This is a genomic window from Pseudomonas sp. MYb2 (genome assembly GCF_002979955.1).
Taxonomy (GTDB): Bacteria; Pseudomonadota; Gammaproteobacteria; order Pseudomonadales; family Pseudomonadaceae; genus Aquipseudomonas.
Map to the genome: position 1 here is coordinate 57,672 of NZ_PCQC01000017.1, position 55,364 is coordinate 113,035.

57 protein-coding genes, 5 tRNA genes and 3 pseudogenes (2 of these 65 cut by a window edge) are annotated in these 55,364 nt (G+C 57.7%); 15 read left to right on the forward strand and 50 right to left on the reverse strand.

Annotated elements, in window-relative coordinates; translation table 11 throughout:
- A protein-coding gene (locus CQ009_RS23310; RefSeq protein WP_105708839.1) for a curlin crosses the window boundary here: on the forward strand, positions 1-609 show its 3' end. It extends 843 nt beyond the left edge of the window; the window shows 609 of its 1,452 coding nt (coding positions 844-1,452); its start codon lies off the left edge, out of view; it ends in the stop codon at positions 607-609.
- A 340-nt stretch (positions 610-949) separates the two neighbouring features.
- On the opposite strand, the gene CQ009_RS23315 is transcribed toward CQ009_RS23310, so the two are convergent.
- Positions 950-1,876, reverse strand: a complete 927-nt coding sequence (locus tag CQ009_RS23315; RefSeq protein WP_105708840.1) for an alpha/beta hydrolase — start codon at positions 1,874-1,876, stop codon at positions 950-952.
- Positions 1,877-2,188: 312 nt separating this feature from the next.
- Between CQ009_RS23315 and CQ009_RS23325 the strand changes: the two genes are divergently transcribed.
- Positions 2,189-2,458, forward strand: a complete 270-nt coding sequence (locus CQ009_RS23325; protein ID WP_105708841.1) for a hypothetical protein — start codon at positions 2,189-2,191, stop codon at positions 2,456-2,458.
- Between the two features lie 52 nt (positions 2,459-2,510).
- A complete protein-coding gene (locus CQ009_RS23330) occupies positions 2,511-2,909 on the forward strand; it encodes a hypothetical protein (RefSeq protein WP_146117564.1) in 399 nt (132 codons plus the stop codon).
- A 65-nt stretch (positions 2,910-2,974) separates the two neighbouring features.
- On the opposite strand, the gene CQ009_RS23335 is transcribed toward CQ009_RS23330, so the two are convergent.
- The 6 genes and pseudogenes from CQ009_RS23335 to CQ009_RS30535 all read right to left on the reverse strand — a co-directional run.
- Positions 2,975-3,769, reverse strand: a complete 795-nt coding sequence (locus tag CQ009_RS23335; protein WP_105708843.1) for a DUF6694 family lipoprotein — start codon at positions 3,767-3,769, stop codon at positions 2,975-2,977.
- A gap of 263 nt (positions 3,770-4,032) precedes the next feature.
- Entirely contained in the window at positions 4,033-4,362 is a 330-nt protein-coding gene (locus CQ009_RS23340; protein ID WP_105708868.1) for a hypothetical protein, read from the reverse strand.
- Positions 4,363-4,391: 29 nt separating this feature from the next.
- Positions 4,392-4,997, reverse strand: coding sequence for a hypothetical protein (locus CQ009_RS23345; RefSeq protein ID WP_105708844.1), 606 nt, complete (start codon positions 4,995-4,997; stop codon positions 4,392-4,394).
- Between the two features lie 911 nt (positions 4,998-5,908).
- Positions 5,909-6,160, reverse strand: coding sequence for a recombination protein NinG (locus CQ009_RS23355; protein WP_256585483.1), 252 nt, complete (start codon positions 6,158-6,160; stop codon positions 5,909-5,911).
- Positions 6,161-6,570: 410 nt separating this feature from the next.
- Positions 6,571-6,762: a YceK/YidQ family lipoprotein gene (locus CQ009_RS23360; RefSeq protein WP_224790854.1), complete on the reverse strand. Its 192-nt coding sequence runs from the start codon at positions 6,760-6,762 to the stop codon at positions 6,571-6,573.
- A gap of 74 nt (positions 6,763-6,836) precedes the next feature.
- Positions 6,837-7,049 (reverse strand): annotated as a pseudogene (locus CQ009_RS30535) (DUF1983 domain-containing protein); the annotation flags it as partial.
- Between the two features lie 160 nt (positions 7,050-7,209).
- Between CQ009_RS30535 and CQ009_RS23370 the strand changes: the two are divergent.
- Positions 7,210-7,497 (forward strand): hypothetical protein, encoded by a 288-nt coding sequence (locus CQ009_RS23370; protein WP_064389159.1) that lies wholly within the window; start codon positions 7,210-7,212, stop codon positions 7,495-7,497.
- Between the two features lie 452 nt (positions 7,498-7,949).
- On the opposite strand, the pseudogene CQ009_RS30540 reads toward CQ009_RS23370, so the two are convergent.
- Positions 7,950-8,129: pseudogene (locus CQ009_RS30540) on the reverse strand (hypothetical protein); the annotation flags it as partial.
- A gap of 96 nt (positions 8,130-8,225) precedes the next feature.
- Here CQ009_RS30540 and CQ009_RS23375 point away from each other — a divergent pair.
- Both CQ009_RS23375 and CQ009_RS23380 read left to right on the forward strand, forming a co-directional pair.
- Complete coding sequence (locus tag CQ009_RS23375) at positions 8,226-8,627, forward strand: hypothetical protein (protein WP_105708848.1); 402 nt, start codon at positions 8,226-8,228, stop codon at positions 8,625-8,627.
- Positions 8,628-8,655: 28 nt separating this feature from the next.
- Positions 8,656-8,865: pseudogene (locus CQ009_RS23380) on the forward strand (site-specific integrase); the annotation flags it as partial.
- Positions 8,866-8,944: 79 nt separating this feature from the next.
- Here the strand turns inward: CQ009_RS23380 and CQ009_RS23385 are convergent.
- The 9 genes from CQ009_RS23385 to thrS form a co-directional block, all read right to left on the reverse strand.
- A tRNA-Pro gene (locus CQ009_RS23385) sits at positions 8,945-9,021 on the reverse strand.
- 89 nt (positions 9,022-9,110) lie between these two features.
- Entirely contained in the window at positions 9,111-9,467 is a 357-nt protein-coding gene (locus CQ009_RS23390) for a MerR family transcriptional regulator (RefSeq protein WP_003179985.1), read from the reverse strand.
- Positions 9,448-9,750 (reverse strand): integration host factor subunit alpha, encoded by a 303-nt coding sequence (gene ihfA, locus CQ009_RS23395; protein ID WP_002553164.1) that lies wholly within the window; start codon positions 9,748-9,750, stop codon positions 9,448-9,450. The genes CQ009_RS23390 and ihfA overlap by 20 nt, the downstream gene beginning before the upstream one ends.
- Positions 9,751-9,753: 3 nt before the next feature.
- Positions 9,754-12,132: a phenylalanine--tRNA ligase subunit beta gene (gene pheT / locus CQ009_RS23400; RefSeq protein WP_064389157.1), complete on the reverse strand. Its 2,379-nt coding sequence runs from the start codon at positions 12,130-12,132 to the stop codon at positions 9,754-9,756.
- A gap of 26 nt (positions 12,133-12,158) precedes the next feature.
- Positions 12,159-13,175, reverse strand: a complete 1,017-nt coding sequence (pheS, locus tag CQ009_RS23405) for a phenylalanine--tRNA ligase subunit alpha (RefSeq protein ID WP_105708849.1) — start codon at positions 13,173-13,175, stop codon at positions 12,159-12,161.
- Between the two features lie 109 nt (positions 13,176-13,284).
- Positions 13,285-13,641 carry a 50S ribosomal protein L20 gene (gene rplT, locus CQ009_RS23410; RefSeq protein WP_007913489.1) on the reverse strand — a complete coding sequence of 119 codons (357 nt, stop codon included), beginning with the start codon at positions 13,639-13,641 and terminating at the stop codon, positions 13,285-13,287.
- A gap of 28 nt (positions 13,642-13,669) precedes the next feature.
- Complete coding sequence (rpmI, locus tag CQ009_RS23415; protein WP_002553160.1) at positions 13,670-13,864, reverse strand: 50S ribosomal protein L35; 195 nt, start codon at positions 13,862-13,864, stop codon at positions 13,670-13,672.
- A gap of 60 nt (positions 13,865-13,924) precedes the next feature.
- Positions 13,925-14,476: a translation initiation factor IF-3 gene (infC, locus tag CQ009_RS23420; protein WP_171057393.1), complete on the reverse strand. Its 552-nt coding sequence runs from the start codon at positions 14,474-14,476 to the stop codon at positions 13,925-13,927.
- A complete protein-coding gene (gene thrS / locus CQ009_RS23425) occupies positions 14,476-16,398 on the reverse strand; it encodes a threonine--tRNA ligase (protein WP_007913488.1) in 1,923 nt (640 codons plus the stop codon). The genes infC and thrS overlap by 1 nt, the downstream gene beginning before the upstream one ends.
- A gap of 371 nt (positions 16,399-16,769) precedes the next feature.
- On the opposite strand from thrS, the gene CQ009_RS23430 reads away from it, so the two are divergent.
- Entirely contained in the window at positions 16,770-17,072 is a 303-nt protein-coding gene (locus CQ009_RS23430; protein ID WP_064389155.1) for a hypothetical protein, read from the forward strand.
- A gap of 288 nt (positions 17,073-17,360) precedes the next feature.
- Positions 17,361-17,573, forward strand: coding sequence for a cold-shock protein (locus CQ009_RS23435; protein ID WP_003179963.1), 213 nt, complete (start codon positions 17,361-17,363; stop codon positions 17,571-17,573).
- 72 nt (positions 17,574-17,645) lie between these two features.
- Here CQ009_RS23435 and CQ009_RS23440 read toward each other — a convergent pair whose 3' ends face one another.
- The gene (locus CQ009_RS23440) at positions 17,646-17,963 is read right to left on the reverse strand and encodes an I78 family peptidase inhibitor (RefSeq protein ID WP_064389154.1); all 318 of its coding nucleotides are present in this window, start codon (positions 17,961-17,963) and stop codon (positions 17,646-17,648) included.
- 169 nt (positions 17,964-18,132) lie between these two features.
- Positions 18,133-18,438: a hypothetical protein gene (locus CQ009_RS23445; RefSeq protein WP_064389153.1), complete on the reverse strand. Its 306-nt coding sequence runs from the start codon at positions 18,436-18,438 to the stop codon at positions 18,133-18,135.
- A 132-nt stretch (positions 18,439-18,570) separates the two neighbouring features.
- Here CQ009_RS23445 and CQ009_RS23450 point away from each other — a divergent pair, with 132 nt between their 5' ends.
- Positions 18,571-18,783: a hypothetical protein gene (locus tag CQ009_RS23450; protein ID WP_064389152.1), complete on the forward strand. Its 213-nt coding sequence runs from the start codon at positions 18,571-18,573 to the stop codon at positions 18,781-18,783.
- 33 nt (positions 18,784-18,816) lie between these two features.
- On the opposite strand, the gene CQ009_RS23455 is transcribed toward CQ009_RS23450, so the two are convergent.
- The 8 genes from CQ009_RS23455 to CQ009_RS23490 form a co-directional block, all read right to left on the reverse strand.
- Positions 18,817-19,845 (reverse strand): nucleoside hydrolase, encoded by a 1,029-nt coding sequence (locus tag CQ009_RS23455; RefSeq protein ID WP_064389151.1) that lies wholly within the window; start codon positions 19,843-19,845, stop codon positions 18,817-18,819.
- A 32-nt stretch (positions 19,846-19,877) separates the two neighbouring features.
- Positions 19,878-20,282, reverse strand: a complete 405-nt coding sequence (rbsD, locus tag CQ009_RS23460) for a D-ribose pyranase (protein WP_064389150.1) — start codon at positions 20,280-20,282, stop codon at positions 19,878-19,880.
- Positions 20,279-21,196, reverse strand: coding sequence for a ribokinase (gene rbsK, locus CQ009_RS23465; protein WP_105708850.1), 918 nt, complete (start codon positions 21,194-21,196; stop codon positions 20,279-20,281). Before rbsK ends, rbsD begins: the two co-directional genes overlap by 4 nt.
- A 24-nt stretch (positions 21,197-21,220) precedes the next feature.
- Positions 21,221-22,240, reverse strand: a complete 1,020-nt coding sequence (locus CQ009_RS23470; protein WP_064389148.1) for a LacI family DNA-binding transcriptional regulator — start codon at positions 22,238-22,240, stop codon at positions 21,221-21,223.
- 9 nt (positions 22,241-22,249) lie between these two features.
- Positions 22,250-23,227: an ABC transporter permease gene (locus CQ009_RS23475; RefSeq protein WP_064389147.1), complete on the reverse strand. Its 978-nt coding sequence runs from the start codon at positions 23,225-23,227 to the stop codon at positions 22,250-22,252.
- Positions 23,224-24,777: a sugar ABC transporter ATP-binding protein gene (locus tag CQ009_RS23480; protein WP_064389146.1), complete on the reverse strand. Its 1,554-nt coding sequence runs from the start codon at positions 24,775-24,777 to the stop codon at positions 23,224-23,226. Before CQ009_RS23480 ends, CQ009_RS23475 begins: the two co-directional genes overlap by 4 nt.
- A 57-nt stretch (positions 24,778-24,834) precedes the next feature.
- Entirely contained in the window at positions 24,835-25,791 is a 957-nt protein-coding gene (locus CQ009_RS23485; RefSeq protein WP_064389145.1) for a sugar ABC transporter substrate-binding protein, read from the reverse strand.
- Between the two features lie 201 nt (positions 25,792-25,992).
- Entirely contained in the window at positions 25,993-26,439 is a 447-nt protein-coding gene (locus CQ009_RS23490; RefSeq protein ID WP_064389144.1) for a hypothetical protein, read from the reverse strand.
- 349 nt (positions 26,440-26,788) lie between these two features.
- On the opposite strand from CQ009_RS23490, the gene CQ009_RS23495 reads away from it, so the two are divergent.
- The 3 genes from CQ009_RS23495 (at position 26,789) to CQ009_RS23505 (ending at position 29,048) form a co-directional block, all read left to right on the forward strand.
- Positions 26,789-27,877 carry an asparaginase gene (locus tag CQ009_RS23495; protein ID WP_064389143.1) on the forward strand — a complete coding sequence of 363 codons (1,089 nt, stop codon included), beginning with the start codon at positions 26,789-26,791 and terminating at the stop codon, positions 27,875-27,877.
- A gap of 198 nt (positions 27,878-28,075) precedes the next feature.
- Positions 28,076-28,354 (forward strand): DUF1654 domain-containing protein, encoded by a 279-nt coding sequence (locus CQ009_RS23500; RefSeq protein ID WP_105708851.1) that lies wholly within the window; start codon positions 28,076-28,078, stop codon positions 28,352-28,354.
- 4 nt (positions 28,355-28,358) lie between these two features.
- Positions 28,359-29,048, forward strand: coding sequence for an endonuclease (locus CQ009_RS23505; RefSeq protein ID WP_105708852.1), 690 nt, complete (start codon positions 28,359-28,361; stop codon positions 29,046-29,048).
- A 56-nt stretch (positions 29,049-29,104) separates the two neighbouring features.
- Here the strand turns inward: CQ009_RS23505 and CQ009_RS23510 are convergent, their stop codons facing one another.
- Together CQ009_RS23510 and CQ009_RS23515 are read right to left on the reverse strand one after the other, a co-directional pair.
- Complete coding sequence (locus CQ009_RS23510) at positions 29,105-30,016, reverse strand: siderophore-interacting protein (RefSeq protein ID WP_105708853.1); 912 nt, start codon at positions 30,014-30,016, stop codon at positions 29,105-29,107.
- Positions 30,017-30,103: 87 nt separating this feature from the next.
- A complete protein-coding gene (locus tag CQ009_RS23515; protein ID WP_105708854.1) occupies positions 30,104-30,472 on the reverse strand; it encodes an SPOR domain-containing protein in 369 nt (122 codons plus the stop codon).
- 250 nt (positions 30,473-30,722) lie between these two features.
- Between CQ009_RS23515 and csrA the strand changes: the two genes are divergently transcribed.
- A complete protein-coding gene (gene csrA, locus CQ009_RS23520; protein ID WP_003179932.1) occupies positions 30,723-30,917 on the forward strand; it encodes a carbon storage regulator CsrA in 195 nt (64 codons plus the stop codon).
- A gap of 219 nt (positions 30,918-31,136) precedes the next feature.
- Here csrA and CQ009_RS23525 read toward each other — a convergent pair whose 3' ends face one another.
- A complete protein-coding gene (locus CQ009_RS23525; RefSeq protein WP_105708855.1) occupies positions 31,137-31,592 on the reverse strand; it encodes a DUF2214 family protein in 456 nt (151 codons plus the stop codon).
- A gap of 957 nt (positions 31,593-32,549) precedes the next feature.
- On the opposite strand from CQ009_RS23525, the gene CQ009_RS23530 reads away from it, so the two are divergent.
- Positions 32,550-32,744, forward strand: coding sequence for a hypothetical protein (locus tag CQ009_RS23530; protein WP_105708856.1), 195 nt, complete (start codon positions 32,550-32,552; stop codon positions 32,742-32,744).
- 152 nt (positions 32,745-32,896) lie between these two features.
- Here the strand turns inward: CQ009_RS23530 and CQ009_RS23535 are convergent.
- Positions 32,897-32,973 (reverse strand) — tRNA-Val (locus CQ009_RS23535).
- 183 nt (positions 32,974-33,156) lie between these two features.
- Between CQ009_RS23535 and CQ009_RS23540 the strand changes: the two genes are divergently transcribed.
- Positions 33,157-34,440 (forward strand): FAD-binding oxidoreductase, encoded by a 1,284-nt coding sequence (locus CQ009_RS23540; protein WP_105708857.1) that lies wholly within the window; start codon positions 33,157-33,159, stop codon positions 34,438-34,440.
- Between the two features lie 47 nt (positions 34,441-34,487).
- Here CQ009_RS23540 and CQ009_RS23545 read toward each other — a convergent pair whose 3' ends face one another.
- The 19 genes from CQ009_RS23545 to asd all read right to left on the reverse strand — a co-directional run.
- Positions 34,488-35,459 carry an XdhC family protein gene (locus CQ009_RS23545; RefSeq protein WP_105708858.1) on the reverse strand — a complete coding sequence of 324 codons (972 nt, stop codon included), beginning with the start codon at positions 35,457-35,459 and terminating at the stop codon, positions 34,488-34,490.
- A 1-nt stretch (position 35,460) separates the two neighbouring features.
- A complete protein-coding gene (locus CQ009_RS23550; RefSeq protein WP_064389135.1) occupies positions 35,461-36,696 on the reverse strand; it encodes a cytochrome c in 1,236 nt (411 codons plus the stop codon).
- 2 nt (positions 36,697-36,698) lie between these two features.
- Positions 36,699-37,238 (reverse strand): (2Fe-2S)-binding protein, encoded by a 540-nt coding sequence (locus CQ009_RS23555; RefSeq protein WP_105708859.1) that lies wholly within the window; start codon positions 37,236-37,238, stop codon positions 36,699-36,701.
- On the reverse strand, positions 37,231-40,062 hold the full coding sequence (locus CQ009_RS23560) for a xanthine dehydrogenase family protein molybdopterin-binding subunit (protein ID WP_105708860.1): 2,832 nt from the start codon (positions 40,060-40,062) through the stop codon (positions 37,231-37,233). The genes CQ009_RS23555 and CQ009_RS23560 overlap by 8 nt, the downstream gene beginning before the upstream one ends.
- Before the next feature lie 485 nt (positions 40,063-40,547).
- Positions 40,548-40,624: transfer RNA gene (locus CQ009_RS23565), tRNA-Asp, on the reverse strand.
- Positions 40,625-40,717: 93 nt separating this feature from the next.
- Positions 40,718-40,794: transfer RNA gene (locus tag CQ009_RS23570), tRNA-Asp, on the reverse strand.
- A 56-nt stretch (positions 40,795-40,850) separates the two neighbouring features.
- Positions 40,851-40,926 (reverse strand) — tRNA-Val (locus tag CQ009_RS23575).
- 215 nt (positions 40,927-41,141) lie between these two features.
- A complete protein-coding gene (locus CQ009_RS23585; RefSeq protein WP_008083223.1) occupies positions 41,142-41,918 on the reverse strand; it encodes an SDR family oxidoreductase in 777 nt (258 codons plus the stop codon).
- Positions 41,915-43,126 carry an O-succinylhomoserine sulfhydrylase gene (locus CQ009_RS23590; RefSeq protein ID WP_064389132.1) on the reverse strand — a complete coding sequence of 404 codons (1,212 nt, stop codon included), beginning with the start codon at positions 43,124-43,126 and terminating at the stop codon, positions 41,915-41,917. The genes CQ009_RS23585 and CQ009_RS23590 overlap by 4 nt, the downstream gene beginning before the upstream one ends.
- 73 nt (positions 43,127-43,199) lie before the next feature.
- Entirely contained in the window at positions 43,200-44,705 is a 1,506-nt protein-coding gene (gene purF / locus CQ009_RS23595) for an amidophosphoribosyltransferase (RefSeq protein ID WP_007913462.1), read from the reverse strand.
- Between the two features lie 41 nt (positions 44,706-44,746).
- Entirely contained in the window at positions 44,747-45,307 is a 561-nt protein-coding gene (locus CQ009_RS23600) for a CvpA family protein (RefSeq protein ID WP_039771589.1), read from the reverse strand.
- A 98-nt stretch (positions 45,308-45,405) separates the two neighbouring features.
- Positions 45,406-46,056 carry an SPOR domain-containing protein gene (locus tag CQ009_RS23605; protein WP_105708862.1) on the reverse strand — a complete coding sequence of 217 codons (651 nt, stop codon included), beginning with the start codon at positions 46,054-46,056 and terminating at the stop codon, positions 45,406-45,408.
- Positions 46,040-47,347 carry a bifunctional tetrahydrofolate synthase/dihydrofolate synthase gene (gene folC / locus CQ009_RS23610; protein ID WP_105708863.1) on the reverse strand — a complete coding sequence of 436 codons (1,308 nt, stop codon included), beginning with the start codon at positions 47,345-47,347 and terminating at the stop codon, positions 46,040-46,042. Before folC ends, CQ009_RS23605 begins: the two co-directional genes overlap by 17 nt.
- Positions 47,344-48,264: an acetyl-CoA carboxylase, carboxyltransferase subunit beta gene (gene accD, locus CQ009_RS23615; protein WP_064389129.1), complete on the reverse strand. Its 921-nt coding sequence runs from the start codon at positions 48,262-48,264 to the stop codon at positions 47,344-47,346. Before accD ends, folC begins: the two co-directional genes overlap by 4 nt.
- A gap of 204 nt (positions 48,265-48,468) precedes the next feature.
- Positions 48,469-49,095 (reverse strand): phosphoribosylanthranilate isomerase, encoded by a 627-nt coding sequence (locus tag CQ009_RS23620; protein WP_105708864.1) that lies wholly within the window; start codon positions 49,093-49,095, stop codon positions 48,469-48,471.
- 65 nt (positions 49,096-49,160) lie between these two features.
- Complete coding sequence (gene truA / locus CQ009_RS23625; RefSeq protein ID WP_034152768.1) at positions 49,161-49,985, reverse strand: tRNA pseudouridine(38-40) synthase TruA; 825 nt, start codon at positions 49,983-49,985, stop codon at positions 49,161-49,163.
- A gap of 267 nt (positions 49,986-50,252) precedes the next feature.
- Entirely contained in the window at positions 50,253-52,907 is a 2,655-nt protein-coding gene (locus CQ009_RS23630) for a FimV/HubP family polar landmark protein (protein ID WP_064389127.1), read from the reverse strand.
- 208 nt (positions 52,908-53,115) lie between these two features.
- Positions 53,116-54,126: an aspartate-semialdehyde dehydrogenase gene (locus CQ009_RS23635; protein ID WP_064389126.1), complete on the reverse strand. Its 1,011-nt coding sequence runs from the start codon at positions 54,124-54,126 to the stop codon at positions 53,116-53,118.
- Positions 54,127-54,399: 273 nt separating this feature from the next.
- Positions 54,400-55,364, reverse strand: partial view of an aspartate-semialdehyde dehydrogenase gene (gene asd / locus CQ009_RS23640; RefSeq protein ID WP_007913448.1) — the 3' portion only. 148 nt of this gene lie beyond the right edge of the window; 965 of the gene's 1,113 nt are visible here — the last part of the coding sequence; its start codon lies beyond the right edge, outside the window; its stop codon occupies positions 54,400-54,402.

A 55,364-nucleotide genomic window follows, 5' to 3' on the forward strand; every position in this document is an offset into this window, starting at 1 on the left:
GCGCTGTACCAGGTGGGTAACGGCAACGTGCACTTCACCTACCAGAACGGCGACAGCCATGTGCTCAACGCCACTTCGGTAGGCAATGACAACAAGGTCTACGCCAGCAATTGGAAAGGCCCACAATCCGGCGGGCAGTTCGGCAGCGGCCAGCGTGCGACGGTTACTCAGGCGGGCAATGGCAACATCGCCAGCTTCACTCAGGATGGCGTCGGCCAAGTGATGACCACGCATCAGACTGGCACGGGCAACAAGACCACGGTCAGCCAGGCTGAGTCGTATAACGAGCTGTACTTTGATCAGAATGGCAGTGACAACATTCTGATCTCCGATCAGCGCGGGACCACCAACCTGGTGCAGGGCTCATCGAACGGCACGGGCAACAGCGCAGAGTTCGATCAGTCCGGTTCGGGCAACCAGGCATATACCGCACAGTTGTATGGCAGCGACAACATGATCACGGTCAAACAGGCCGACACCATGAACGTGGCGTACGTGACCCAGGGCGGTACCGGGAACATTGCCAACGTCGATCAGAGTGGCGTGACGCAAACGGCAAATATTCAGCAGTTCGGCTCGGCCAACCAGGCGACGGTTTTGCAGCAGTAGGGGTTGGGTGTTGGTAGGCCGCGATTCTCTGGTGAGGGGATCGCGGTTTTTTGTGTCCGCAGGACCGATCAACGACACGTGTTCTTTAACGCTTCGGATCAGCCACGTCCTACAGAAAAAGGAATGTTTTCTGGCGGAACGAACGCTTTAGCGAGCGAGCTTTGCTCCTGCACGGGTTTCTTTTTGCCAGTTTGAGTGCGGCAAATGACACGTGCCGGGGGGCGTGGCGCGGGTCGCCGAGCAGTGCGCGGTGGGACGGGGCCGCCGGCCTCGCTGATGTTGTAACCCGGCGCGATTTCGGCGGAAATGGCCGGGTCGACTGCAACCTGAATCGAGCGTGTCAGATGAGCGCCCGACGCAAATCGGCGGCGGCCTCGGACAGCACTTGCGCGGCGCGCTCGACCACCGGCGCCATGCTGATGAACCCATGAATCATGCCGTCGCAACGCTGGTCACGGACGCTCACGCCAGCTTCTCGCAGGCGCCGGGCAAACGCCTCGCCCTGATCGCGCAGCGGATCGAATTCGGCAGTGATCAACGTAGTCGGAGGCATATGCGCCAGACTTGCGGCGCGTAACGGCGAGGCCAGCGGATCATCGCCCTGCCCGGCCTTTGGCAGATATTGCTGCCAGAACCAGTCCATCATGTTCGCCGTGAGGAAAAACCCTTCGGCAAATTCCGCATAGGATGGACTGTCGTTACGTGCGTCGGTCACCGGATAGAACAAGCACTGGTAGCTGATCTTCGGCTTTTGGTGCTGTGCCGCCAATTGACTGACCGCGAGCGCCATGTTGCCGCCCGCGCTGTCCCCGGCCAAGGCGAGACGACTGCCATCGACACCCAACTCGGCCGCGTGCTTAACCAGCCAGCATATCGCCTGATAGCAGTCCAGCGGTGCTGCCGGGAACGGATGCTCCGGTGCCAGGCGATAAGCCACCGACACCACCACTGCTTCGGTCTGGCGCGCCAGCGAGCGGCAAAGATTGTCGTGGGTATCGAGGTTGCCAACGACGAAACCGCCACCGTGGAAATACACCAACAGCGGTAAATCGTGTTCTTCCGAGGGTCGATACAGTCGCGCATCGAGTTCACCGACCGCGCCGGCAACGCGCAGATTGCGCACCTCGCTCATCGGTTCACCGGGAATGACCGGCTGCATGTTGTCGAAAAACTGCCGGTATTGCGCGGCATCGAGCTGGCCGTAATCGGGTGCTGGCAGCTCGCTGAATTGCTGGAGAATCGGGGCGATCTGTTTATCGACTGGCATGGACGTCTTCCTTAACATCTGACATTTGAAACTGTGGGCTGGATTCTTCGAGGATGCTTTGTACACGAAGCTGCACTGCCGCTTCAAAGCCCTTGTGCAGTGCACCCCCAAAAGCGCTTCGCGGCGATGGCCGCAGACAACTGCGCCGCCGACTCGGCGGGGGTCATGATTGGGTCAAGGCGGCGCCTTCTATTCGTCTGGCGGAGCGCGCCTGCATAGTCCGATAGGGGGATGCCGCCGGTCTGATGATTCGCACGATCAGCTCTTTGGTTCTTCCAATGCAGTACATGCCCTTGCTCGGAAAACAATCTCATGAACAATAAAATGGCTGTAATCGGGCTGGCTGGCCTGATTTCGATCTGCCCGCTGTTTGCACTTGCCGTGGAAAAAACCAGCGGTTCTTCGATGCCGCCGACGGCAATTCCGGGAGTGAATCAGGGAGGGTCGGAGTCGAAAGAAGAAAAAGCGAACAAGAAAGGAGAAGAGGCTTCGGGCTCCAATTCCGGGGCTGAAGCGCACGAGACGCAGAAGGATGCCGAGGGTTCGAGTGATTCAGGAGATATGAAAAAATCCGGGCAATGAATTCTCTCTGGCCGTTAACTTGAGCAAACTCGGCAGATGGTGGCGCTGAGCCATGAATGGTAAAGTTCAGGCTCTAAATCAGGGATGGCGCGTCATGATCAAACGAATTTTTGTAGCAGCAACGCTAATGTTCACCAGCCTTGCGGCTAACAGCGCCAATCTGCCCAACGAGCTTTTGGAAGAGTGCAAACGAGTAGAGAACTCGGCCAGAGCAATCATGAATGCCAGACAAGAAGGCGTACCCCGTACAACCGTGCTGGAGATGGCCGACGCCGCCGGAAAAGAAAGTGAATACGTAGGCAGTTTGTACAAAAGTTTGATCGGAAAGGCCTATGAATTCCCGCAGCAACCCGACGCCAAGATGCGACAGGGCTTGGTCGATGAATTTCAGAAGACGTATTACTCGCTTTGCATTGATGCCGCGCAAAAGACCTCGGGCAAAACTACCTGAAGGGTTATGTGGATCAACAGACAGAAAAAACCCGCCGAGGCGGGTTTTTTTTGTGAGTCAGGCGATCAAGTCGGGCCATACTGATTTTGCAGGGCATCCAGTCGCGCCTGTTCGCTCTCACTTAGGCCGCCGGCATCAAAAAGCGCTTTGCCGTCCGGGCCATCCAGCCGGTAGACCTCGACGGTAAAAATGGCTCCAGCCGGCGCTTCAATCTTGCCCCACTTACCGAATTTGTTGGGCAAAAGTTGCCAGGTCGCACTTTCACCAGACTCCAGACCACCGCTGATTTCATAATTGAAAGCGTCGACAAACCATGGAACCGCTCGTTCAGGGCTGGCAATGGTGCCCTTGAAGTATGCGCGCGAGACTGGATGCGAAGTGCCATTCTGCACAGTCAACTCAATAACCGGCTGAGCGATCTTGGAGTACTTGTCAGCTTGCTGCTCCAGAAGCCTGGACTTCGATACGGCAAACTTCGCCAGCTCGTTTTTCGCGATTTCGGCAGAAGCAGCCTTGGATTTCAGTTCCTTGATTTCCAATAACGCCTGCTGTTTTTTCTTCTGCTCGGTCGCCGCGCGAATGGTCGCTGCCATCGTATTTACGTCGGCAGCGGTCTTTCCATCCAGGCTTAAACTGTTGCTCTGCTGCACGCCGACCAGCGACGTATTGCCGAGACTCAGATTGCTCAAGGCAATCAGCATCAGGTCTGCCGAGAACTGTTTCTTCTCGTCTGGAGAGAGCTTTTCAGCAACCTTTTTAGAGGACTCCTGCAAGGATGCTTCAGTGGTTGCGTCCAGTTTTGGATCGCCACAACCGGTAAGTAATGCTGCGAACAGCCCGATCAACAACATCCGTTTCATTTGTTTTTCTCCTGATGGCAAAGCGAATTCGGGTAAAGAGCAAAGGTGCTAAAAAAGTCGCTGTTTCGATACTCTATCCATGCTGCTGAACAAGGTGATCCCGCATATAGCGGGATAAAGCAGATATTGACCGGGATAGACCATCATCCCGACAGCGCAGCCAACGAGCAGCGCAATACCGCCATTGCGTCGGTGGCGAGGCGTGAATCATTGCTGAATGCGCGCCTGCAGTTGGCACGAGGATCCTGCTAAATTCAGCATGTTCATACCTTTTGAACAGTTGTGCTGAAGCTGAAGAAGTAGAACGAGATTTTTTCTTCTTCAACATCCCTCAGCTCATATCTGACTCTGTCGAGACCATCGTCGATTCGGCTCACGCTCAGATCCATGAATTGAGTTAGTCCACCGCCGAAGCCTTTCAGGTGCAGTGCGCTGACGTCATGGAATTTTACCGTGACAGCGGCTGTTTCTGGATTGTTGGAGGACGACATGGTTAACGACAGGTCGTACTTGAAATCCTGCATCTCGATGTTCATTGAGATCACACAGTTGTGCGAGAACAGGAGATCGTTCAGGTGGGGAATGCTGTTCATGGTTAGCGAACTCGAAGAGGGATTCATATTCACTTGTTTTCAGTCCGCCAATTACCCAAGCGGCTTTCCCCTACCGGGACACAGATGCCAGTTTTGACCACCTCATCGGGCTCCGGAGTTTCACGATCGCTCAACTCTTGAATGACCACTTGGCAGATACCGAGCGCTGCATGCTTTGTCTGAAACGCAAGATAGGCCTCGTAATCTTTTCCGGCTCGAGGAGTAAAGGATCGTGCAGGTGCATTACACATGACCCCTTGGAAGGAGATTATCGAGATTACCGTTGGCACGCCCGCTGGCAGGACAAGCTCCGAGTATTTCTCTCTATAAGACAAATGCGCGGAGTGCCACGAAGGGCGCATTCCGATGACTTCGTTTTCATACTGCCCGGGCGACATGCCTAGCAGATTCACCTGACCTTTTTTTCGGCTGACCTCTGCATCAGCGTTCGCTTTGTACTCTTCACAAGATTTACCTGGCGTGTAGGAAGCCCGGAGATTGGGGTTTGAATAAACCCTGATTCGAGCAGTAGAGGCAGGATCATATTTTTGCTGTTCGGCTTCATTAACGACCGGAACAATCTGGGCGCAACCGGATGCAAAGAGGCATGCCGAAATGATCAGAGCGGCTTTCATCGAATCATCCTTAAACTTTCAAAAAAAGCATGAATCATTGCAGCTGATTTCTGCAGCGCATAATCCGCCCACCCTGTACGAATCTGCCTGCGGGATCAACTGCAAAAGCCTTCCGAGCAATAGCCTCGTAGCCACTACTAGAGTCCCACTCGTTACCCACGCCTTCACGGATTTGTCCGGCTGCATGCATGCCCCCCGTTGTATTGGCGCCAACTGCTTCGGTGAAACAAAGCTCAATTTACGTGCGACGGTTTTGCAGCCAGTGAACTTCCTCCGTCCACTGTCGCTGGACACGCTGCAAACGTGCGCATGGAGCAGGTCTGTGCAGAGGTAGCGGCTATCCGTTGCTCAATTCTTCGCAAAAACACCCAGTACTGTAGCTCACCTCTAACGATGGATATCCGGTGTACCTTAGCCCTCCTTGTCCACAGAATTGTCCAGCCAACTTAATATTTTATAAAAAATACTTATTTTAATGAACAGAAAAACACGCGTTTTCTGTGCTTGTGCAAACGGAAACACGAAACCTTCAGAGGCAGTCTCGCGCAGGCTTTCCTTCGATCGAACGAAATACAAATCGACCGCCCATTGCTGAGCCATCAAACAGCCATCACAATAACTACTGGTCGAATTCCTAAAGGCAAACACGATGTTCACGTTTTATATAGCGATTGGTCTGGGGCTCATCTGGACAGCTCTATGGTTTTTCGTAGAGTCGCGCCACCGCGCTGCCCTGAACATATTTTGTTCGATTGTGGTTGTGGGAACAATCGCCGGTATGTCGCTGGCCAGACTGTAAGTGCGCAGAAGTGGTGGTGATCGTTTTGATCACCACCGCCTAAGGTGATCCGAAAAAATCATAGTGAGCCTGCAAGGATCCAACCAGTTGAAATTTCAGCTTTGGTTATCTCTCAGAGACGAAGGTGCAGGCCGGCAACTAGGCTGCTATCGAATCGATCTTGCGACCAGGGTGCGTGCTGTACTTCGCCACCAGAGCGTTCCAGTGCCGAGGGGCGATCCGCCCTGCTTTTTAGCTTCTCATTGCGGACTTTGATCTCGCGACGCTCGTACTCGCCGATGGCCTTGCGGGCTTTCTCGCTGTTCGCCGGCGCATGGGCCAACGCGCATTTCGGACTGCACACCACCTGCAGGGTGTTGAACATCGGGGCGAACTTCTCGCCACATGCCTTGCATGTCCTCTGCTTCGCCTCCTGAGAGCATTGCTCATGCAAGACCCCTATCACGACTCTCGGTGATTAATGGCTTCTAGCCTTCCGCGAAGATTGTCGTTGACTGCGACGAGGACGATTTCAACTACGGCATTTACGACTGAGCAACGAGCGCCACAACAGCCTGTCGTTAACAGCCCGATCCTCTCTGTGAGAGCACATCGGGCTGTGATCTGAATCCCGCCGCCAAGCGGCGAGCTTCCAAGCAGCGAAGCCCGAGCAATGAACTGGGCTGATGTAAGGATTGGCACCTGCCAGATCACACCCCGACGTGGACAAAACGGCGACATATAGCGCCCGCCTGCAACGACTCAAGTGTCGAATCGATGTCTAGGGGACTGGCGTCAAAGCGCGCAAAACGGCAGCGAGATGGTGTCAGCTACGAAGGTAAATGGTAAGTCGATGAACACAAGCGGGCCGAGAAACATCCAAAGGTCGTATTCACCCTCAACACCGTCATAGCAGTCATATGAGCTGTTCGGATTGGTAACCGCGCCAAGCCAGGCGCAGCCACTCAACTGTGAAATAGCCAACATCAAAATGAGCTTCCGTAGCACGTAACTTCCTTATCACTTTCCCATTGTGTGATGTGTAGACGTCATCGGGGAAAGTTAGTCACCTGCCCCGACACAACCCGCGCGAACTCTGAGTCGATGGTGACGCCGTTGCTATTGTTGGTGAACTGTAAATCGTGACCGCCCTGCACTGCGAACAGCACCGAGATTGCGCCGCCGGCAATGGTGTTGACGATTGCGAATCGATCGGCGCTGACCAGGAACTGGCTTTGCAGCCCGGCACCGGTGTTTTCGATACCGAGGCCGATAGCTCAGACACTACAAGGAGTGACGTGGGAGGCACGGGCCTGTGCATTGGAGTGCGTCCTGTGATCAGGCCACCCGAGCGCTAGAAACTACACGCAGTTGAGTGGCGGGCGTGATGCCAGAGTGCTTCAATCGAGCCTCACTTAAAAAAGGAGATGTGCAATGGAGTTTCTTAAACCCCTTAGTATCTTTTCGCTGGGTTTTTACTCGGCAATCGGCGTCGCTGCGCTGATTGCGCTGTACTTTCTGTTTTACGGAGCAAGATGCGCAGATTCGTGGATGAAACGTCAGTCGATGCCAACTGATCGCGTGTGGGCCTATGTCGTCATTGCGGCACTTTTGGGTCTGTGCATTGGAAGCTTCGCTCAGGGGTTAACCGAGATCCAAGCCGAATGCGCAGCCTATGGTCAACCTGTTGGTCAGTGCCTCTTCAAGCACCTCAGCCCGTAGGCAACTTACAGCGGCCCGACAGAGAGGGAGTCGATGCCTCCTAGTCGGGTTGCTTGGTTGTCATAAATTGTCTCTTGTATGCCCAAACGTACGGCTTGAAAAGATGTCACTTTGCCTCTATCTAACGGAAACCATAAATGAAAAGGCTTTAATTAAATGACTGAATCGACAAAAAAGCCTGCCGCCCCCGTCACAACCGAAGCAAAAAACTTCAGACAGCCTATCCATCAAAGAATGCATTTTTGAGTCTGCGGCTTACTACAAGACGAAGTCGGAAGGCAGAAGAGTCCTAGTTGTTTCTGCAGCTCTTGAGTTGATAGCCAGAAAAGCGGCCGGGCCGACGCCTACGAACCTCGAGGCTGAGCTGAAACTACTGTCAAAATACGCCGATTACATCCAGGCAGCGACGAAACTTAAGTGACTCACCGGTGCCGCACTTACCTGCGGCACACCTACTCTTCCCCGCCACCCAGCAGCACATCAATCAGCTTCTGCTCACCAAGGCGCATTGCACCCAGACACTGCAGGTCGTCGCACTTGGGGCCAAGCCCGAACATCGTCACTTCGCCTTCCCGCACAATGAGGGGCAGCGCGCCTAAAGTGCATTCCGGATGCATACCGTTATAGAGATCATAATGGCCTGCCCATAGTCCCCTTTGGGCTTGAAATAATGGCTTGTTGCCGGTATTAAGTCCGCGTAAACAACGGTGCAGAACTAAAGGTAGGAAATGGAAAACCTGACAAAATTGCGAGTCGCGCTGACAATCGGAGCACTTGTCGGGTTTGTGCCAATCACCCTCCTCTTCGCAGCTGGCATCGTGGCTTTGTTCATTCCACTCTTTTTCGTCATCCCAGAGCCCCCTCTAGTTCTACTGGGAGGTATAGGCGCATTTATCATCTCGCTGCTTGGGATATGGTCAGCCTGGAAAATTTATGCTCTTGCGATGGCAGCCTCACCAAACGTGCGCAACCCTCGATCACTTGCATTGGCTACTGTGGTAGCCATGATCTGGGGAATGTTTCTCGCCTACTACCTGCGCGGGCTTCCCGAACTCACGTGCATATTCCTAATGCCTGGAATAGTCTCGACAGCCATGCTCGCCGTTACGTTGAAAAGGCAAAGAGCCTGACGCAGGTGGCACACCGGCTAACGTCTTTCATTTGACGCGACACACGTTTGGCCGTCGCCTTCGAGCGGCGGGTGTGGCCGAAGAAGACCAAAAGGCACTTCTGGGCCACAAGAACGGCAGCATCACCAGTCACCATTCGGGCGCTGAGCTCGGGCATCTGATTGAGGCTGCGAACATGGTATCAGCAACCGATTCACGTGGGCCGGTGCTGACAATTTTGAAGAGGAAGCAAGCGTGAGAAATGGAGAAGTCACGCAAATGTCACGCGCATGAAAAAGGCCAATGCTGCGAACATTGGCCTAAGTCATTGAATTATATGGTCGGGACGGAGTGATTCGAACACTCGACCCCTAGCACCCCATGCTAGTGCGCTACCGGACTGCGCTACGCCCCGACTGGTCTTGCAACTCGCTCTTCACCTCGAAGAGCGCTCAAGAATATAGCGCAAGCTTTTGAAAACTGGAAGTATTCAAAAGCAGCTTTTTATTTCTTGAGTACCACCAGCACGTCTTCCAACTCGGCAATCATCTGCCGGATCATCTGCTTGTATTGGGTGGTGTCATCTTTGGCTTCGTCGCCGGACAGGCGCAGGCGTGCGCCGCCGATGGTGAAACCTTGGTCGTAAAGGAGCGCGCGAATCTGCCGGATCATCAGCACGTCCTGGCGCTGATAATACCGGCGGTTTCCGCGGCGTTTGACGGGGTTGAGTTGAGGAAACTCCTGCTCCCAGTAGCGCAGCACGTGTGGCTTTACGGCACACAGCTCGCTGACTTCACCGATGGTGAAGTAGCGTTTGCCCGGGATAACGGGGAGTTCGTCGTTATGACTTGGTTCCAGCATAAGCCTCAACTCGGGCCTTCAACTTCTGCCCTGGACGAAAGGTGACCACACGGCGAGCCGTGATCGGGATTTCTTCCCCCGTTTTCGGGTTGCGGCCAGGCCGCTGGCGTTTGTCCCGAAGGTCGAAATTGCCGAAACCGGACAATTTGACCTGCTCGTTGTCTTCAAGAGCGTGCCTGATTTCCTCGAAAAACAGTTCTACCAATTCCTTGGCTTCCCGCTTGTTCAGGCCCAGCTCTTCATACAGACGTTCCGCCATCTCAGCTTTCGTCAAAGCCCCCATACGTCACTTCCTTAACGTGGCGTTCAACCTTTGTTCGAGCGAGGTGAGGATATTTTGCGTCGTCGAATTCACCTCATCGTCATTAAGAGTGCGCGATGGATGCTGCCAGGTCAAGCCAACTGCAAGGCTTTTTCTATCAGGATCAATGCCTTTACCCTGATATACGTCAAACAGCCTGAGATCTGTGAGCCATTCGCCTGCATTTTCACGGATTACGTCCAGTACAGCCGAGGCTGCAACGTCTTTGTGCGCGATCAGTGCAAGGTCACGACGCACTTCAGGAAAGCGCGACAACTCGTGGAATTTCGGCATTTTACCGAGCGCCACTTCAGCCAGAACCAGCTCGAAAACGAATACGGGACGATCCAGACCCAAAGCTTTCGACAATTCCGGGTGGATAGCACCGATGAAGCCGACTTCACGCCCTTCTCGCTCGATGCGCGCGGTTTGACCCGGATGCAGCGCTGGGTGTTTGCCCGGTGCGAAGGTGAATGAATCCAGTGCACCGGCAAAGCCCAGCACCGCTTCCACGTCAGCTTTGACGTCGAAGAAGTCGACGGTGTCGCGACCTTGCGCCCAGCCTTCCGGCAGACGGCTACCGCAAACCACACCGGACAGCATCGGCTCTTGCTTCAGGCCTTCGAGCTGACCGACGAAGCGCAGACCGCTTTCGAACAGACGCACGCGATCCTGCTGGCGATTGAGGTTGTGCTGCAGCGCTTTGACCAGACCCGGCCACAGCGACGAGCGCATGGCTGCCATGTCATTGGAGATCGGATTGGCCAGCAACAGCGGCTCAACACCCGGATTGAACAGCTCGAACTGACGTGGATCGATGAAGCTGTAAGTGATCGCTTCCTGATAACCACGCGCGACCAGCAGACGACGCAGTTCCGGCAGATCGCTACGCGCTTCAGCCTTGGCTTGCGGCGCCAGGCGCGCTTGCGGGTAACGAACCGGCAGACGGTTGTAGCCGTACAGACGGGCCAGCTCTTCGATCAGATCGACTTCCAGGCTGATGTCGAAGCGATGGCTTGGTACTTCTACGCGCCACTGACCTTCACCGTCGGCAGTGATACCCAGACCCAGTCCGCCGAGCAAACGCTCGACTTGGGCTGAATCCATTTCCATACCGAGCATCTGGGTAATGCGCTGGGAACGCAGGGTGATCGGTGCGATCGACGGCAGGTGCTGCTCGCTCACGGTCTCGATGATCGGGCCGGCGTCACCACCGGTGATTTCCAGCAGCAGGCCAGTGGCGCGCTCCATGGCTTCACGGGCCAGTTGCCAGTCAACACCACGCTCGTAGCGGTGCGAAGCGTCGGTGTGCAGGCCGTACGAACGAGCCTTGCCCGCCACAGCAATCTGGTCGAAGAACGCACTTTCCAGGAATACATCGCGAGTGGTCGCGGAAACACCGCTGTGCTCGCCACCCATCACACCGGCAATCGCCAGGGCGCGAGTGTGGTCGGCAATCACCAGCGTATCGCTACGCAGGCTGACTTCCTGACCGTCGAGCAGCACCAGCTTCTCGCCCTCTTCCGCCATGCGCACGCGGATGCCGCCATTGATTTCGGCGAGATCGAAAGCGTGCAGAGGCTGCCCCAGTTCCAGCATCACGTAGTTGGTGATGTCGACGGCAGCGTCGATGCTGCGCACGTCGGCACGACGCAGACGTTCAACCATCCACAGCGGCGTAGGCTTGGACAGGTCAACGTTGCGGATAACGCGCCCCAGGTAGCGCGGGCATGCCGCTGGCGCCAACACTTCTACCGAGCGCACTTCGTCGTGCACGGCAGGAATGCTCATGACCACTGGACGAGTGACCGGCGCGTCGTACAGCGCACCGACTTCACGGGCCAGACCGGCCAGGGACAGGCAGTCGCCACGGTTCGGAGTCAGGTCGACTTCGATGCTGGCGTCTTCCAGGTCCAGATACACGCGAAAATCTTTGCCCACCGGCGCATCGGCCGGCAGTTCCATCAGACCGTCGTTGCCTTCGCCAACCTGCAGCTCGGCTTGCGAGCACAGCATGCCGTTGGACTCAACGCCACGCAGCTTGGCTTTCTTGATTTTGAAGTCGCCCGGCAGTTCGGCACCGATCATCGCGAACGGGATCTTCAGGCCCGGACGCACGTTTGGCGCACCGCAGACGACCTGGAAGGTTTCCGCGCCATTGCTGACCTGGCACACGCGCAACTTGTCGGCATCAGGATGTTGCTCGGTGCTCAGCACCTCGCCCACCACCACGCCACTGAAAACACCGGCGGCCGGCGTAACGCTATCGACCTCAAGACCGGCCATCGACAGACGAGCAACCAGCTCGTCGCGATTTACCTGCGGGCTAACCCAGCCACGCAGCCATTGTTCACTGAATTTCATCCTGCTCTCCTAAGAATTCGTTACGACTAGCGAAATTGCGCGAGGAACCGCAAGTCGTTGTCGAAGAACAGACGCAAGTCGTTCACGCCGTAACGGAGCATGGCCAAACGCTCGACGCCCATGCCGAAGGCAAAACCGGAGAACTCTTCCGGATCGATGCCGGACATGCGCAGCACGTTCGGGTGAACCATGCCGCAGCCCATCACTTCCAGCCAGCCAGTCTGCTTGCAGACGCGGCAGCCTTTGCCGCTGCACATCACGCATTCCATGTCGACTTCAGCGGATGGCTCGGTGAACGGGAAGTACGAAGGACGGAAACGTACGGCCAGTTCTTTTTCGAAGAACACCCGCAGGAACTCTTCGATGGTGCCTTTGAGATCGGCGAAATTGATGTCGCGATCGACCAGCAGGCCTTCGACCTGGTGGAACATCGGCGAGTGGGTGATATCGGAGTCGCTGCGGTACACACGGCCTGGGCAGACAATGCGGATCGGCGGCTGCTTCGATTCCATGGTGCGGACCTGTACCGGCGAGGTATGGGTGCGCAACAGCATGTTGGCGTTGAAATAGAAGGTATCGTGCATCGACCGAGCCGGATGATGGCCTGGGATGTTGAGCGCTTCAAAGTTGTGATAGTCGTCTTCGACCTCTGGGCCTTCAGCGATGCCGTAGCCGATATGGGTGAAGAACTGTTCAACACGTTCCAGAGTCCGGGTTACCGGATGCAGACCACCGGAGGTCTGGCCACGGCCAGGCAACGTCACGTCAATGGATTCGGCAGACAGTTTGGCAGCCAGTTCGGCTTCTTCAAACAGGGCCATGCGCGCATTGAGTACGCCTGTGACACGCTCCTTGGCAACGTTGATCAGGGCGCCGACTTGCGGACGCTCTTCTGCCGGCAAATTCCCCAGGGTCTTCATCACCTGAGTCAATTCACCTTTTTTGCCAAGGTATTGAACCCGGATTTGCTCCAGGGCATTGATATCTTCAGCGCTTTGCACAGCCTCTAGTGCTTGAGAGACCAGCGCATCCAGGTTTTCCATGTACAGACTCCAGATACAAAATAGGGGAAGAGCTTGAAGGCTCTTCCCCTATTTAAGACGTTTACCACCTGGCCCCACGGAAGTGAGGCCGGGTGATTGTCGGGGGTACTTAAGCCAAGGTGGCTTTAGCTTTCTCGACAATCGCAGCAAACACCGCTTTTTCGTTCACTGCCAGATCAGCCAGAACCTTACGGTCGATCTCGATGGACGCTTTTTTCAGGCCAGCGATGAAACGGCTGTAGGACAGACCGTTAACACGAGCACCAGCGTTGATACGAGCGATCCACAGAGCGCGGAACTGACGTTTTTTCTGACGACGGTCACGGTAGGCGTATTGGCCTGCCTTGATTACCGCTTGCTTGGCAACACGGAATACGCGGGAGCGTGCGCCGTAGTAGCCTTTAGCAAGTTTCAGAATTTTTTTGTGACGCTTACGGGCAATGACGCCACGCTTTACACGAGCCATGAGTTACTTCCTCTATTCTTGACTAAAATTAACGAAGGCGCAGCATGCGCTCGACTTTTGCCACGTCAGACGGATGCAGCAAGCTGCTACCGCGCAGTTGACGCTTACGCTTGGTCGACATTTTAGTCAGGATGTGGCTCTTGAAAGCGTGCTTGTGCTTGATACCGTTAGCAGTTTTCAGAAACCGCTTAGCAGCACCACTTTTGGTTTTCATTTTTGGCATGTTCGGATACTCCGCATTCAGTTGATAAACATAATCAGAAGGCCTGCCGTGCCCTGTTGATTACTTCTTCTTTTTCGGGGCGATGACCATGATCAGCTGGCGTCCTTCCATCTTAGGATGCTGTTCGACCGAACCGTACTCGAGCAGGTCAGCTTCAACCCGCTTGAGGAGTTCCATCCCCAGCTCCTGGTGGGCCATCTCACGGCCGCGGAATCGCAAGGATACCTTGGCCCTGTCCCCATCACTCAGGAAACGTACCAGGTTGCGCAGTTTTACCTGGTAATCCCCTTCCTCCGTCCCTGGACGAAACTTGATTTCTTTTACCTGAATCTGCTTCTGGTTCTTCTTCGCCGCGGCAACCTGCTTCTTCTTTTCGAAGATCGATTTGCCGTAATCCATCACACGGCAAACCGGTGGGATTGCGTCTGCGGAGATTTCCACCAGATCAAGCTTTGCTTCTTCAGCAATACGAAGCGCTTCATCAATCGAGACGATGCCAATCTGCTCGCCATCAGCGCCAATTAACCGAACCTCGCGTGCCGAGATATTCTCGTTGATCGGGGCTTTCGGTGCAGCTCGTTTATCTTGTCTCATTTCACGCTTAATAATAATTACTCCGAATCTGGGCGACCACGCCGGGAAACCGCTTGCGCGAGAAACTCAGCGAACTGGGCGACGGGCATCGAGCCCAGGTCAGCACCTTCACGAGTACGCACAGCGACAGTCTGCATCTCGACTTCCTTATCTCCGATAACCAAGAGATAGGGAACCTTGAGCAAAGTATGCTCGCGGATTTTAAAGCCGATCTTTTCATTTCTCAAGTCGGACTTGGCACGAAATCCGCTTTCGTTGAGAGTTTTTTCAACTTCTGCAACAAAATCTGCCTGTTTATCAGTGATATTCATGATCACCGCCTGCGTTGGCGCGAGCCAGGCAGGGAACGCACCTTCGTAGTGCTCGATCAGGATCCCGACGAAACGCTCGAAGGAACCGAGGATCGCACGGTGCAACATCACTGGGTGTTTGCGGCTGTTGTCTTCAGAGACGTATTCAGCGCCCAAACGGACAGGCAGGTTAAAATCGAGCTGCAAGGTACCACACTGCCAGACGCGACCGAGGCAATCTTTCAGCGAGAATTCGATCTTCGGACCGTAGAATGCACCTTCGCCCGGCTGCAGATCGTACGGCAGGCCCGCAGAATCAAGGGCTGCAGCCAATGCAGCTTCAGCGCGATCCCACAGCTCGTCGGAACCGACGCGTTTTTCCGGACGAGTGGACAGTTTCATCTCGACATCGGTGAAACCGAAGTCACGATAAACGTCCATGGTCAGCTTGATAAATGCAGCGGATTCGGCCTGCATCTGCTCTTCGGTGCAGAAGATGTGGGCGTCGTCCTGAGTGAACGCACGCACACGCATGATGCCGTGCAACGCACCCGACGGCTCGTTACGGTGGCAGGCACCGAACTCGGCCAGACGCATCGGCAACTCGCGGTAGCTCTTCAAGCCCTGGTTGAACACCTGCACGTGGCACGGGCAGTTCATCGGCTTGATGGCGTAGTCGCGGTTTTCCGACTGCGTGGTGAACATGTTGTCGGCGTAGTTGGCCCAGTGCCCGGATTTCTCCCACAGGCTGCGGTCAACGACTTGAGGGGTTTTGATCTCAAGATAGCCGTTGTCACGCTGGATCTTGCGCATGTACTGCTCGAGCACCTGGTACAGAGTCCAGCCGTTCGGATGCCAGAACACCATGCCCGGGGATTCTTCCTGGGTGTGGAACAGGCCCAGACGCTTGCCGATCTTGCGGTGATCGCGCTTTTCAGCTTCTTCGATGCGCTGGATGTAAGCCGCCAGCTGCTTCTTGTCGGCCCAAGCGGTGCCGTAAACGCGCTGCAACTGCTCGTTCTTGGCGTCACCACGCCAGTAGGCGCCCGACAGCTTGGTCAGCTTGAAGGATTTCAGGAAGCGGGTGTTCGGCACGTGCGGACCGCGGCACATGTCGACGTATTCTTCGTGATAGTACAGACCCATGGCCTGCTCGTTCGGCATGTCCTCGACCAGGCGCAGCTTGTAATCTTCGCCGCGGGCCTTGAACACTTCGATCACTTCGGCGCGCGGAGTGACTTTCTTGATCACGTCGTAATCTTTTTCGATCAGCTGCTGCATGCGCTGTTCGATCGCAGCCATGTCGTCCGGAGTGAAAGGACGCTCGAAGGCGATGTCGTAATAGAAGCCTTCGTCGATGACCGGCCCGATGACCATTTTCGCAGTCGGGTACAGCTGCTTGACCGCATGGCCAACCAGGTGAGCACAAGAGTGGCGAATGATCTCCAGCCCCTCTTCATCCTTTGGCGTAATGATTTGCAGGGTCGCGTCGCTGCTGATGATGTCGCTGGCGTCGACCAGTTGGCCATTGACCTTGCCGGCCAAGGTGGCTTTGGCCAGGCCAGCACCAATGGATGCGGCGACCTCGGCTACGGAAACCGGATGATCGAATGAACGTTGACTGCCGTCGGGAAGAGTAATAGTTGGCATGGCGCCTCCTCTCCTAGTGGTGACCCCTACCAAAGGTCACGTGGGTTGGGATGAGCCAGTACAAGATCCGATCCAGGCCATTCAATGACGAACGCCTGCCTTACAGCGGCAGGAGCCTTGCGGCCAACCGGAAAACCGAACCAGAGTGACTGGGATTCAAATCAGAATATTCGCACGCTGACTGCTGCCGGGACTGAGTGTCATCCGGAGCCTGAGAACGCTTGAGCCCGGCATGCTAGCACAGATGAGCGGTCACTTATGCCTCTGTTTGACCAGAAGGCAAATCGTCCGTTTTTATGCCAGAGTGCTGAACTTGATCGGCCCTTCAGCCCTCAGATAACAAGACACTGACCCACAAGGAGCATCCTCGCATGCGTCTGAACACCTTATTCGCCGTAGTCGCCCCCATTGTTCTACTGCTGCCGCTGAGCGCTCACGCCGATTGGCCGAAGGGCGAGCGTGAGAAGTACATGGCCCAGTGCACACAGGCGGCCACTCCACAAATTGGCGCCGCTGCAGCGAAATCCCACTGTGCCTGTGGCGCGGACGCAATCAAGTCTTATCCAGCCAGCGACATTCAGGCACTGATGGACAACAAGGCAACGCCTGATCTGCAACAGAAAGCCTTGGGTCAAATCGCCAAATGCAAGGCGAATACCCCGGCTAAAAAGTGATAAAAAAGGCCTTGATGATCGGCTAAAGGCTGGAAAAAAGCGCAAGAAATGAGCCTTTTCAGACGATTTATGCAGGTTTTACAGGTTTTTTTATTGTCTTTACTTTTCGCTCGAAGCCTTTTAAACCGGGGCCTGCAGCCAAAAAAGGCAGTAAAGAAAACACGACTGATTGGCAAACAGCACGTCCGGGGGGCTACCAAAGCGAACATTTCGACTATGATACCCGGGTGTGCCCAGTTGGCCTGAGCAGCACAGTACTGAAAAATATATGTTTCTTGGAGATACACCATGTCTAATCGCCAAACCGGCACCGTTAAGTGGTTCAACGATGAAAAAGGCTTCGGCTTCATCACTCCTCAAGGTGGCGGTGACGACCTGTTCGTACACTTCAAAGCTATCGAATCCGACGGTTTCAAAAGCCTGAAAGAAGGCCAGACTGTCTCCTTCGTGGCTGAGAAAGGCCAAAAGGGTATGCAAGCTGCACAGGTTCGCCCAGAGTAATTTCTCGGCGCACTAAAAAAACCCCGTCCATGTGACGGGGTTTTTTATGCCTGTAACCTAAGCGTTCTGCGATCAGCCGCAGTTGACGCGAGTGATCACCAGATTGTTGTCGGTATTCAGGTTAAGGCGATCGGAGCGGTACTCCAGCGTGATCATATCGTTAGGCTTGAGGAAACGAGCATTCTGCGCACCGGCTTTGGCGCGAGCCTGCTCCAGCAACTCAGGTGAAGCCTTCTTGCCAATGGCGAACTGCGCCGCCGTTGCTTCACAGCGGCTGTGACCCGATTCGGTTGCCACTGGATCCTTTGCCGACTCGCTGGAACTCGTACTGCAACCGGCCAACAGGGCTGCGGCCATAAGTGCACCCAGTGTCGCGAACTTCAAAGGCATGAAGCCTCCTTGTATTCAATAAAGTTAAGCTGAGATCGTGCGACCGCCATCGCGGCGTTTGGTTTCACGGCCAAGGCCATCACCCTGCCCCACGATCAGAAAAACGCCGAGTGTGCCTGAGCGTAGCTCGACTCTTCATCTATCAATCGTGACTGAATATTAACGGCGCTCAGTAGACATCGATGTAGTCAAAGGGCGGATTGGGCCAGTTATCCTTGAGCGCATTGAAAATCTGCATCACCCAGACTTCATCGCTGGCTGCGACATTTCCGACGTAGCCCGAACCCTTGGCCCACGTCTCAAGACGAAACAGCAGACTATCGATGTCCTGCCCACCGGTCACGCCCGAGGAAATGTAAGCAATACCGCCCTTCGTCACGCGCAGCTGGGTGTGCTCATCATCACTGGCCGAGGCCAGCAACTGACGCACCGCGTCGAGCGTAAGGCCATCAGGGGTATTCAAATCGATCTGCACAACACAGTCCTTGGATCAGCCGGAAAAGACCAAGTGTCGCATAGCCGTGTGCTCATGCCTAAGTCGCAGTGCCAAACGCCCGACAAAATGGTTAACTCGGCACTCAGACCTTTCGACTTTTCGAGCGCTCTCATGACCACCATCAGCATCGACGCCGCCATCAACGCCAAATGGGCAGACGGACACAGTTCTTATAGCCCTGGAACCACTGAAGAACTGGCGCTGATTGGTATCGATCTATTGGTTAAAGAGCTGGGCACAGAAGCGGCCCAGCAATTCATCAAGCAGATTTTCGAGCGCTACCCGACCGAACAGGTCGAGCACGAACTCGCAACAAAGGGGTAAAAACCCGCAGGCTGGCACCTGCGGGCGGGTTGCTTACTTCAAGCGTTTCAGGCGCTCGGTGAGCAAGTCGAAGAAGCCCTGGGCGTCGCCATTTTCAACCCAGAATGCATTCTTCGGTGCTTTCAGACCGTCGTACCAGTCAACAATGGTTTGCCCGAACGTCGGCCCTTCACGGCTATCCACCACGACATTCACCGAACGACCGGTGAACAGCTCCGGCTTGAGCAAATACGCCACGACGGTCGCATCATGCACCGGGCCGCCCGAAATACCGTAGTGCTCCATATCGCCCTTGATGTACTCATTGAGGATGTCGCCGACGATTTTCCCCGCATTGTTGTTGAGCGCGGCAATCTGCTTCAGCCGCGCGTCACTGGTGAGGATCTTGTGCGTCACGTCCAGTGGCAGATAAGTCAGTTTTACGCCACTCTTGAGCACCACTTCGGCGGCTTGCGGGTCGGCAAACAGGTTGAATTCAGCCACGGGGGTGATGTTGCCACCATTGAAGTGCGCACCACCCATGATCACTACTTCCTTGATGCCCTGAACAATCTCGGGCTCCTGGATCAATGCCAGCGCCAGGTTGGTCTGCGGACCGAGCATGGCGATAGTGATGCTGTGTGGCTTGGCTTTTTTCAGGGTATCGATCAGATAGTTGACCGCATTACCTTCCGCCAGGCCCTTTTTCGGCTCATGCACAGTGACACCCGACAGCCCCTCCTTGCCATGGATGTTCTCGGCATAGATTGGCGTACGCATCAGCGGCTTTGGCGCCCCGGCGTAGACCGGAACGTCCTCCCGCCCTGCCCACTCGCGAGCCAGGCGCGCGTTACGCGATGTCTTGTCGAGACGCACGTTGCCGGCCACTGTGGTCAGTGCACGAATATTCAGTTCATCGGGTGAGGCCAGGGCGAACAGCAAGGCGACCACGTCGTCCGCGCCCGGATCGGTGTCGATGATCAGGTCGATTTTTTCCGCCGCCTGAGCGCCGGTCGCAGTTATCACGGACAAAAGCAGCAGACTCCGGATTAATTGATGCAGTTTGTGAGCATAGCGTTGCATGGCGCATTCCTTGTGCAGGTGGACATCGAAAGTTAGAACGTAACCCCGGCGACGAGCACGATGTTGCAGTACGGCTGACATTCGCCTGTACGCACAATCGCCCGCGCCTGGCGGCTGAGAACCTTGAATTGCTCATGACTGAGCAGGTCGCGACGACCCAGTTCGCCCTCGTCATTCAGCGCGTCCAGCGTGGTCAGCGCCGTCGGTTGCTTGTCAAAGATCTCCTTGGCCAGTGCATGGCTTTCCACTTGCATCTCGCTGAGCACGACTTTCAGGGTGCTGACGAAATCGGGAACGCCGTGGGTCAGCGCCAGATCGATCAACTCGACACCGGGAGGCACCGGCAATCCGGCATCACCGATGACGAGCATGTCGCCATGGCCCAAGGATGCGATCAGTCGCGACAGCGCGACGTTGAGCAAAGGAGTCTTTTTCATGCGGGTTTAAAGGCCTGTACGTCGGATATGGTTGGAATGGACGGTTGCGCGCCGGCGCGAGTAACCGACAGTGCTGCGGCGATCTGCCCATAGCGAATGGCCTCGGCTTCGGATTTGCCACCGGCCAACGCAGCCGCAAAACCACCGACGAAGGTGTCCCCGGCGGCAGTGGTATCGACAGCTTTTACCTTCGGCGCGGGGAAATGCTCAAAGCCCTTGCCACTCGCGAACAGCGAACCTTCAGCACCAAGGGTGATGATGACTTTGCCCGCACCCAAGGCGATCAGATGACTGGCAGCATTTTCCGCTGTTTGCAGCGAGTCGACCGTCAGGCCACTCAACGCGGCCGCTTCGCTCTCGTTGGGAATCAGATAATCGATCGCGGCAAACCAGTCTGCTGGAAGCGGTCGACTGGCCGGCGCCGGATTGAGGATCACGGTCTTGCCCAGCGCGCGCGCGCGCTTGAGTGCGTGCCCTACAGTTGCATCAGGGATCTCGAGCTGGCAAATCACCACGTCGGCGGCTTGCAACACCGCATCAAACCGGTCGATCACTGCCGGCGTCATTGCACCGTTGGCGCCCGCGACAATCACAATGGCGTTCTGACTGTTGTCATCGACCACGATCAGCGCTACGCCACTGGAATCTTCGACAGCACTCACCGCCTGACAGTCGACCTGCTCGGCCAGCAACGCGTCACGCAATTGCACACCATAGTCGTCGTTGCCGACGCAGCCGACCATGGCGACCTGCGCGCCCAGTCGTGCAGCCGCCACCGCCTGATTGGCGCCCTTGCCACCGGAAACGGTGATGAAGGAATGACCGATCAGCGTTTCACCGCCCCGCGGCAGCCGTGGCGCGCGGGTGACCAGATCCATGTTCAGGCTGCCTATTACCACTACATTTGCTGGCATACATCACTACTCGTCAATTCGGTTTCAGCGGTATTCGGTGAACACGCCGGACAACGGCGCGGTCGATTCGCGCAAGACAATACTCGGGGTCACGATCCGCTGATCAGTGCCCCGATCCGGTGTGGCAATCCTTCGCAGCAGCACTTCGGCCGCCATCTCGCCCAATTGCAGGATCGACTGGCCGACGGTGGTCAGTGCCGGATACACGTAACGGCTCATCTGGATATCGTCGAAGCCGATCACCGACAGCTCACTTGGCACCCGCACATTGCGCTCGGCCGCCGCGCGCAGCACGCCGATACCAATCATGTCGTTACCGGCAAAAATGGCGCTCGGCGGATTGCTTTCCAGTAGAAGCGCTGCCGCGTTGTAACCGCCGGTGCTGGTGAAATCACTTTCCAGCATGCGCGCCTGCCGCACTTCGATGCCCGCCTCTTGCAGCGCCCGGCAATATCCGGCCTGACGCATTTGCGCCACGCTGGTACTGGCCGGACCGCCGATAGTGGCAATATCGCGGTGGCCCAACTCCAGCAAATGCCGAGTGGCGAGATACGCGCCGTACTCGTGATCGATGCGTACCAGATCCGCGTCTACACCTTCCAGGCCTCGGTCGACAATGACCATCGGCGTCTTCACACCGGCCAGCCCTTGCGCCAGACCGCTATCGCCGCCGGCAGAGGCGACAATCAAACCGTCGATGCGTTTTTCCAGCAGGACGCGTAAATAGCTGCGCTGTTTTTCCGGGTTGTCGTCGGAGTTGCAGAGGATCACGCAATAGCCGTTTCGCTCGCAATAATCCTCGATGCCCCGGGCCAGTTCGGCGAAGTACGGGTTGAGACTGTTGGGTACCAGCAAACCGATGGTTGCGGTGGTCTTGGCTTTCAGCGAGCGCGCCACCGCACTCGGCACGTAGTCGAGACTCTTGATCGCCGCCTCGACTTTCAGGCGCACTTCCTGACTGACCGGCCGCGTGTTGTTAACCACATGCGACACGGTCGTGTAGGAGATGCCTGCAAGTGCCGCTACATCCTTGATCGTTGCCATATTTGTATATCAGCCCCGTCGACTGGCGCGTTGACTGCGATAAGTATCAAGCACCACGGCGATCACGATGACCGCACCGGTGATGATGCGCTTGGTCGGTTCGGTCGCACCAATCTGCGCCAGGCCGGCCGCCAGCACGGAAATGATCAACACGCCGAAGAACGTACTGATCACCGAGCCACGCCCGCCCATCAGGCTGGTTCCGCCGATCACCACGGCAGCGATGACTTGCAGTTCAAGGCCTGAGCCGGCATTCGGGTCGGCGGCCTCAAGACGGGAAATCTGAAACAGCGCAGCGATCCCGGCCAGCAAACCCATCAGGCTGAATACCAGAATCTTGTAAGGTTTCGGATTGATCCCGGCCAGACGCACCGCCTCCTCATTGGTGCCAATGCCGATCAAGTAGCGACCGAACACGGTGCGGGTCAAAACCGCCTGGGCAATGAAAATTACCAGCAAGGCAATGATGAACGACGGCGAGATACCAAACGCAATCGGGTTGGACAGCCAGGCAAATGAATCACCGATGTAAGCCGTGCGCGATCCCGTCATCTGGTACGCCAGGCCCCGGGCCATTTCCAGCACGCCGAGGGAAACGATAAATGAAGGAATTCGCCATGCCACGGTGATCGAACCGGTAACGGTACCAGCCAGTGCCGCCACCGCCATGCCGAGCAACGCCGCCGGCAATACGCTCCAGCCCCAGCCAAGCATGGCGACGCTGACCGTCGAGGCCGCCAGCGCCAGAACCGAACCCACAGACAGATCGATGCCACCAATGATCAGCACGAAGGTCATGCCGACCGCCAGCACCATCAGGTCGGGAATCTGGTTGGCCAGGGTACTGAAGGTGTTATAGGACAGAAAGTGGCTGCTCAAGACCGAGAACAGCGCAACCATCGCCAACAAGGCGCCGGCCAGGCCCAGATAAGTGCCCAGGCCGTAGAAGTTGCCACTACGCTTGCCGGCAGGAGATGCAGTTTTCATGGGAGATCCCTAGGCGCCGCTTCGTTGAGCAACGCATCACGTTTTTGGTAGCCGGCGAACGCGGCAGCAAGCAAATCATCCTGGGTCCAGCTGTCGCGCTCGAAGGTGTCGATCAGGCGCCCGGCCGACAACACGCCGATCCGGTCACAGATCAGCATCAGTTCACGCAGGTCACTGGACACCACCACCAGCGCTTTGCCCTGACGAGTCAATTCGCCGAGCAGTGCATAAATGTCGAACTTGGCGCCCACGTCGATGCCACGGGTAGGCTCGTCAAACAGCAGCACGGAGCAATCACGTTCCAGCCAACGGCCGATCACCACCTTCTGCTGGTTACCACCGGACAACTCTGAAACCAGTTGGGTCGGGCTCGAACTGCGAATGCGCATGGCGTCGATCTGACGCTGCGCCAAAGCGATTTCGTCGCCGTTGTTGACGACACCGCCACTGGAAATTTCTGGCATGTTGCCCAGTGCGATGTTGGCGCTGATCGATTGACTGAGCAGCAAGCCTTCGCCCTTGCGGTCTTCAGTGATCAGCGCGATGCCATTGCGCACCGCATCGACCGGCGAACGCACACTGACCACTTTCGCCGGCGAACCGAGGGCGATGGTGCCACTGTCGGCGGTGTCTGCACCAAAGATCAAGCGCAACAACTCTGTGCGCCCTGCCCCGATCAGTCCGGAAATCCCGAAGATCTCGCCCGCGCGCACCTCGAAAGAGACATCGCGCACTTTGTCCGAACGGCTCAGGCCTTTGACCGTCAATGCCGGAGCGCCAATCTTGCGCGGCCCCATGTCAATGTGTTCGCCCAGCTCGCGACCGACCATCAGCGTCACCAACTGCTCGCTGTTGTAGTTGGCCATCGGCTCGACGCACACCAGGTTACCGTCACGTAGCACGGCAATGCGCTGGGCCACGCGCGCCAGTTCTTCGAGACGGTGGGAGATGTAAATGATGGAAACACCGCGTGCCTGAAGACGAGTGATCTGCTCGAAGAGCATTTCGACTTCGCGCGCTGTCAACATCGCGGTCGGTTCATCAAGAATCAGTACATGGCAATCACCGATCAGATTGCGGGCGATTTCGACCATCTGCTGATGGCCGATTCCCAACTCGCCGACCAGAGTATCGGGATCGATCGCGTCAAGACCGACTTGCGCCATGGCTTCGACCGCCGCTTTGCGCAATTGCCTGCGACTGATCCAGCCACCGTTGCTTGGCAGGTTATCGAGAAACAGGTTCTCCGCCACCGACAGCGTCGGTAACAGGTTGAGCTCTTGCATGACCATGCGCACGCCGAGGTCTTCAGCCTGGGTGCGACTGCCAGGGCGATAGTCCTTGCCCTGGAATTGCATCTGGCCGGTGGTCGGCGTGACCAGGCCACCAATGATCTTCGACAGGGTGCTTTTGCCGGCGCCATTCTCGCCGGTCAGCGCCAGCACTTCACCGCGCATCAGCGTCAAATCGATGCCGGTGAGCACCGGTTGCGCATAGGTCTTACCGATACCGCTGACCGAGAGGACAGCGTTCGGGGCGGAAACTGACATAAAAAACTCTCCATACGCTCGCCCGGACGGGCGAGCGTCGTTGTGTCGCCAGAAGTCTTACTTGGTGACCAGTTCAACCGGTGTTTCGATCACGCCGTTGGTTCCGCTGTCGACCTTCTCGCCCTTGATGATTTTCAGCGCAGTTTCGATACCGAAAACAGCCTGTTTGGCGGCGAACTGATCGGCAGTCGCGAGCACGCGACCGTCTTTGAGCATTGGCTTGATGGCGTTGATATTGTCGTAACCGACAACCTGTACCTGACCCGCCTTGCCGGCGGCACGTACAGCGGAGACGGCGCCGACGGCCATGCTGTCGTTACCGGCCAGCAGCGCCTTGACGTCCGGGTATTCGCTGAGGATCGAAGCGGCAACCTTGTTGCCTTTGTCGATTTCCCAATCACCGGACTGCAGGGAAACGACCTTGATCTGCGCCGCGTCCATCGCGTCCTTGAAGCCAGCGGTACGCTGCTGGGCATTGGTCGTCGTCGACACGCCTTCGATGATGCCGACCTGATCACCGGCCTTGAGCTGTTTCGCCAGATACTCACCGACCAGACGTGCGCCTTTACGGTTATCCGGGCCAACGAATGGCACGCTGATGTTCTTGCTTTTGACGATTTGCGGATCGAGCTGGTTGTCGATGTTGATCACGGTAATACCGGCATCCACGGCCTTCTTGATCACCGGCACCATGGCTTTGGAGTCAGATGGCGCAATGACCAGGGCATTGACCTTCGCCAGGATCATTTGCTCGACGATCCGCGTTTGGCCAGCAGTATCCGTCTCGTCCTTGATCCCGTTGGAGATCAGATCGAAATCGGCGGAATGCTCTTTTTGATAAGCCTTGGCCCCATCTTCCATGGTCAGGAAGAATTCGTTGGCCAGGGACTTCATGACCAGCGCGACCTTGGGCTTTTCAGGGGATTCGGCGAACGCCGAAGAGACAGGGAGCGTGGCAGCGGCGGCGGCCAGCATAGCGACAGCGAGAAGACGTCCAGCAAATGGCAGCTTCATGGGTTCACTCCGATCTTATGATTATTGTGAGCAACGCTTGCGCTGGCGTAAGCTACGTCGCTTTCAGCCGAGAGACAGTGCATCGGGAAAGCCGCGCAAACGTTTGCGTAGACCGGACTATGCGAATCTCGCCGACATTTGTCAACAATCAGAAATCGTCATTTGTTGTAGGGCGAATCTGCCGAGTCGCCCCTTCGCTGTTTATGCCGTGGTGCTGACCAGATTACCGCTGGTGGAATCCTTGGTCATTTCCTTGAGCAGTGCTCCCGCGACTTCCATCATCTCGCCACTGGTTTGCGCAATCTGCCCCTGAATGGACATCACCGCCTGCGACTTCGCCTCCGGCGTCGGATAACTCTGAGCCTGCGCCGCCGCCAGACGCTGCTGCTGTTCCTGAAGCTGCTTCTGTAATTCCTGCATTCGCTTCAGCAGCATTTTGACGGTAACGCTCAGGTTATCGCTACTTTCAGCCTTGCTGTCTTCTGGCGCGGCGCCACCGGTTCGGACCTGATTGCCTGGTTCCTTCTCAGTGCCCAATGCCTCAGCGGACGCATCTGTCTGCGCCTCGCTCAAGGCATTGATGGTCGCCGCAGTTTTGCCGCCGATGGTGACGGCGCCGGGGTTTGCCAAACCAATCGTCAGTGACATGTGGACTCCCTACATTTTAGTTTCCTTGAACCACCATCGGCCAGCGCGGGGCTTTCTTTAGCAGAACATTCGAATCCGGCAAGCAGATTCGTTCGACAGGATCGGTAGTCCTTTTCGGTGAACCGAACGCGAAAGCTTCCATTGTTCGGAAACCCGGATAGGCGATTTCCTCTGCTCTTTTCCAAATCATAAAAACTTGATTTAAATCATCAGGTTAAACATTTCTCTAAAGCAAAGTACGGCTGGTACAGATCCTGCTCTTCCCATAGCACTCCAGGCATTCAGATCAGCCCGGGGCGCATCTAGATGAACCTGCATCAGCACCGTCTCACTACTAGAGAGAAAAATAATGAAATCTGCTTTTAACACTTTGGTTCCGGGCGCTTTGGCCCTTCTCCTGCTTTTGCCTACCGCCCTTCAGGCGAAAGAAGTCGAAACCCAGACAAAACTCGCTAACGTGGTGGTACTTGCCACTGGCGGCACCATTGCCGGTGCCGGCGCGAGTGCTGCCAACAGCGCCACCTACCAGGCCGCTAAAGTTGGCATCGAACAATTGATTGCCGGCATTCCCGAGCTGAACAAACTGGCCAATGTGCGCGGCGAACAGGTCATGCAGATTGCTTCGGAAAGCATCACCAACGACAACCTGCTGCAATTGGGCCGCCGTGTTGCGGAACTGGCTGACAGCAAAGACGTCGACGGCATCGTCATCACCCACGGTACCGACACCCTGGAAGAAACCGCCTACTTCCTCAATCTGGTCGAGAAGACTGACAAGCCGATCATCGTCGTTGGCTCGATGCGTCCAGGCACTGCCATGTCGGCAGATGGCATGCTCAACCTGTACAACGCCGTCGCTGTCGCCAGCAGTAAAGATGCACGCGGCAAAGGCGTACTGGTGACCATGAACGATGAAATCCAGTCCGGTCGCGACGTCAGCAAAATGATCAACATCAAGACCGAGGCCTTCAAGAGCGCCTGGGGTCCGTTGGGCATGGTGGTCGAAGGCAAATCCTACTGGTTCCGCTTGCCAGCCAAGCGTCACACCATGGATTCGGAATTCGACATCAAAAACATCAAGAGTCTTCCTGACGTAGAAATCGCTTATTCCTACGGCAACGTGAGCGATACCGCCTACAAGGCTCTCGCGCAGTCCGGCGCCAAGGCGATCATCCACGCCGGTACCGGCAACGGCTCCGTATCCTCTCGCGTAGTTCCGACCCTGCAAGCGCTGCGCAAGGATGGCGTGCAAATCATTCGTTCGTCTCACGTCAACGCTGGCGGCTTCGTTCTGCGCAACGCCGAGCAGCCAGACGACAAATACGACTGGGTTGTCGCGCACGACCTGAACCCGCAGAAAGCCCGCATCCTGGCGATGGTCGCATTGACCAAAACCAATGACAGCAAGGAACTGCAACGGATGTTCTGGGAATACTGATTGACCTTCGCCCGGTCGATTCTCGATCGGGCACTTGGTTCACCACTCTCCTGTCTGGCGAGTGGTGGGCTGCTTACAACCCTTCTGCATTTTTCCCACAAAAAAGTCGACACGACCTACACCAAAATCCGAAAACCGCTGTCAGAGGATTTTCTTGAATTTTAAGCAGTTGCGAAATTGCTTACAGTTAAATACTGTATGCACGTACAGCTTAATAAGGATAACCTCGTGGCCACCTCTCCTGATGCTCCTGATGCTCCTGATGCTTACGAACGCATGGGTCTGCGCGTTCAGAAAATCATCAACTCCCCCACCGCACAAAAAGCCAAAGCCGCGCTGATCTTCCGTTTGCCGGATGAGCCGATGGATGAGTGGGAGCGCCTGCTCGAGGAAATCGACGAGAACGACAACGTCACCCTCGCCTACCGAGACGATGGCGGCGTGCAGATTTTTTGGGTTGTGCCGAAGGAAGATTGATTCAATGAGTGTCCGCTTTTTCGCTTTACTGTTGTTGTTCGTCGCCATGGGGGCTCAGGCCGGCGCACCCCGCACCTTCACCGAAGCCAAGAAGGTCGCCTGGAAGCTGTACGCGCCGCAGTCCACCGAGTTTTACTGCGGATGCAAATACACCGGCAACAAAGTTGATTTGAAGGCTTGCGGTTATATACCGCGCAAAAACGCCAAACGCGCTTCGCGCATCGAGTGGGAGCACATCGTGCCTGCGTGGCAGTTTGGCCATCAGCGTCAATGCTGGCAGGAAGGCGGTCGCAAGAACTGCACACGCTATGACCCGTCCTACCAGAAAGCCGAGGCCGACCTGCACAACCTGGTGCCGAGCATCGGTGAGGTCAATGGCGACCGCAGCAACTTCAGTTACGGCTGGCTACCGGTGCAATCCGGTCAGTACGGCTCGTGTCTGACTCAGGTCGACTTCAAGGCAAAGAAGGTCATGCCGCGCCCTTCGATTCGCGGCATGATCGCCCGCACCTATTTCTACATGAGCAAGCAATATGGCCTGCGCCTGTCGAAACAGGATCGTCAATTGTACGAGGCGTGGGACAAGACCTATCCCGTGCAGGACTGGGAACGCCAGCGTAATCAGAGCGTGGCGTGTGTGATGGGGCGCGGCAATGAATTTGTCGGGCCAGTCAATCTGAAAGCCTGCGGTTAATCCCTCACGCAATACAAAAGGGCCTCGAACGTGATGTTCGAGGCCCTTTTTCATGCTTAGCTGCCAGATTTGTTGTAGCGCCAGTAACCCATCAGATTGAGCGCTTCGCGCGGGATGCCGCACTCTTTGATCAGGTATTTGCGCAGACTCATGACCGCCGCACTTTCTCCTGCAATCCAGCCGTAGAAACCTCCGGTTGCGGCGTCGGCGACTTCCCAGAGAATGTCTTTATCAATATCGACATCCGCAAGCTTCACGGCCTGCCCCTCTGAAGAGGTATGCACGGGCAAGGTCGCTTGCCGCACCGCATCGACCATCAGCGCACCGGCGACCTCTGCATTGGCCTCATCACGAATCAACCATTGCACCGATAATCCAGGCCAGTCAGGCACGGCGAGCATGTCTTGCGCACTGTCGACTTCGAAGAACGCTTGGGTTTGCGGGGGCTCGGCGAGGACCGCCATTTCGTCGAGAATGCCCATGGCGGCCGGCAACGCCGTGGAATCGGCGACGAGTAGCAATTGCTTTAGCGCTCGCGGAGGCTTCCATTCGAACCCACCGGCCTGCTGCGCTAAAAAATGTTTGTCAGGGGCAAGAATCTGCATTGAGTCCCCCGGCTGCGCGCGCAAGGCCCATCGCGATGCCGGACCGGTTTCACCGTGCAGAACAAAATCGATATCCACTTCGCCCTGTTCAGCTCGCAGGTGGCGAATGGTGTAGGTGCGCATCGCGGGCCGTCGATCGACCAGCATCGACTTGAAGCGCGCGTACCACCCCTCGTCCTGGGCAAGCGTTGACTGTGAACCGTCGGCGGCAGGGAAAAACAGCTTTACCCGTTGATCCGGCGCCCACGTGGCCATTTCGCAAACGGGTGCGCCCACCAGAGTGAGGCGCATCATGTGCGGACTCAATCGGGTTTTACGCTGCAAAGTGACATCGAACAACTTGTAGGGATTGGCGGAGGCCATGGGGAGCTCCTTCTGGATATCTTCGGCGATTCAAAAGGAACGAATCGCGCTTGATGACCTTTAGGCAGCTCCGCCGAATGGAGCGTGTTACGGCGTGATCGGATGCTCGATGATGACCGATTCAATATTCTGTTTTTTGGCTTTCACCAACGCCGCATCCACCTGCACTTTTCGGGCTTCAGCTTCGGCCTGGGAATTGAACGGACCAATCAGAATGCGCGTTTTGCCGCTACCATCCCTGACAACTGTCGGCACGAAAGCGTGTTCGATCAACCAGCCACTCAGATCACTGACCGCCTGAGGCGTTTCGCCACGCACTTCAAGATCCCACTGCGCAACAGATGCTGCGACAGGAGCTGTCGCGGCCACCGTTGGCGACTTTTGCTCGTCCACACTCTTGCCTTCACCACATCCTGCCAATACCAGTGCCGCGACTACCCAAACCAATTTGCGCACAACGCTTCCCTCGGAATTCTCAAAGCGGCGATCTTAACATTCATAAATACTTCGCGAGCCCCGCAAAATGGGCACAAAACAACGAGATTGATGATTGCAGCCTCTGTATAGTTACGCCCTGGGAATTAATGCCGCATCTGCGCGTCAGAAAGAGGCACCCAAACCGTGAGACTTCGCACTAATCTATACGTACCACCGACCTCTGCACTGTCTGAATCAGGTGCCCTACAAAGCAATCAAGGAGAAGACCATGCTGATACTCACCCGCAAAGTCGGTGAAAGCATAAACATCGGTGATGACATCACCATCACCATTCTGGGCGTAAGCGGCCAACAGGTTCGCATCGGCATCAACGCGCCGAAAAACGTTGCAGTGCATCGCGAAGAAATCTACCAGCGTATTCAGGCTGGCCTGACCGCCCCGGACAAGCCACAGACTCCCTGAGTCGCACTGCAGTCAGTAGCCAGTTCGTTTGCTTGCGCGCAATGACTGGCTAAAGATTCACGCGCCGTTTTGCCACCCGCTTCCCAAGCTCCTTGGGCACGGCGCCTGACACATGCACCCGCCGCGTTACCCTCCCGTCCCTTCTGCTGATCGATACTACCGAGCATTCTCAAGGCTGGCTGTCGGACATTTCCGATAGAGCGAAGGGAATTCGCCTTCCTATCCGAACACCACACCACGCGCCATGCCAGTGGCTGCAACCATCATTAACACCAGTAAGAGCGCTTCGACGTGACTGATGCGTGCGAACAGCTTTGCTCGCCCGGTATCGAGCTCCGCACTCCGCGCCTTGGCGATCCGCCATTTGATCAGCGTGATCATCGGCGCCAGCTCTATCAGCAGAATCAGAACGAACAGCGTCATCTTCAGATGAAACAGCGGTTGATGAAGATAATAGTCAGTGCCTTTTTCATATCCGCCGAAGGCACGCATCCCGCCGGTGATCAACAAGATCAGTGCGCAGATCCCCCAGAAATTGTCGGCCAGCAGAACCCGCCCCGCCTCTCCCGTCCCCGCCGCCAAGCGACTGAACGCCGTCCCTCGCGTCAGTACGGCCCAAAAACCCAAGGCAAATGCCAGCAGATGAACAGCTGCAAGAAACCAATGAACCAGCATCGACACACCCTCATCAGAAAGAGTTGAAAATCGGCCAGTCAGTAGTAGTTGAAAAAACAAGGATTTGCCTGTCGGGTGTCGTCAGGCATTCAGGAGAGACCGAAACGAGAAATTCAGCCGGTAGAGGCAAATCGCAGGCAAAAAAAATCCCAAGCAGCTGATGGAAGCTTGGGATTTAAAAATGCATAAACCGTGGTGGTGAACGCGGGGCGGATCTTACTGAATCATCCTGCACCTAACAACTTATTTTTGATAACCGGTCGGTTAAAAATCATCGTAAGTCATTAAATATCCACATTATTTCAAAGGACGATGGCGACAGACGGTTACTCATTGGCCGCCACAAAGCACAACTCCAGGAGTAGCGACAGCCACATCCAGCCTGCCTGATCACTCGCACGCAAATCAGCAAGGATCCAAACCAATCAGAGCGCGGAGAAAATCCGCGAAAAACTCGCCGCAAATCAGTCAACCAAAAAGATGTAACAATTGTTAACAACCCTTCGAAATAGTAGGATCATCTGCGTACGAAAGTTACATGGACGGTTCAATTCGATGCACTCCAAACCTATGGACAGGCTCCTCCCCACCAGCGCCCGCCCAACTCCACGCCGACTCCCGCACCGCCCAGACATTTCATAAAGACGCCACGGATAGCTCGCATCGTCGAAATCAGCGACAGCCTGCCAGCACCCGCCTGACCCCTTGAAAAGGATTTTTCCATCAGTGGCAAACCCGCAGCTCGCGTAACAGATTCCTTCGATCGGTAAAGGCAATTGCTCCAATCGTAAATGGTGACATCAAAAATGCAATTCACAAGGCATCTGGCCAGTGGGAAGCTTTACCCATGGGCCCAGGCCAAGCCAACCGCCCGCTAAATGGAAAGCCCTCCGGCCAAAAGTACATGCCCTATGACGACGTCGTGTCGACTTACAGGAAATTTGGCGGGACTGCGAAATGAGAACACATCTGTTCGTATCTTTATTGCTTTGCTTCAGCTGCACCTTTGCCAGCGCAACAGAAATCCCGATAAAAGAAGGCACGCCTTTTTTGTCAGCGAGGAAAGAACTCCTTAAAAAAGGCTGGAAACCAAGTATCTCTAAAGAGATGCAGCCTGTTGGAACGGCTGAGAGTCGAGGCTTGGAATATTGAATGCCAATAATCCCTACAGTCACAACAGCACTCCCGGCGCCCAGATGAACAAGCCCGATACTTTTTGAGCACTCCGCACAAATCGCAGACAACAAAAAAGGGCTCACCTTTCGGTGAGCCCTTCTAGACCGCCCAGCAGAGCGGATTTTGTTTGGTAGGCGCGATTGGACTCGAACCAACGACCCCCACCATGTCAAGGTGGTGCTCTAACCAACTGAGCTACGTGCCTGCTGTGAGGCGGCATTCTACGGAATTCCCGAGGGGTGTCAACACCTTTTTTTCACCTAACCCTATGAATATGCAAAATATTTAATTTCGGGCCGCTGACGAAGATTTTCCGGTGGCTGGCAGAGGTTTTTCAACTCAGGTAGGATCGGTGCACTCGTAAAATATATTAAACAGAGGCTGCCGGATGGCGAACACCCCTTACCCAGAGTCCTATTACGCTGCGTCGGCCAATACCGTACCGCCCCGCCCGGCCTTGCAGGATGATGTGGAGACGGACGTCTGTGTGATCGGCGCCGGGTATACCGGATTGTCGTCTGCCCTGTTTCTGCTGGAGAACGGTTTTCGCGTGACGGTACTGGAAGCGGCCAAGGTCGGTTTCGGCGCCTCTGGACGTAATGGCGGGCAGATCGTTAACAGTTATAGCCGTGACATCGATGTGATCGAACGCACCGTTGGGCCGAAGCAGGCGCATTTGCTCGGGCAGATGGCTTTCGAGGGTGGCCGGATCATTCGCGAGCGCGTGGCCAAGTACAACATTCAGTGCGACCTGAAGGACGGCGGCGTATTCGCAGCCATTACCGCCAAGCAGATGGGTCACCTGGAATCGCAGAAGCGTCTTTGGGAGCGCTTCGGTCATACGCAACTGGAACTGCTCGATCAACGCCGCATCCGCGAAGTGGTCGCGTGTGATCAGTACGTCGGCGGCATGCTCGATATGAGCGGCGGCCATATTCATCCGCTGAACCTTGCCCTCGGCGAAGCAGCGGCGGTCGAGTCGCTCGGCGGCACGATCTATGAGCAATCGCCTGCCCTGCGCATTGAGCGTGGCGCCAACCCGGTGGTACATACGCCGCAAGGCAAGGTCAGGGCCAAGTTCATCATTGTCGCCGGCAACGCTTACCTCGGTAATCTGGTGCCGGAACTGGCAGCCAAATCGATGCCGTGCGGCACTCAGGTGATCACTACCGAGCCACTGGGTGACGAGCTGGCGAAAACATTGCTGCCGCAGGATTACTGCGTCGAAGACTGCAACTACCTGCTCGACTATTACCGCCTGACTGGCGACAAACGTCTGATCTTCGGCGGCGGCGTTGTTTATGGCGCGCGGGATCCGGCGAACATTGAGGCGATCATCCGCCCGAAGATGCTCAAGGCATTTCCGCAGCTCAAGGATGTGAAGATTGATTACGCCTGGACCGGAAATTTCCTGCTGACCCTCTCACGCTTACCTCAGGTCGGGCGCTTGGGTGACAACATCTATTACTCGCAGGGCTGCAGCGGCCATGGCGTGACGTACACACACCTGGCAGGTAAGGTTCTGGCTGAGGCGTTACGCGGTCAGGCCGAGCGCTTTGATGCGTTTGCCGATCTGCCCCACTACCCGTTCCCCGGCGGCCAATTGCTGCGAACACCGTTTGCGGCGCTGGGTGCCTGGTATTACGGGTTGCGCGACAAATTCGGGATGTAAAAAAGGGCCGCTGAACAGCGGCCCTTTTTATTCAACACTGAACGGTTTCAGAGCTGATCCCGAGCAATCCCGCTACGGATCCGCAGGATATCAGCCAGCACCGCCAGAGCAATTTCCGCCGGCGTCTTGCTGCCGAGGTTAAGCCCGATCGGCGCATGGATCCGCGCCAACTCAGACTCGCCCAGCCCACCGATCCGGCGCAGTCGCTCAAAGCGTTTCTGCGAGGTCTGCAGCGATCCCATCACGCCAATGTAGAACGCTTCGGTGCGCACCGCTTCCATCATCGCCAGATCGTCGATGCGCGGATCGTGGGTCAACGCGACGACCGCCGTATCGCGGTGGCAGCCACCATCGGCGATGAACACCGAAGGCAATTGCCGACGAATCTCCACGCCGTTTAGCACCACGCCTTCAAGCACTTCATCACGCGGATCGCAGAGAATCACTTCAAACCCGAGACCCACGGCGAACTCGGCACACGCCTGCGCCACGCTGGAATAACCGGCGAGCAACAAGCGCTGCGCCGCGCCAACACGAATCCGCACCCGATCAATCTCACGCTCGATGCGCGCACCCTGCTCGCGATCTGCGAACAGACTGCGCGCACCGCTGGCCAGATCGACCTCGCGAATCAAGCGACGCTGACCGAGCAGCGCCGACTCCAACTCACGCAGATGCGCCTGCACATCACAATCGGCGTCAAATTTCTCTACCAGCACATCGAGAATGCCGCCACACGGCAGGCTGACCCGCGAACGCGGATCGTCACCCTCGCCGTAGCGCACGACGTTGACCGCATCGACAAACGCACCTTCGGCGACGCGTTCGAGAAAGTCTTCCTCGACACAGCCACCCGACAGCGAGCCGATCCACTGCCCACCATCGTTCACCGCCAGCAGCGAACCCGGCGCACGCGGTGCCGAGCCGTAAGTCGTCAGCACGGTGCAGAGCCAGATACGCTGCCCCGCCACCGACCACTCCAGCGCGCGGCGCACCACTTGTAGATCGAGATGCTGCATGTCAGTGGGCCTTGTGCTCGATGGACGGTGCGTCGGCTTGCAACTTCTGCACCTCGCTCACTGCCAGCTCGGCAGACTGGCCGCCCCACCCTTGACGCAGGTAGTTGAGTAGATCGGTCAGCTGTTCAGGACTGAGCTTGCCGGCAAAACCCGGCATCGGTTGCATGTGCTCGAAACCGGAAAACTTCTGCTCGCCGATACCATCTTCGATCACGCGCAACAGGTTGCGTGGATCTTCCAGGCGCAACGTGGTGTTGCCGCGCATGGCCACCGCGATGTGCGGTTTGCCTTCACCACCGACCGCATGGCAACCGGCGCAGACATTCAGGTATTCCTGCTGGCCGCGCTGGGCGCTCGGACTGAGTTTTTCCACCGGCACTTCGACAAGCGTTTTGGCTGCCGGCGGTTTGTCGCCGAGCAGGAACGTCGCCATTGCCGCCAGATCCGGATCGCTCAGGCCCTGAGTGCTGTTGTGGAACACCGGGAACATCTCGTTGAACATCGTCCCCTGCGCGCTCATGCCGTGCTTGAGGAACGTGCTCAGATCCTGCTCGTTCCAGCCGCGAGCGGCCAGATCAGTAGCCAGCAGACTCGGCGCCAGATAACCATTAAGGATTCCGCCGGTGAGGCGTTTATCCAGCTGCATCGCACCCGGCAGGCCGCGCGGGGTGTGGCATTCGCCGCAGTGACCGAGCACTTCGACCATGTATTGGCCGCGTTTCCACGCTTCACTTTTGCCTTCGGCCGACTCCAGTTTCAGGTCTTTGCCGTACATCATGTTCCAGCCGATCAGACCCGGACGCACGTTGAACGGAAAGCTCAGACTGGTGACCGGCGCTGCGCGCTCGATCGGCTCGATGGTTTTCAGATACGCATGGATCGCATCCGAATCCGCGCGCGGCATCAGGTGATACGAGGTGTACGGCATCGCCGGATACAGGTTCGCACCGTCGCGACGCTTGCCTTCGGTAAGCGCCGCGAAGAACTCGTCATCGTTATACAAACCGATGCCGTGCTCTTTGCTCGGGGTGATGTTGGTGCCGTAGATCGTGCCGAACGGCGAGACGATCGGCAGACCGCCGGCAAACGGCGCACCACCCGCTGCCGTGTGGCAAGCCATGCAGTCAGCAGCGCGTGCGAGATACTCGCCACGCTTGACCTGATCATCGGCGTGAGCAAACAACACCGGCGCAGCGAGGCCGACCGCCAGGGTCAGGCGGGTCAGTAAAAGCTTCATGCTTAACCCTCCTTGACCAGGCCGAGATCGGTCAGCACGTTGCGGGTAGCGTTGTAGTAACGCACGTACCCGGTGCAACGGCAGACGTGATGGCCGAGGCTGTCCTCGATGACTTGTTCCAGCTGGCTTTTGACAATCGGCTGGCGCTGCAGCTTCTCAACCAGCACGGTCGCGGCGTTGACGAAGCCCGGTGCGCAGTAGCTGCACTGGAAAGCGAACTCATCGACGAAGCGCTGCTGGATCGGGTTCAGCTCAGTCACCTGACCGTCTTCGTCACGCTTGGCGTGGCTCTCGATGGTGCGGACTTTCTTGCCTTCGAAGTAGTGCGCGCCGGTAATGCAGGTGCGCACCTCTTCACTGGTGCCGTCGGGATTGTCGACGATCACTACGCAGGCGTGGCAGATGCCCTGGCCGCAGCCCAGACGCGAACCGGTGAGGTTTTTGTATTCGTGCAGATAGTCGATCATCGGCAGGTCATCAGGGATGTCCACGGGGCCGACGGATTGACCATTGAGGGTCAGTTGAAGCGGACGGTTAGCCATTTAGGGCCTCCTTGATGCGCGCAGCAGTGATTGGCAGATCGCGAACACGTTTACCAATGGCATGCGCCACGGCGTTACCGATGGCGCCGACAATCGGGATCATCACCACTTCGGCGATGCCTTTGGACGGATCGCTTGGCGACAGCGCCGGGAGAATTTCCGACGTCTGTTTCCACACAGCAACGTGGCGCGCCATCGGCAGACGGTAACGGTTGAAGTTCCAGTCGCCCTCCCCCGGCCCACCTTCATACAGCGGCATTTCTTCCATCAACGCGTGACCGATGCCCATGGCGATACCGCCTTCCATCTGCCCCTTGACCAGCTCTTCGACCAGCACACGACCGCACTCGACCCACGAATGGTGGTTGAGCACTTCAACTTCGGCAGAACCCTTGTTGACCTTCAGCTCGACCAGCGTGGCGACCGGGCTGTAGTAAGTCACGGCAGCGTTGTTCAACTGCACAACCGGATAATTGATGTTCTGGCGGTCCAACAGATGGAAACCAGACGTGGTCATCAACGCTTTCTTCGCTTTCGGCGCGCCGTCACCGTATTTCACGGCGAGACCATCGAGCGGCAGACGCTCGCGCACGCCGTCGATGCTGTATTCGGCCTCGGCCCAGCTCCAGCGGTTGAACGCGTGAACGGTGGCGCCGGTCACCAGACCACGCTCGTGAGCGCGTTTGGCCAGCTCTTCGAAGCTCAGGGGCTGCATGCCGTTGGCCGTGAGTTTGCCGTCAACCCAGTGCGCATCTTCGCGACGCACGACGTAAGGGTTGGCTTGACCGCCATAAGGCCCCTGACGCCAGATCTCCATTGCCGCCGGCCACAAACCATTGTTGAACAGCACGCGCGCCGCTTCACGGGTGGCATGGCTGAAGTAGTACGCCGAGTTGGTCGCCGACGAGGCCGAGGCCAGCTTGCCGACCCAGCGCGGGTTGCGCAGCAGGTTATCCTGCTCAGTCTGACTCATGATGTAAGGGTTGCCGCTGGTGATCAGCTGCATTTCCTTCCATTCGGTTTCACCGGTCTTCACTTCGTGCGCCGGGCTGCCGAGGAAATCGGCCACGACCAGCGCTTGCGAGGTGGACATGCCGGTGCCGATTTCGATACCGATGTGGCGCAAGGTGATGCGACCGTCAGCGGTGAATTCGATGCTGGCCATCGGCGCTTCAGAACCGGTGCCGAAGTCTTTCTGGCAAATGGCAAAACCGACGCCGTACCAGTTGTCCGGGTCTGCGACTTCACGCTGTTTCTTGATCGCGTCGCGGTTTTTCCAGACTTCGTGCACCGAGGCCTTGTCGAGAATTTCATGCAGGCGCAAAGCACCGGCGGGGATCGCGCCTTGGGTGTTTTTCATGCCCGAACGCAGGGCGTTCTTGCGACGCAGGTCGATGGCATCGACGCCCAGTCGATCAGCAATTTCGTCGACCATCATTTCGGTCGCCGCCATGCTCTGCAGGGTGCCGTAACCGCGCATCGAACCGGCCTCGACAGCACGCGAGTGGTAGGCGGTGACCTGCAGGTCGTTTTGCGGCATGTAGTAAATCGACTGTGCCGCCGTGGCGCCAACCGCCGCTACGGATGGGCTGTAGTTGACCCGGCCGCCACCGTCGACGCTCATTTCAGCGCGGAAAATCTTGAAGCTGTAGTCGTTCTTGTCCACGGCCAACTGGTAGCGGATGTCGAACGGGTGACGCTTGATCCCGCTTTGGAACTGCTCGTAGCGGTCGTTGGCCAAGCGTACTGGCACACCGGCGCCGTACAACGCGGCGAGGGCCGCGTAGTAAACGAAGATGTTGTGGTCTTTGGAACCGTAACCGACGGTGTAACCCGGATGCATGTTGAGGTTGTCGAGGCCGAAGCGCGACGGCGAAATCATTTTCGCGGTCTCGGTCGCGGCCTCCAGCGGGCACTGGGTGGCCACTACGAAATGCAGGGTCTTGGTCTTCGGGTCGTACCAGCCGTTGCCGTTGTCCGGTTCCATGGCTGCCGGTTCAATCGACGGGGTCTTGTAGCGCTCGTCGAATACCAGCCAGTTGTCCGGCGGCGTGTCGATCTCGCTCTTCATACGGTCAGCGTAGAACAGCCCGCGCTCGGTCAGATTGCCGTGCAGGTTCGGCTGGGAATTCCACACCGGACGACGGTTCTTCAGCATCGGGAACAGGATCGAGTCCTTGAGGCTGGCGAATTCATCTTCGTCTGCCGAGGTCGCGCCGCCAACGCGCACATAGCGGAAGCTGCCGTAGGGGTCGCCTTCGTAGAACGGTACTTTGGCACCGTAACGAATCGCTCTGTCATTGAATTTGAGTTTGTTCTTGGCCTGACGGAAGCGCTCGAAGTCGTTCCAGATCAGGATGGCCACCGGGTGACCGATGAACATTGGCACCTTGCCTTCTGGCAGCAGTGGATCCGGCGCATGTTCTTCCGGGAAGACGATGCCGTCCTTGTCCAGATCGGCGGCGGTGACGATACGGTCAGGCTGCAAGTCAGCGCCAAGCCACGACAGGTCGTAACCGTCGTAAATGCGGTCAGCCTTGATGGTTTTCAGCAACATGGCGTGGCCTTGCTGCTCGGGCCAGCCCGGCATGTCCTTGGAGCGAATGTCGCGAGCAAAGACTTTGCTGCCGCAGACCTTGGACAGCGCATCGTTACGCTGACGCGCTTTGCCGTTGTTGCCGAGCCATTTCTCGGACGGCACGGTTACGCTGTTTTCCATCAAGGCAGCCAGCGCCTGGGTGCTGAGTGGCGTGAGCGTGACGCTCACGCCCGCCACCAGCCCGCCCTGGAGGAACGAGCGCCGGGATATATCACGGTTGGACATGGATCATCCTCTGGGCGGTTATGTGTCCGCCCTTCTGGTTATCTACTGGGAATCTCGAGTCTTGCAGAAGCCCTTCTTGGCTAAACGAAAGGCGTGATGACAGTGCAAAGCTGACCGAAAGGTTAACTTTAAAGGTTTCTGGGCTCGCAGCAAACAACCAGATACAAAAATTTGACTAAAGAATCAAAAAATCAATGCGACGTGAGACCGCAGCAGGCGGGTAGACACTTGTAGGAGTGAGCCTGCTCGCGATGGCGGAGTGTCAGTCACCAGCAGCATGGCTGAACTGACGCTATCGCGAGCAGGCTCACTCCTACAGGGATTTGTGTTGGCTTCGGGATTGGGGCGGGAGGAAAAGAAGGTAATAGCCAAATTCCAGACACAAAAAACCCCGGTCTTTCGACCAGGGTCTTTGCTATCGATTCCGAATCAACCAAGGGTTGCTTTCGGTGCTTCAAGGCGTTCAGTGGTCCTTGGAGCAGATATGGCGCAGCGGACGGGACTCGAACCCGCGACCCCCGGCGTGACAGGCCGGTATTCTAACCGACTGAACTACCGCTGCGTATCGCTTTGAGCTTGCGCTCAAGTAACTCGTTTTGACTGCTAGCTTCGGTGCTTGGCAATCGCGAACCAGACAAGCCTGATTCGTAAAATATGGCGCAGCGGACGGGACTCGAACCCGCGACCCCCGGCGTGACAGGCCGGTATTCTAACCGACTGAACTACCGCTGCGCGTCGGTGCAGGCACTTTCAGCCTACGCTCTTGCTTACGCAAGTCTCTCGGGGAGTGGTGGGTGATGACGGGATCGAACCGCCGACATTCTGCTTGTAAGGCAGACGCTCTCCCAGCTGAGCTAATCACCCGTTTGCATCTCCGAGGCCGCGAAATTTACGCAGGTAGAGAACCTAAGTCAATAGCAGGATTGAAGTTTTTCTAAAAAAGACGAAATTGCTTCCATCCTGCAAGACCGCCTTCCCGAGCAAGCTCGCCCCCACAGGGGATTGCATTCCAAATGTGGGAGCGAGCCTGCTCGCGAAGGCGCCAGTTCATTCAACGCAAATTCACAGAAAAAGACGATCTACTCGCTATAGATCATCTTTTTCGTCATGCCGCCATCGACGACGAATTCCTGCCCGGTGACAAACCCGGCATTCCTCGACAGCAACCACGCAACCATGGCCGCCACGTCTTCGACTGTCCCTACCCTGCCCGCTGGATGCTGAGCATGATCGGCATCGGCCAACGGCTCGGCTCTACGCGCAGAGGGATCACGCGCATCGATCCAGCCCGGGCTGACGGCGTTCACGCGAATCTCCGGCCCCAGGCTGATTGCCAGCGCATGCGTGAGCGCCAATAACCCACCCTTGCTCGCCGCATACGCCTCGGAGTCCGCCTCCGACTGCCGCGCACGGGTCGAGGCCAGATTGACGATCGAACCGTTGTGAGCGCGCAGATAAGGCGCACAGTGCTTGGCCAGCAACATCGGCCCACTGAGGTTTACCGCCAGCACGCGATTCCAGTAAGCCAGATCGAGGCTTTCCAGGGTGATGTTGTGCGGATCGGCGACCGCCGCATTGCATACCAGCGCGTCGAGACGACCAAACTGCCCCAACACCTCAGCAACACCCAGCGCAACCTGGCCCTCATCGGCAACGTCCATGGCAATGAACCAGGCGTTTTCGCCCAGCACCTTCGCCACTTTCGAACCGCGCGCACGATCCAGATCGGTCAGCACCACTTGCCAGCCTTCGCTGATCAGCCACGCCGCAATCCCCAGACCGATACCGCGCGCGGCACCCGTGACCAACGCGACGCGGCCATGGGTACCCGCTGTCGGCGTCGACAACTCGATCACAGCGCTGCCAGACCGCGCGCCAGATCGGCTTGCAGATCCGCCACGTCTTCGAGACCGACCGCGATGCGGATCAGGCTGTCACGGATTCCCGCTGCTTCACGCTCTTGCGGTGCGAGACGGCCGTGAGAAGTAGTGCTCGGGTGAGTGATGGTGGTTTTACTGTCACCAAGGTTTGCGGTGATCGAAATCAAACGGGTGGCATCGATAAAGCGCCAGGCGCCCTCTTTGCCGCCCTTGACCTCAAAGCTCACCACCGCACCGAAGCCCTTCTGCTGACGTTGAGCCAGTTCGTGCTGCGGATGGCTCTTGAGACCGGCGTAATGGACTTTCTCGATACCGTCCTGCTGCTCCAGCCATTCAGCCAGCTCCTGGGCATTGGCACAATGCGCCTTCATCCGCAGGCCCAAGGTTTCCAGCCCCTTGAGGAAAATCCACGCATTGAATGGACTCAGGGTCGGCCCGGCAGTGCGCAGGAAGCCGACGATTTCTTTCATCTGCTCGCTACGCCCGGCTACCACCCCACCCATGCAACGGCCCTGGCCGTCGATGAACTTGGTCGCCGAGTGCACGACGATGTCCGCCCCCAGTTTCAGCGGCTGTTGCAACGCCGGGGTGCAGAAGCAGTTATCGACCACCAGCATCGCGCCTTTGGCATGAGCGATTTCTGCCAGTGCGGCGATATCAACCAGCTCAGCCAGAGGGTTGGACGGCGACTCAACGAAGAGCAATTTGGTATTCGGCTTGATTGCCGCATCCCAACCCGAAAGCTCGGCCAGTGGCACGTAATCGACTTCCACGCCAAAACGCTTGAAGTACTTCTCGAACAGACTGATGGTCGAGCCGAACACGCTGCGCGAGACCAGCACATGATCGCCAGCACTGCACAGGCTCATCACCACTGCCAGGATCGCAGCCATGCCGGTTGCGGTCGCAACAGCCTGCTCGGCGCTTTCCAGTGCAGCAATGCGCTCTTCGAACGCGCGCACGGTCGGGTTGGTGTAACGCGAGTAGACGTTGCCCGGCACTTCGCCGGCAAACCGTGCGGCTGCATCGGCAGCGGTGCGAAACACGTAGCTGGAGGTGAAGAACATCGGATCACCGTGCTCACCTTCCGGCGTACGGTGCTGACCGGCACGTACGGCCAGGGTATCGAACGCTACGCCTTCAAGGTCGCTGTCCAGCCGACCGGCATCCCATTCCTGACTCATGCTGTCACTCCTTGCGCTGTTCTCGAAAATTGAAAGTCAGATACAAAACCGGCCCCTCAGGGCCGGTAGAAACTCAGTTGTTGTACAGATCGATGATCGCACTGACCGCCTGGGTCTTGATCTTCGAGGAGTCGTTACGCGCCTGCTCGATCTTGTTCAGGTATGCCTCGTCGACATCGCCGGTGACGTACTTGCCGTCGAACACCGCACAATCGAAGTTCTCGATCTTGATCTTGCCGCCACCGACCGCTTCGATCAAGTCAGGCAAGTCCTGATAGATCAACCAGTCAGCGCCGATCAGATCCGCCACGTCCTGCGTCGAACGGTTATGCGCGATCAATTCGTGAGCGCTTGGCATGTCGATGCCATAGACGTTCGGGAAGCGTACCGCCGGAGCAGCCGAGCAGAAGTAGACGTTTTTCGCGCCGGCTTCGCGAGCCATCTGGATGATCTGCTTGCAGGTGGTGCCGCGCACGATCGAGTCGTCGACCAGCATCACGTTCTTGCCGCGGAATTCCAGCTCGATGGCGTTGAGCTTCTGGCGTACCGACTTCTTGCGCGCCGCCTGACCCGGCATGATGAAGGTACGACCGATGTAACGGTTCTTGACGAAACCTTCGCGGAATTTCACGCCCAGGTGATTCGCCAGTTCCAGCGCGGCTGTACGGCTGGTGTCCGGAATCGGGATCACCACGTCGATGTCGTGCTCTGGACGCTCGCGCAGGATTTTCTCGGCGAGCTTCTCACCCATGCGCAGACGGGCCTTGTAGACCGATACGCCGTCGATGATCGAGTCCGGACGCGCCAGGTAGACGTGCTCGAAGATGCACGGGGTCAGGGACGGGTTGGTCGCGCACTGACGGGTGTGCAGCTTGCCGTCTTCAGTGATGTAGACCGCTTCGCCCGGTGCCAGGTCGCGAATCAGGGTGAAACCGAGCACGTCCAGCGAAACGCTTTCCGAGGCGATCATGTACTCGACGCCTTCGTCGGTGTGACGCTGGCCGAACACGATCGGGCGGATGCCGTGCGGGTCGCGGAAACCGACGATGCCGTAACCGGTCACCATCGCCACGACGGCGTAGCCACCGACGCAACGGTTGTGCACGTCAGTCACGGCAGCGAACACGTCTTCTTCGGTCGGCTGCAGCTTGCCACGCTGGGCCAGCTCGTGAGCGAACACGTTGAGCAGCACTTCCGAGTCGGAACTGGTGTTGACGTGACGCAGATCGGATTCGTAGATCTCTTTGGCCAACTGTTCAACGTTGGTCAGGTTACCGTTGTGCGCCAGGGTGATGCCGTAAGGCGAGTTGACGTAAAACGGTTGGGCTTCGGCCGAAGTCGAACTGCCTGCGGTCGGGTAACGGACGTGGCCGATACCCATGTGGCCGACCAGACGCTGCATGTGACGCTGTTGAAACACGTCACGCACCAGGCCATTGTCCTTGCGCAGGAACAACCGGCCATCATGGCTGGTCACGATACCGGCAGCGTCCTGGCCGCGGTGCTGGAGCACGGTTAGCGCGTCATACAGCGCCTGATTGACGTTCGACTTACCGACGATACCGACGATGCCACACATGCGACGCAACCCCTACTTAATGGATCTGAACTGAACAACACTCACTGAGGCGTTTTCGCCGACGGCAAGAGTTGCTCCTTGAACGGAATATCAGCGGGTACGCTGATTCCGCTGGCAAGCCACTGACTGCTCCACCCGAGTATCAGGTTTTTGGACCAGTCGGCGACCAATAGAAACTTTGGTACGAGCTGTGATTCTTTCCACCACCCGTCCTGCTGTACCGGCCCCAGACTCAACAGCCCGACCGCCACGACCACCAGCAACACGCCACGCGCAGCGCCGAAGGCCATGCCGAGGAATCGATCGGTCCCGGACAACCCGGTGACGCGTACCAACTCGCCGATAAGATAATTGATCATTGCGCCCACGATCAGTGTGGCGACAAACATGATGGCACAGCCCGCGATCACGCGAGCCGATGGGGTTTCGATGTATCCGGCGAGGTACTCGGACAGTGAGCCACCGAACATCCAGGCGACGGCTCCTGCGATGATCCAGGTCACCAGCGATAATGCTTCCTTGACGAAGCCGCGGCTCAAACTGATCAAAGCGGAGATGGCGATGATTGCAACGATCGCCCAGTCAACCCAGGTAAATGGCACAGTGCAGCCTACAGACGGATAAGGCGGCGCATTTTAGCAGAGCGCATGCCTCTCGGTAAGCTGCGATTGTCAGTGCATTTCAATCGAGGCGATAGTTTTTAGCCGCGCTCAGGCTGGAAGCGCACAACAAAACCCTTGAGGTTCTGCTGACGCCCCAACAGATCACGCAGACGATCAGCCTCGGCACGCTCGATCAGCGGGCCGACAAACACCCGATTCTTGCCGTCGGCAGAGCGGATGTAAGCGTTATAGCCCTGACTGCGCAGGGTCTTCTGCAGGCTTTCGGCGCTGGCACGACTCGACAGACTGGCCAGTTGCACCGACCAGCTCACCGACAGACCGTTGGCATCGACGCGGCTTTGCGTTGTGTCCGGCCTGGACGAGGACGCAGTGATCGGCTGAGCAGGCGCAGGAATCGGCTTGGCCACCGCGGGAGGCGCAACAGGCTTGGTGATCATAATGGGAGCCGTCGGCGCAGGCGCAACAGGTGCAGCAGGCGCAGTATCTTCTGCGACTTCTTCATCCGTTGGCACTGGCTCTTGCGGCAAGGCTTGCGGCTCAGGCACGGCGACCGCATCCATTTGCACTTGCGGCATGGCAGGCGCTTGCGGAGCAGCCGGCGCCTCGACAGTCACCTGACGCTGCTCATCCTGACGGGAAAACAGCATCGGCAGGAAGATCACCGCCAGCGCGACCAGCACCAAAGCGCCAACCATGCGCTGCTTGTAAGCTTTATCCAGCAAAGCCATTTGCCGCTTCCTCCGTGGAGCGCCGGGCCAGCCATTCAAGGGCCTCGGCGACACAATAAAATGATCCGAACAACAGAATCTCGTCGTCGCTGGTAGCTACGGCGCACTGCCCTTCCAGCGCGGCGGCAACACTGTCGTAAGACGTGACCGACGCACCAAGGTTCTGCAATGCCGCCTGCAATTCAGCTACCGGGCGAGCTCGCGGCGAATCCAGCGGCGCCACTGCCCAGTGCGCGACACTAGCACTCAACTCGCCGACAACACCATCCAGATCCTTGTCAGCCAGCAGACCAAATACCGCCAAGCGCTTGCCGACTGGCGGCCGCGCGGCCAGACGACGGGCCAGATACTCGGCGGCATGCGGATTGTGACCAACATCCAGCAACACATTCAGGCGCTTGCCGCTCCAATCGAACGAGCGGCGATCAAGGCGCCCGACCACGCGCGTCGCCTGCAGGGCGACGACGATCTGCTGCGCATCCCACGGCAAACCAAGCAGCAGGTACGCCTGCAACGCCAGCGCGGCGTTTTCCATCGGCAGATCGAGCAGCGGCAAGTCATGCAGCTCAACAGCCTGACCTTGCGCATCGGTGCCGCGCCACTGCCAGTGCTGATCGGTGATGCCAAGGTCGAAATCGCGTCCACGCAGGAAGAACGGACAGGCCAGTTCACGCGCCTTGTCGAGCAGCGGTTGCGGAGGATTCAGATCGCCGCACAAGGCAGGTTTGCCCTGACGGAAGATACCGGCCTTTTCGAAAGCCACGGATTCACGGGTATCACCCAGATAATCGGCGTGATCGACGCCAATGCTGGTGACCAGTGCGATATCGGCATCAACCACGTTGACCGTGTCCAGACGCCCGCCCAGACCGACTTCAAGCACCACCGCATCGAGTCCGGCCTGTTGGAACAGCCAGAACGCCGCGAGGGTGCCCATTTCGAAGTAAGTCAGGGAAGTGTCGCCGCGCCCGGCCTCGACTGCAGCAAAGGCTTCGCACAGCTGCGCGTCAGTGGCTTGGACGCCATTGAGCTGCACCCGCTCGTTGTAACGCAGCAGATGCGGGGAATTGTAGACACCAACGCTTAGGCCCTGCGCGCGCAGCAATGAAGCCACGAATGCGCACGTCGAACCCTTGCCGTTGGTGCCGGTGACCGTAATCACCCGAGGCGCCGGCTGGCCCAGCCCCATCCGGGACGCTACCTGTTGCGAACGCTCCAGGCCCATGTCGATGGCCGATGGATGCAACTGCTCAAGGTAGGCGAGCCACTCGCCAAGGGTGCGCTCGGTCATAGGCCAGCAGGTACCGGCGGAACCACGATCGGCTCGATTGGCGCGGCGACGAATTTCGGCGTCGGCTTGCCAGTCATCTGTGCGAGCAGGTTACCCAGACGTGGGCGCAGCTCCTGACGGTGGACGATCATGTCGATGGCACCGTGTTCCAGCAGGAATTCACTGCGCTGGAAGCCTTCCGGCAGTTTTTCACGCACGGTTTGCTCGATAACGCGCGGACCGGCGAAGCCGATCAGGGCTTTCGGCTCACCGACGATCACGTCGCCGAGCATCGCCAGACTCGCGGAAACACCGCCGTAGACCGGATCGGTCAACACCGAGATGAACGGAATGCCTTCTTCACGCAGACGCGCCAGCACGGCGGAAGTCTTGGCCATTTGCATCAGCGAGATCAGCGCTTCCTGCATGCGCGCACCGCCGGAAGCGGCGAAGCAGATCATCGGGCAACGGTTTTCCAGGGCGTAGTTGGCAGCGCGGACGAAGCGCTCACCAACGATGGCACCCATCGAACCGCCCATGAAGGCAAATTCGAACGCCGAAACCACCACCGGCATGCCCAGCAAGGTGCCGCTGACGGAGATCAGCGCGTCTTTTTCGCCGGTCTGCTTCTGTGCGGCGGTCAGGCGATCCTTGTACTTCTTGCCGTCGCGGAACTTCAGACGGTCAACCGGCTCCAGATCGGCGCCCAGTTCGTTGCGACCTTCGGCATCGAGGAAGATGTCGATGCGTGCACGTGCGCCGATGCGCATGTGGTGGTTGCACTTGGGGCAAACGTCCAGGGTCTTTTCCAGCTCTGGACGATACAGCACCGCCTCGCAAGACGGGCATTTGTGCCACAGACCTTCAGGGACCGAGCTCTTCTTGACCTCGGAACGCATGATCGAAGGGATCAGTTTGTCTACCAACCAGTTGCTCATGCTTTTTTTCTCCAGTACCGGCGGCCCGAACGCTCTGGTTCGCAGCCCCGCGTATGCCCTTCAGCTAAATTCATGTGTGTGGCGATGGTTGACAGACAGCCACGGTCAGCGCGAAACATGACCTGCGTGCTATCCCCAAACCCTCAGCCGCGCCTGCTTTGTGCAAGTGCATTGATGGACGGCGGCAGACTGCCAGCCGTCACATCAATATGGAGCTTTGCGTGCAGCGTTGATGAATGCGCGAATCTTTGCGTGATCCTTGATGCCTTTGCTCGCCTCTACTCCACCGCTGACGTCTACCGCGTAGGGTTTTACCCGCGCCACGGCGTCGGCGATGTTCTCGGGGGTCAAACCACCGGCAAGAATCAACGGCTTGCTCAAACCTTGCGGAATCAATGACCAGTCGAACGCCTCACCGGTTCCGCCGGGCACGCCTTCGACGTAAGTGTCGAGCAGCACGCCACTGGCGCTCGGGTAAGCATCAACGGCAGCGGCGATGTCATCGCCAGCCTTGACCCGCAGCGCCTTGATATACGGACGGTGCCAGCCTTCACAGTCTTCAGCGACTTCATCACCATGGAACTGCAACAGATCCAGCGGCACGGCATCGAGGATTTCCCCCAACTCGCAGCGGCTGGCGTTGACGAACAGGCCCACAGTGGTCACGAACGGCGGCAACGCCTTGATGATCGCACGCGCCTGCTGCACGCTCACCGCGCGTGGACTCTTGGCGTAAAACACGAAACCGATCGCATCAGCCCCGGCTTCGACGGCGGCCAACGCATCTTCCATGCGGGTAATCCCGCAGATCTTGCTGCGAACGGCTGGCATGTCGAGAAAAACTCCAAGGCAAAATCCGGGAAAGTCCCGGATGGTAACAAAAGCGTTCGAAGGCGTCAGCCGTCAAGTTCGGAGAAACCCGTAAGGAAATGTGGCCCGATAAAACGCTCGGGCAACGGGAATTCGTCGTGGTACTCGACTTGCACCAGGTACAACCCGTACGGATGCGCGGTCACCCCACCAGAGCGGCGCTCGCGGCTTTCCAGCACTTCCTTCATCCATTCGACTGGACGCTCGCCCGCACCGATGGTCATCAGTACGCCAGCGATGTTGCGCACCATGTGATGCAGGAATGCATTGGCGCGGATGTCGAGCACGATCATCTTGCCGTGACGGGTCACGCGCAGGTGATGCATCTTCTTGATCGGCGACTTAGCCTGACACTGGCCGGCGCGAAACGCACTGAAATCATGGGTGCCGATCAGATACTGCGCGGCCTCGGCCATGCGCTCGACGTCTAGCGGACGGTGGTTCCAGGTGATTTCTTCATTGAGATGCGCCGGGCGAATCTGATCGTTGTAGATCACGTAGCGATAGCGCCGGGCGATGGCTTTGAACCGCGCATGGAAATGCGCCGGCATCACCCGCGCCCAACTGACGCTGATGTCGTGGGGCAGATTGATATTGGCGCCCATGACCCAGGCTTTCAGCGAACGATCAACCGTGGTATCAAAGTGCACCACTTGTCCGCAGGCATGCACGCCGGCGTCGGTGCGCCCGGCGCACTGCAAGGAGACCGGCGAGTTGGCAACTTTCGACAGGGCTTTTTCGAGTTCTTCCTGCACCGTCGCCACACCCGTCAACTGACGCTGCCAGCCGCTGTAGCGCGAGCCTTTGTACTCAACGCCCAACGCAACGCGGTAAAAGCCGTCGGGGGCCATTTCGGCGACCGGGTTATCTATGTTTGCCAAGGTGGGACAGCCTGCTGTTTTTACAAAGGCGGGCATTATAAGGCTGTGGTTCAGGGATGCCAGAACTCTCTATTGGCAGTTCTGGCCCTATCGCGAGCAGGCTCACTCCTACAGGGGAACGCATTCCAAATGCAGGAGTGAGCCTGCTCGCGATAGCAATCCTTCAGACACCACTGAATCCGGCACAAACAAAAACGGCAGCCTCAATGGGCTGCCGTTTTGTTTACCGCAGATTGACTACAGGCTCGAGAGCATTTCCTTGGCTTCACCACGCTGTTTCTCGTCACCCTCGGTCAGCACTTCGTTGAGGATGTCGCGTGCACCATCGGCATCGCCCATGTCGATATAGGCCTGCGCCAGATCGAGCTTGGTCGCGGCCTCGTCGGTGCCGGCAAGGAAGTCGAAATCGTCTTCACCCAGATCACCACCGATTGCCGCATCGGCTTCAGTGAAGGTCGGTTCGGCAACGCTTTGCGACAGACGATCCAGCTCGGCGTTGACGTCATCCAGTTCTGCTGCGAATGCGTCAGGCTCAGCCGCCGGATTGCTGTCCATTTCGTCGGCCAGCGACAGATCGAAATCAGCCGGCAGCTCCAGATCATCCTGCGGCACGTCAGCTACCACCGGCGCCTCGACTGGAGGCAGATCCTTCACGCCTTCGTCCAGATCCAGCAGGAAGTCATCGTCCGCCAGATCAGCCGCAGGAGCCGCCGGCTCGGCACCGAGATCCAGATCCAGATCGAAGTCCGACAGGTCATCCAGATTCTCTTTGATGTCGGTCTGCTGTTGCAGCACCGACTCGAAGCTCAGGTCATCGTCGGACGGGAATTCGTCCAGCTCGACCGGCGCTTCGGGCTCAACCACAGGCGCCGGCTCAACTGGCGTGATGTTGTCGAGATCGTCCAGGCTCAGGTCAAACGCACTGTCCAGGTCATCTTCAACAGGAGCTGGCGCAGGCGCTTCAGGCTCATCCAGCAACAGTTCCTTGACGTACTGTGCATCCAGCTCAGCAGCCACGGCAGCAGCGGCCAGCCCCGAAGCAGCGACGACGGCCATCGCCGGGAAGCGACTCTTCAGTTCTTCGACCTTGGCAAAGTTGTCGCCATTGGCCACCAACTGACGTTCCTGGCCGACGAACGCATCGCGATCGCCCTGCTGACCGTAGACCTCCATCAGTTTCAGACGCAGATCGCTGCGTTGCGGCTCGAGGCTGACGCCCTCCTCCAGCAATGCTGCAGCCTGATTCAGGCGACCGGCATTGATGTGCGATTGCGCCTTGTCGAGCACGTCATCGGAACGCTCGGCGGCCGGCGCCACCAGCGGCGCGGCAATCGGCTCAGCCATCACGATCGGCGCCACTACCGGAGCCACGACTGGAGCAGGAGCAGGCGCCGGAGTGTTGAGCTTGACGCTCGCCGCTGGCGTTTCCAGACCTTCGAAGCTGCTTTCCGGCAGATCCTGCTCGGCGGAGAACTCTTGTTCTTCGGCCAGCGCACGAGCCATGCGCACATGCTTTTCAGCTTCCTGCTGAGCTTTGCGGCGACGCGCCAACAGCAACAGCAGGAGCAGCAGAACTACCGCACCGCCACCGATCAGACCCAACAGGATCGGATTGGTCAGCAGCTCATTGAAGGTTTTTTCATCATCAGCCGCAGGTTTGGTTTCGACAACCGGCTCGACCACTGGCTCAACCGGTGTTTCGGCAGGTGGAGCAATGGCAGATTCTGGCGTCGGCGCTGCTTCTGCAGGAGTAGCCGGCGGTGTGGCAGCCAGCTCAGCAGTGATCGCCGGAACCGGCGCGACTGCGCCATTCGCGGCCGGGGCAGCGCCCGCGCCTTCGGCCTGCAGTTTCGCCAGTTGATTGTTCTTCAGCTCGATGAGCTTTTGCAGCTTGTCCATCTGACTTTGCAGATCGGACATGCGGCTTTTCAGTTCCTCGTTGTCACGACGGGTCGTGTCGAGGTTTTCCTGAGTGACTGCAAGCTTGTTGCTCAAGGCTTGGGCGTCACCTGCCGGGCCTTTGCCGCGCGCCTTGGCACTCTCGGCGGAGACCAGGCTCAGATTGTCCTGGGCGTTCTGTGCTCCAGCGGTATTGCCGCGACCACGGTTGGTCGCATCGAGCTGCTGCTGACCGGTGCCGGGCTTGGCCACATAGCGACGGCCCGTGCGCCAGGCTTCGTTCTGCGCCGCGACCTCGGCAATTGCTTTGGACTGCGGCAATGCAGTGCTTTGCACCGAATCCGGCAGACGTAGCACCTGACCGGTTTTCAGACGGTTGATGTTACCGCCAATGAACGCATCCGGATTCAGTGCCTGAATAGCCAGCATGGTCTGCTGCACCGAACCACCGTTGCGCGCCTTCGCGGCAATCTCCCACAGGGTATCGCGCGGCGTGGTGGTGTATTGCGTCGGGTGTGTGGCGCCCGTGGTCGGTGCGGCGATGGTCTGCGACGGCGCCGGTTGTGCGGCGGCGTCAGCGGTCTCCGGCGAGAACTTCGATGGATCCAGCAGCACGCTGTAATCGCGCAGCAGACGACCGTTCGGCCACATCACCTGCACGAGGAATTTCACCATCGGTTCCGACAACGGCTTGCTCGACGTTACGCGCAGCACGCTTTTGCCGCTGGCGTTGAGCACCGGAGTGAAAGTCAGGTCATTGAGGAAGGCCTGGCGATCGACGCCGGCCTTGGCGAAATCTTCGGGTGAAGCCAGGCTCGGCACCACTTCGGCAGCAGTGAGATCCTTGACGTCGAGCAGCTCGATTTCAGCCACCAGCGGCTGGTTCAGGGTCGACTTCAGGGTCAGCTCCCCGAGCCCGAGGGCATGCGCCATACCGGAGGACAGCGCCGAGGCGGCCGCTATTGCTAACACCAGTTTGCGAACTTGAACCATAGCCTCATCCTTTGTTTGAACGTTCCTCGGCCAGCGAGAAGATATTGATTGCCGCTGCCGTAAGGCATTGCGCGCGACGACGACAGATGTCGCGCGCGCTCATTTCTTTGATGCCCCGGAAAGTCCCGGAGGGTGACACGTTATCCAGCGCTCCGGGCAAGCATAGCGCTCACCTAGAATCAGTCGACAAATTGTTGCCAAGTATCTTTTACAGCAGGTCTTTTATCAACAATTCAGCCACCTGCACAGCGTTAAGGGCTGCACCTTTGCGTACGTTATCTGACGTCAGCCACAGATTAAGTTCCGCCGGGTCGTCGACTCCGCTGCGCACGCGCCCGACATAGACCACGTCCTGGCCTACCGCGTCACCCACGGCGGTCGGATAATCACCGGCCTCGACCAGCTCGATCCCGGCCGCATCTTCGAGTGCAGCGTTGACTTTTGCCAGGTCGACAGCCGACGTTGACTGCAAGGTCACGCTAAAGCTATCGCCAAAAAACACCGGGGCTTGAACGCAAGTTGCGGAAATCTTTAAAGAAGGCTGTGCCAGCACCTGACGCAACTCGCGCACCAGACGTTTTTCCAGCAGCGTATGGCCCTGTGCGTCAGGCGTGCCGACCTGCGCCAGCAGGTTGAAAGCCATCTGCCGATCGAAGAAGGTTGGCTCCAGCGGGCGCATGTTGAGCAGCTCGGCGGTCTGCCGCGCCAGCTCGGTCACAGCTTCACGACCCTGTGCGGACACGGCGAGATTGGCGGTGACGTTCACGTATTGCAGGTCGATCAGATCGAGCAGCGGCGCCAGCACCACGGCGAGCGAAGTGGCCGATGGGCTTGGGCTGCTGACTTGAAACGGCGCCTTCAAACCGGCGAGCACAGCGGGGTTGGCCTCCGGAACGATTTGCGGTGCCTGATCGGCTGGCAATGCACCGGACAAGTCGATCAGCGAGCAACCGGCAGCATGGGCGCGCGCGGCGTAGCTCAGGGTAATGGCCGGGCCCGCGGCGAAAAACACCAGTTTGACCTTGCTGAAATCGAACTCGTCGACTTCGCGAACGCGTACGTTCTTGTTGCGGAACAGCACCGAGCTGCCGGCAGATTCGCTGCTCGCCAGCAGGTGCAGGTTGCCGACCGGGAAGTCGCGTTCTTCGAGAATCTGTACGAGGGTTTCGCCGACAGTACCGGTGGCGCCGATCACGGCAATATCTAGGGTCTGGGTCATGGTGCGAGCCTCTGGCGAAACGGGGGGAGCGGCACTTTACCGGGTGACTGGCGCACAGGCAATTTCTGCCGGGACTTGTGGCGCTTGGACTGACCTCATCGCGAGCAGGCTCACTCCTACAGTGGTCGGTGTGAACCTGAATTTTGTGTGCACCCTCAACCCTGTAGGAGTGAGCCTGCTCGCGATAAGGCCGGCACAGTCTCCCGAAAACCGTCAGGCATAAAAAAACCCGCACCTCTCACAAGGCACGGGCTCTTTCATTGCTTCAGGCGATCAACGCTCAAGCAAGATACGCAGCATGCGACGCAGCGGTTCGGCCGCGCCCCACAGCAGTTGGTCGCCAACGGTGAAGGCACCGACGAATTGCGAACCCATGTTCAACTTGCGCAGACGACCCACCGGAACATTCAGGGTGCCAGTGACCTTGGTCGGGCTCAGCTCCTGCATGCTGATTTCGCGCTGGTTCGGGACCAGTTTGACCCAAGGGTTGTGCTGGCTGATCAGCCCTTCGATATCGGCGATCGGTACGTCTTTGTTCAGCTTGATGGTCAGCGCCTGGCTGTGGCACCGCATCGCACCGATGCGCACGCAGATACCGTCGACCGGGATCGGGCTCTTGAAGCGACCGAGGATCTTGTTGGTCTCGGCCTGAGCTTTCCACTCTTCACGGCTCTGGCCATTCGGCAGTTCCTTGTCGATCCACGGGATCAGGCTGCCGGCCAGCGGTACGCCGAAGTTTTCGGTCGGGTACGCTTCGCTGCGCATGGCATCGGCCACGCGACGGTCGATGTCGAGGATCGCGCTGGCCGGATCGGCCAGTTGATCAGCGACAGCGGCGTGGGTCGCGCCCATTTGCTTGATCAGTTCACGCATGTTCTGCGCGCCGGCACCGGAAGCCGCCTGATAGGTCATGGCGCTCATCCACTCGACCAGACCCGCCTCGAACAGACCGCCCAGGCCCATCAGCATCAGGCTGACGGTGCAGTTGCCGCCGATGTAGTTCTTGGTGCCCGCATCGAGCTGCTGATCGATAACCTTGCGGTTGACCGGATCGAGAATGATGACCGCGTCATCGTTCATGCGCAGGCTCGAGGCCGCATCAATCCAGTAACCCTGCCAGCCGGCTTCGCGCAGCTTCGGGAACACTTCGCTGGTGTAGTCGCCGCCCTGGCAGGTCAGAATCACGTCGAGGGTCTTCAGCTCATCAATGCTGTAAGCATCCTTGAGCGGAGCAATGT

What these genes read in the sequence shown, in the direction of transcription:
- ihfA (WP_002553164.1), bottom strand. Translation starts at nt 9,750, where the DNA reads ATGGGGGCTTTGACGAAAGCTGAGATGGCGGAACGTCTGTATGAAGAG.
- CQ009_RS23355 (WP_256585483.1), bottom strand. Translation starts at nt 6,160, where the DNA reads ATGTTCAACACCCTGCAGGTGGTGTGCAGTCCGAAATGCGCGTTGGCC.
- folC (WP_105708863.1), bottom strand. Translation starts at nt 47,347, where the DNA reads ATGACCGAGCGCACCCTTGGCGAGTGGCTCGCCTACCTTGAGCAGTTG.
- CQ009_RS23450 (WP_064389152.1), top strand. Translation starts at nt 18,571, where the DNA reads ATGACCACCATCAGCATCGACGCCGCCATCAACGCCAAATGGGCAGAC.
- accD (WP_064389129.1), bottom strand. Translation starts at nt 48,264, where the DNA reads ATGAGCAACTGGTTGGTAGACAAACTGATCCCTTCGATCATGCGTTCC.
- CQ009_RS23475 (WP_064389147.1), bottom strand. Translation starts at nt 23,227, where the DNA reads ATGAAAACTGCATCTCCTGCCGGCAAGCGTAGTGGCAACTTCTACGGC.
- CQ009_RS23455 (WP_064389151.1), bottom strand. Translation starts at nt 19,845, where the DNA reads ATGCAACGCTATGCTCACAAACTGCATCAATTAATCCGGAGTCTGCTG.
- CQ009_RS23505 (WP_105708852.1), top strand. Translation starts at nt 28,359, where the DNA reads ATGAGTGTCCGCTTTTTCGCTTTACTGTTGTTGTTCGTCGCCATGGGG.
- thrS (WP_007913488.1), bottom strand. Translation starts at nt 16,398, where the DNA reads ATGCCAACTATTACTCTTCCCGACGGCAGTCAACGTTCATTCGATCAT.
- pheT (WP_064389157.1), bottom strand. Translation starts at nt 12,132, where the DNA reads ATGAAATTCAGTGAACAATGGCTGCGTGGCTGGGTTAGCCCGCAGGTA.
- CQ009_RS23480 (WP_064389146.1), bottom strand. Translation starts at nt 24,777, where the DNA reads ATGTCAGTTTCCGCCCCGAACGCTGTCCTCTCGGTCAGCGGTATCGGT.
- CQ009_RS23540 (WP_105708857.1), top strand. Translation starts at nt 33,157, where the DNA reads ATGGCGAACACCCCTTACCCAGAGTCCTATTACGCTGCGTCGGCCAAT.
- CQ009_RS23345 (WP_105708844.1), bottom strand. Translation starts at nt 4,997, where the DNA reads ATGAAAGCCGCTCTGATCATTTCGGCATGCCTCTTTGCATCCGGTTGC.
- CQ009_RS23525 (WP_105708855.1), bottom strand. Translation starts at nt 31,592, where the DNA reads ATGCTGGTTCATTGGTTTCTTGCAGCTGTTCATCTGCTGGCATTTGCC.
- CQ009_RS23555 (WP_105708859.1), bottom strand. Translation starts at nt 37,238, where the DNA reads ATGGCTAACCGTCCGCTTCAACTGACCCTCAATGGTCAATCCGTCGGC.
- CQ009_RS23440 (WP_064389154.1), bottom strand. Translation starts at nt 17,963, where the DNA reads ATGCCTTTGAAGTTCGCGACACTGGGTGCACTTATGGCCGCAGCCCTG.
- CQ009_RS23315 (WP_105708840.1), bottom strand. Translation starts at nt 1,876, where the DNA reads ATGCCAGTCGATAAACAGATCGCCCCGATTCTCCAGCAATTCAGCGAG.
- CQ009_RS23500 (WP_105708851.1), top strand. Translation starts at nt 28,076, where the DNA reads ATGCACGTACAGCTTAATAAGGATAACCTCGTGGCCACCTCTCCTGAT.
- csrA (WP_003179932.1), top strand. Translation starts at nt 30,723, where the DNA reads ATGCTGATACTCACCCGCAAAGTCGGTGAAAGCATAAACATCGGTGAT.
- CQ009_RS23340 (WP_105708868.1), bottom strand. Translation starts at nt 4,362, where the DNA reads ATGAACAGCATTCCCCACCTGAACGATCTCCTGTTCTCGCACAACTGT.
- CQ009_RS23390 (WP_003179985.1), bottom strand. Translation starts at nt 9,467, where the DNA reads ATGCTGGAACCAAGTCATAACGACGAACTCCCCGTTATCCCGGGCAAA.
- rplT (WP_007913489.1), bottom strand. Translation starts at nt 13,641, where the DNA reads ATGGCTCGTGTAAAGCGTGGCGTCATTGCCCGTAAGCGTCACAAAAAA.
- pheS (WP_105708849.1), bottom strand. Translation starts at nt 13,175, where the DNA reads ATGGAAAACCTGGATGCGCTGGTCTCTCAAGCACTAGAGGCTGTGCAA.
- truA (WP_034152768.1), bottom strand. Translation starts at nt 49,985, where the DNA reads ATGGCCCCCGACGGCTTTTACCGCGTTGCGTTGGGCGTTGAGTACAAA.
- CQ009_RS23530 (WP_105708856.1), top strand. Translation starts at nt 32,550, where the DNA reads ATGAGAACACATCTGTTCGTATCTTTATTGCTTTGCTTCAGCTGCACC.
- CQ009_RS23635 (WP_064389126.1), bottom strand. Translation starts at nt 54,126, where the DNA reads ATGACCCAGACCCTAGATATTGCCGTGATCGGCGCCACCGGTACTGTC.
- CQ009_RS23560 (WP_105708860.1), bottom strand. Translation starts at nt 40,062, where the DNA reads ATGTCCAACCGTGATATATCCCGGCGCTCGTTCCTCCAGGGCGGGCTG.
- CQ009_RS23630 (WP_064389127.1), bottom strand. Translation starts at nt 52,907, where the DNA reads ATGGTTCAAGTTCGCAAACTGGTGTTAGCAATAGCGGCCGCCTCGGCG.
- CQ009_RS23330 (WP_146117564.1), top strand. Translation starts at nt 2,511, where the DNA reads ATGAATGGTAAAGTTCAGGCTCTAAATCAGGGATGGCGCGTCATGATC.
- rpmI (WP_002553160.1), bottom strand. Translation starts at nt 13,864, where the DNA reads ATGCCAAAAATGAAAACCAAAAGTGGTGCTGCTAAGCGGTTTCTGAAA.
- CQ009_RS23590 (WP_064389132.1), bottom strand. Translation starts at nt 43,126, where the DNA reads ATGAGTCAGGAATGGGATGCCGGTCGGCTGGACAGCGACCTTGAAGGC.
- CQ009_RS23605 (WP_105708862.1), bottom strand. Translation starts at nt 46,056, where the DNA reads ATGGCTTTGCTGGATAAAGCTTACAAGCAGCGCATGGTTGGCGCTTTG.
- CQ009_RS23325 (WP_105708841.1), top strand. Translation starts at nt 2,189, where the DNA reads ATGAACAATAAAATGGCTGTAATCGGGCTGGCTGGCCTGATTTCGATC.
- CQ009_RS23495 (WP_064389143.1), top strand. Translation starts at nt 26,789, where the DNA reads ATGAAATCTGCTTTTAACACTTTGGTTCCGGGCGCTTTGGCCCTTCTC.
- CQ009_RS23550 (WP_064389135.1), bottom strand. Translation starts at nt 36,696, where the DNA reads ATGAAGCTTTTACTGACCCGCCTGACCCTGGCGGTCGGCCTCGCTGCG.
- rbsD (WP_064389150.1), bottom strand. Translation starts at nt 20,282, where the DNA reads ATGAAAAAGACTCCTTTGCTCAACGTCGCGCTGTCGCGACTGATCGCA.
- CQ009_RS23470 (WP_064389148.1), bottom strand. Translation starts at nt 22,240, where the DNA reads ATGGCAACGATCAAGGATGTAGCGGCACTTGCAGGCATCTCCTACACG.
- CQ009_RS23620 (WP_105708864.1), bottom strand. Translation starts at nt 49,095, where the DNA reads ATGCCAGCCGTTCGCAGCAAGATCTGCGGGATTACCCGCATGGAAGAT.
- CQ009_RS23485 (WP_064389145.1), bottom strand. Translation starts at nt 25,791, where the DNA reads ATGAAGCTGCCATTTGCTGGACGTCTTCTCGCTGTCGCTATGCTGGCC.
- CQ009_RS23490 (WP_064389144.1), bottom strand. Translation starts at nt 26,439, where the DNA reads ATGTCACTGACGATTGGTTTGGCAAACCCCGGCGCCGTCACCATCGGC.
- CQ009_RS23360 (WP_224790854.1), bottom strand. Translation starts at nt 6,762, where the DNA reads ATGTTGGCTATTTCACAGTTGAGTGGCTGCGCCTGGCTTGGCGCGGTT.
- CQ009_RS23545 (WP_105708858.1), bottom strand. Translation starts at nt 35,459, where the DNA reads ATGCAGCATCTCGATCTACAAGTGGTGCGCCGCGCGCTGGAGTGGTCG.
- CQ009_RS23510 (WP_105708853.1), bottom strand. Translation starts at nt 30,016, where the DNA reads ATGGCCTCCGCCAATCCCTACAAGTTGTTCGATGTCACTTTGCAGCGT.
- purF (WP_007913462.1), bottom strand. Translation starts at nt 44,705, where the DNA reads ATGTGTGGCATCGTCGGTATCGTCGGTAAGTCGAACGTCAATCAGGCG.
- CQ009_RS23335 (WP_105708843.1), bottom strand. Translation starts at nt 3,769, where the DNA reads ATGAAACGGATGTTGTTGATCGGGCTGTTCGCAGCATTACTTACCGGT.
- CQ009_RS23370 (WP_064389159.1), top strand. Translation starts at nt 7,210, where the DNA reads ATGGAGTTTCTTAAACCCCTTAGTATCTTTTCGCTGGGTTTTTACTCG.
- rbsK (WP_105708850.1), bottom strand. Translation starts at nt 21,196, where the DNA reads ATGCCAGCAAATGTAGTGGTAATAGGCAGCCTGAACATGGATCTGGTC.
- CQ009_RS23375 (WP_105708848.1), top strand. Translation starts at nt 8,226, where the DNA reads ATGGAAAACCTGACAAAATTGCGAGTCGCGCTGACAATCGGAGCACTT.
- CQ009_RS23435 (WP_003179963.1), top strand. Translation starts at nt 17,361, where the DNA reads ATGTCTAATCGCCAAACCGGCACCGTTAAGTGGTTCAACGATGAAAAA.
- CQ009_RS23430 (WP_064389155.1), top strand. Translation starts at nt 16,770, where the DNA reads ATGCGTCTGAACACCTTATTCGCCGTAGTCGCCCCCATTGTTCTACTG.